Genomic DNA, 56790 nt, shown 5'->3' on the forward strand with positions numbered 1-56790 from the left:
GGCCTGAAGACTGTATTGTCTTTGAAGATGCGCCACTGGGCATTGAGGCCGCGCGCCGCGCTGGCATGCGTGCTGTGGCGATCTGCAGCGGCCACAGCGCCGACGAACTGGCCGGGCCGCATGTGATTGCGTCCGCCAAGAATTACCTTGAACTGATCGACTCACATTTCCTGGAGACATTACATGTTGCAACTGCTTGAAGCATCGGGGGCGGCCACCACCGTGCGCCGCGCCGACTACTCGGCCCCGGCGTTCTGGATCGACACCGTGGCGCTGACCTTTGATTTGGACCCGGCCAAGACCCGCGTCCTCAACAAGATGACGCTGCGCCGCAACCCCGAGGTGCCCGCACAAGCCTTGCGCCTGGACGGTGACGAGCTGAACCTGGCGCGCGTGCTGATCAACGGCGCCGGTTGCTCGTTCAAGATGGACGGCAACCAGCTGGTGCTGGAGAACCTGCCACAAGAAGGCGCGTTTGAGCTGGAGATCTTCACCACCTGCGCCCCCATCAAAAACACCAAGCTGATGGGCCTGTACGTCAGCAACGACTCGTTCTTCACCCAGTGTGAGGCCGAGGGTTTCCGGCGCATCACCTACTTCATGGACCGCCCGGACGTGATGGCCAGCTACAGCGTGACGCTGCGCGCTGACAAGGCCAAATACCCGGTGCTGCTGTCCAACGGCAACCTGGTCGAGCAAGGTGATCTGGAAGACGGCCGCCATTTCGCGCGCTGGGTCGACCCGCACAAAAAACCCTGCTACCTGTTCGCCCTGGTGGCAGGCAAGCTGGTGGCGCGTGAACAACGCATCGTGGCACGCAACGGCAAAGAGCATTTGCTGCAGGTCTATGTGCGCCCCGGCGACATGGACAAGACCGAACACGCGATGCAATCGCTGATCAACTCGGTGATCTGGGACGAAGCCCGCTTTGGCCTGCCGCTGGATCTGGAGCGTTTCATGATCGTCGCCACCAGCGACTTCAACATGGGCGCGATGGAGAACAAGGGCCTCAACATCTTCAACACCAAGTACGTGTTGGCCAACCAGGCCACCGCTACCGATGTCGACTTTGCCAACATCGAGTCGGTCGTTGGCCACGAGTACTTCCACAACTGGACCGGCAACCGCATCACCTGCCGCGATTGGTTCCAACTGAGCCTGAAAGAAGGTCTGACCGTGTTCCGCGACCAGGAATTCAGCATGGACCTGTGTGCCGAGCCGTCTGCCCGCGCGGTCAAACGCATCGAGGACGTGCGCGTGTTGCGCACCGCGCAGTTCCCCGAAGATGCGGGCCCGATGGCCCACCCGGTGCGGCCTGACAGCTACATCGAGATCAACAACTTCTACACCGTCACCATCTACGAAAAAGGTGCCGAGGTGGTGCGCATGATGCAAACCCTGGTGGGAAGAAGCGGTTTTGCCAAAGGCATGGCGCTGTACTTCGAGCGTTTTGACGGCCAGGCCGTCACCTGTGACGACTTCGCCCAGGCTGTGGCCGACGCCAACCCCGACTCAGCTCTGGCCAAACTGTTGCCGCAGTTCAAGCGCTGGTACAGCCAGGCGGGCACACCGCGCCTGCAAGCGCGTGGCGACTACAACGCGGCTGAGCGCACCTACACCCTGAGTTTTAGCCAAAGCTGCCCAGCCACGCCGGGCCAGGACAACAAAGAGCCGTTTGTGATCCCGGTCCAACTGGGCCTGGTGGGTGCCAGTGGCGCCGCTCTGCCCCTGCACATCCAGAGCGACCTGGCCAGTGTGGGTGACAGCCACCTGCTGGTGCTGACCCAGGCCAGCGAGTCGATCACCTTTGAGAACGTCAACGAAGAGCCGGTGCCCTCGATCCTGCGCGGTTTCAGCGCACCGGTGATCCTGGACTTTGACTACACCGACGCCCAGTTGCTGACCCTGCTGGCGCACGACCACGACCCGTTCAACCGCTGGGAAGCCGGCCAACGCCTTGCCCTGCGCAGCGCTATTCAATCCATAGTGGACAGCCCAGACGGAATAAGGGCTAAAGGCCTGAATCATGCTTATGTCGAGGCCATGCGCGCCGTGCTGCGCCACCCGACACTGGACGCCGCGTTCAAGGAACTGGTGCTGACCCTGCCCTCTGAGACCTACATCGCCGAACAGCTCGACGTGGTCGACCCGCAGCGTGTACACGCGGTGCGTGAAGCCATGCGCGAGCAACTGGCGCGCGAACTGTTGGCAGACTGGGAATGGGCGTTTGAGACCCACAAGGCCAACGGCAGCTACCGCCCCGACACGCTGTCAAGCGGCCGCCGCGCGCTGGCGGGCCTGGCGCTCAACTACCTGTGCCTGGCCGCACGCAGCTCGGAAGACACGGTCTGGCCCGGCAAGGCCTACCAGCGCTTCAAGGACGCTGACAACATGACCGACCGGCTCAATGCCTTGTCTGCCCTGGTGCACAGCGGCCACGAGCTGGCCAAACCCGCGCTGGCACGCTTCCACAGCCTGTTCAAGGGTGAGGAGCTGGTGCTGGACAAATGGTTTGCGCTGCAAGCCGGTTGCTGTGACCGCGGTGGCCAGGTGCTGCCTGCGGTGCGCGCGCTCATGAAACACGCCGACTTCAACCTCAAAAACCCGAACCGCGCGCGCAGCGTGATCTTCAGCTACTGCAGCGCCAACCCCGGCGCCTTCCACCGCGGTGATGCAGCGGGTTACGTGTTCTGGAGTGAACAGGTGCTGGAGTTGGACACCATCAACCCACAGGTCGCCGCCCGCCTGGCGCGTGCGCTGGACCGCTGGAAAAAGCTGGCCGAGCCCTTCAAGACCGCCGCCCACGAAGCCCTGAAACGGGTGGCTGCCAAGGCGGACCTGAGCAACGACGTGCGCGAGGTGATCTCACGCGCCCTGGCCGATTGATCCACCCCGGGAGCCCTTCATGACCAAAAAAACCTACCTCACGCGTTATCTGGTGGAGAAACAGCGCCTCAACGGCCACATCTCGCCCGAGCTGCGGCTCCTGCTGGAGGTGGTGGCGCGCGCCTGCAAGCGCATCAGCCAGGCGGTCAACAAGGGCGCCCTCGGTGATGTGATGGGCAGCGCCGACAGCGCCAATGTGCAGGGTGAAATCCAGAAGAAGCTCGACATCATCGCCAACGAGGTGCTGATCGAGGCCAACGAATGGGGTGGCCACCTGGCGGCCATGGCCAGCGAGGAAATGGAAGGCATCCACGTGGTGCCCAACCGTTACCCGCAGGGTGAATACCTGCTGCTGTTTGACCCGCTGGACGGCTCCAGCAACATCGATGTGAACGTGAGCATCGGCACCATCTTCAGCGTGCTCAAAAAACGCGATGGTGCGGCCGTGTCCGAGCAGGACTTTTTGCAAGGCGGCACCCAACAGGTGGCCGCCGGTTACTGCGTCTACGGCCCCCAAACCACCCTGGTGCTGACCGTGGGTGACGGTGTGGCGCTGTTCACGCTGGACCGCGAACAAGGCTCCTTCTTGCTGACGCAGGAAGACCTGCGCATCCCCGAAGACACCAAGGAATTTGCCGTCAACATGAGCAACCAGCGCCACTGGGCGCCACCGGTCACACGTTACATCGACGAGTGCCTGCAAGGTGTGGACGGCCCACGCGGCAAAGACTTCAACATGCGCTGGGTGGGCAGCATGGTGGCCGATGTGCACCGCATCCTGACCCGTGGCGGCGTCTTTTTGTACCCCTGGGACAAACGTGAACCCGAGAAGCCGGGCAAGCTGCGCCTGATGTACGAGGCCAACCCGATGAGCTGGCTGATCGAACAGGCCGGTGGTGTTGCCACCGACGGCCAACGCCGCATTCTGGACATCCCCGCCACCGCGCTGCATCAGCGTGTGGCGGTGTTCATGGGCTCCAAAAACGAGATCAACCGCCTGATCAGCTACCACGCCGAGGCCTGAGCGGCTGGTTATAATCGCTGGCTTACCAAGCCGGTGTAGCTCAGTCGGTAGAGCAGCTCATTCGTAATGAGAAGGTCGGGTGTTCGATTCATCTCTCCGGCACCATCTAAAAGTCCCGCAACCCGCATAAACAGTGGGTTTGCGGGCATCCTAAGGTCCCCAGTTGTGGTAAAAACTGTGGTAAACGCCCATGCGGATGACCTTCGGACCCCTTCTAGTGAAATTGAAACACGCCCACCGCCGTGACCCCAAAGACCCCAATAGCAGCATCGTCTATCAGCGGGGAGTTCCCAGCGACTTGCGGGACCGCTACCACAGCAAGACGCACCATCACGACCTGAAGACCTCCGACATCGCCAAAGCTGCCCCGATGGTTGAGGCGTGGAACAGGCACTATGAAGCTGAATGGGCTGGCCTACGTGCTGCCCCTGAGTCGTCCCCACAGGCCCTTAAGGTCCACACAGCGGCCTTCTTGAAGGAATGGGGACTCACCCCCGGCGACACAGATTCACCAGCATCAGAGGCCTTCTTTGACAGCGTGGAAAACAAGCGCTGGCGGCACTCCGGGAATGATGAAGACAAGTACGAAAACGCCGAGCTTTCCGACTTCCTGCCACCTGTGGAAGCCGCAGCCTTCAAGGCCCTGACAGGCAAGCAGCGGGACACCCTGACTGATGCCCTTGAACTTCATCTGAAGATACACCCCAAGCTGGACAACGCCAAATTTGTGACCTATCAGCGCCGGGCCTTTGCTGCGTTGGTGGCTGTCACTGGTGACAAGCCAATAAGCGAGTTCAAGCGGGCCGATGCTCGGGCCTACATGAACGCGGCCTTACTCACTGCGAAAACAACCACAGTTCGACGCCTCATGGGGGCAATGTCCGCAGTGTTCGCCACGTACATCAAAGAGAACGACCTCGCTACACCAAACCCGTTCGCTGAGCTGCCAATCCCCAGAGAGGGACACGATGCCATAAGGAGGCACTCCTTCACGCGCCCCGAACTGGCGACCCTTGAGATAGCCTGTAGGGCACAGGATGACCCCATGCGCTGGATACTGGCGCTGCTGCTGGGGACTGGTGCGCGACTGGCTGAAGTGGTGGGCCTGCCCTTGGAAGACATTCACCTTGACCATGTATACCCCCATGTCGTCTTTCAGGTGCACCCGTGGCGAGACATCAAGGGCGCCAACGGTATCCGGGGGAAGAAAGACAGAACCGTTCCCTTGATTGGCGTTGCATTGTGGGCAGCCCAGCGCATCAAAGGGGCAGCTGTGAATGGTCAAGCGTTCGCCTTCCCGCAATACACGAACGGCACTGAATGCCGGGCGACCAGCGCATCGGGTGCCTTGAATGGCTGGCTCAAGCGCTTGCCCCTGCCCCATACCTGCCACGAACTGCGCCACACAATGAAGGACTTGCTTAGGGCCGTACAGTGCCCCAAGGACATCAGTGATGAAATCACAGGTCACGGCACCAAGGACACGGGGGACGGCTATGGAGACTGGAAGCATTTTCCAGTTTGGTCTGAATGGTTGACCAAAGCATTGCAGCACAGCGAAAAAACAGATGCTCCGACCCACGCACAGGAATAATCCACCCTCGACCCCATTTAGGGGGCAACCTCACCCCAGCGGGTCAAGAAGTGAGGATTCACGCGGGTTTGCAGGGGGTCGAACCCTTCATCTGTTCACTGTGCTGTTCATTTTGAACAGTAGCCCAGTCGGTGCCCCTGCTGCCACTGAGTAGGGCTGTGCCAGCGGTGGTAGACCTCTTTGCCTTGGGGTTTCATCTCTGTTGTTGTACTGCTCAAGGTTCGGTAAGGGAGTCTTCAAGACAACTCGCTGACCTCCCCCTGAATCAGTGGTGTGCAGCGGGTCGCCTTGAATCTGGCCTTACGTGTTCCCCATGGTTGTCCAGCGGTCACAGGACCAGCACAACAACATAACGAGGCCCCCTTAAGGTGCACCCTATAAGTGAGTTACTAAGGAACCCTCAATAGGGCACATCCCCTGGCCTGATGTTCGCAGGGAGCGGCCACAGGCTCACGCCGTCCTGTTCAGCAGCCCTACAGGCCGCGTTGAGGTCATCCCAAGTGGCCTTGCTGTGCCTACGGGGTGAATACACAAACACAGAACCAACAAAGCCATGCCCTTGGCTGCGTACCTCTTTGACCAATAACCCAGCGTCAACCATCTGGCCCTGTATGGTCCGGATGGTTTGGGGTTCCCCATGCTGGGCTGACCTCTGCGACAGCACCACCTCGCCCCCGGCCCTGTCCGCCACTGCGAAGGAATGCAGGACTGACCCCAAAGTGTCAAGGTACTTCTCAGATACTCGTTTGGCTCCCAAGGTGGCACAGGCAAACTCCCTGAGCAAATGCCGCTTGGCGGGTGACATCCTCACCGGGGGTGGTGTCGTAGGCAAGGACTGAAAGAACGCCTCTTCTATCTCCGGTGTCCAGTTCTGGTCTACCTTCGGCCCGTACTTGGCTGCCACCTCTTCACGCGAGAGGCGAACGGCTGGCGCTGAGGGTGTCACTCCCATGGCAACAGACCCTCGTCCTCATCTTCAGGAACGCACAGGATGGTCCCCACTGGCTCGACAGGTGCAACTTGAGGGGCTTGGGTTGCCTGTCGTTCTGCACGCGCTGCGGCCCGCTTTATGGCCTTTGCTTCCTTTAGTCTGTCGGCCTTCTGCTGGGCCTTGAGGGCTGCGGCTTCTTCCTTGAGTCGGGCCTTCTCTGCTGCCTTCTGTTCCCGTGCCAGTTCGGCCAGGGCTTCCTTGAGGGCAGCTTCCCGGCCCTCTGCTTGTGCCTTCTTCTTGATGCTGTCGGCTGCTTCAACACAGTCAAGGCAGTGGCTCCCGGCCATCGTCCGAACACGACCATGACCACGAGCGGTGCAGTGGTGACCATTGAAGACACTCAGCCCAGCAGCCCTAGCGGGTGCCCTGCCAGTTAACCCCTGGAGGGCTTCGAGCTTGATACGGTCAGCAGCAAGTGAAATGCGAGACATGGCGGGGTTCTTCCTTGAGTGGGTTTGATTGAGACGGCTCAGAACTGAGCGAGGGACAGCCACCACAAGGCCAATGCCAGGACAACTTAAGGGTTGGGGGGGGGCTGTGGTAGCGATGGTCAGGGTTTAGACCGCAGAATTGCCCGGCGGGGGTGTGCTTCCTTTTGCAAATCAAGCACTTACTGAGCGATTCAGGTGTGATGGCTGCGCAGAATCAGCGGGAAAAATGTTCCTCTTACCGATGGTCGGGGACTAGGCGCATAAAACGCCCAAAATCAACCCAATTTCAACGACAGAATCAGCCCCAGACCCCATTGGGTGCTTGCAAGGCTGCTATCTGATTTGACATCCACACCTGAGACCAACGGGCCGGGGCCTGCTGGGCCTCCAGTTCCTGCCACCGGGTCACGATGGCGTGCCGCATGGGCACCGAGTAGCCAGACACAAGGGTGATGGTCAGGTCCTTGGGGAGGCGGAAGCCCGGCTGGGGTCGGCCATAGGTGTCTGGAAGATTGGCCGAAAAGTCGGCCGATGTCAGGCCGAGCTGATCAAGCATGTTGCGAATGTCGGCCAGGACGTGCTTGTGGTCCTTGCCTGTGTACTCAGCGATGTCCCGGCTGGTCATCGTCAGGGGGCCGGTGGTGGAGGGGGCGGATAGCAGGAAGGACCACACTGGTGACCCACTTCTTGCACGCCTTGGCTTCGGGCTTGCGGGACTTGAGGATGAGCGAGTAGAGGCCCGACTCATTGACATAGGCCATGTACGGAGCCACCCGGCCCCCCTCAGAATTTCTGAGGGTCTGCTTTTCGTCAGCGTCGAGGCCCGCAAGCCAGCGGGTTGTGCCCTTAGCTGTGTCCATGTCGAGAGCGCGGCAGATGTCCACGGCAACAAACCATGGCTCGTTGTCCTTGGTGACAGCGCGGAGGTTCATGCCGGGGGCGAATGTGAAAACTGAGGGTGTCCTCAGGGTATACCTGTGCGAACAGACAACAAGCCAGCGAAAAAGCGTCCACAGGGCTTGTTTTTCTATCTGCGGACACTTATCATGCGGACATAACCTCTAAGGACACATTCCATGCAAACCTTTCTATATGCCCGCGTCAGTACCACAGACCAAAACATCATTCACCAGCAAGCCCAGGCAGAAGCCGCTGGCTATGTATTTGATGAAGTCATACACGATGATGGGGTGTCTGGTGTCAGTACCCGCTTACAGGACCGCAAGGGCGGAAGCTTGCTGCTGAACAAGTTACGCAAGGGTGACACGCTGGTGGTCCGCTGGGTGGACCGACTGGGGCGCAACTATGAGGACGTTACCGAGACCATTAGAACGCTGATGGGGCGCGGTGTGGTGGTTCGTACCATCATCAATGGCATGACCTTTGACGGCAGCACCACAGACCCAATACAGAAGGCAGTGCGGGACGCTTTGATAGGGTTCATGGCAGCAACTGCACAGGCTCAAGCAGAAGCCACGAAGGAGGCCCAGAAGGCTGGCATCAAGTCAGCCCTTGAGAGCAAGGACGCTGCCACCAAGTACCGGGGCAGGAAGCCGACATTCACAGAAGAGCAGTTCAAACAGGCAGAAGAGATGCTTTCCATGGGGCGGACCCCCTCGGCTATATCCAAGGAGTTGCACATCCCACGGGCCACGGTCTACCGTATCAAGGATGACCCTGTGAAAATGGCAGCGGTGCTGCAAGCATGGTCCTGAGAGGTCACCAGCAGCCCGCCATGCCATCGTTCTAGCTGGCTGACACCAGCGCCTTGCCCGGTGTCCTGAAGTCAATACAGACCTCATAGCCGCCCACCTGAAGGAACCTGCTGGTGCCCTGCTTCCCGAACCGAACACCCCATGGCCCATCACGCCAATAGACAACACCCGCACCATCAATCGGCAGGTGCTTTGCAGCCCACACAGCCCATGCATCCAACCGGGAAGCGATGCTGTAAGGGATAGAGGCAAAGGTGCGTTGAATGGTGTTCATCAGGTGGTCCTTGAGTGATTTAGAAGGCCCGAACTATGCCCTGAAAACAGGGGGCACACCAGCACAAAAAACCCCAATGGACAAGCTGTGGTAACGTGTCGTTGCTGCGCTATCAATAGCAATGTCCCGCCCGTTCAAGCCTACAAAAACGGGGAGCTTCCAAGGTGTGGACAGCCTGCACAGTTCAGCGGCCCGGACAGCCCTCCGCCGGGCAGCAACCATGGCCCAACCAAGGCAGCCCGCAAGGTGCCCGGCTGATGGCAGGAAGGCACCCGGCACGGGGGGAAGACCGCGCCTGTGTTCATTGGATGACCTGAGACAAATTTGCGCCAAATATTGGCCTAGACTCAAGCCCGAGGCACCACTTGATGACTACTTAGGGAGTTTGACCATGGCGGGGAGCGCACGGCAGAAAATCGACCCACAGATACGGGACATGTTCGACCTTGAGGTTGACAAACCAGACCACGACAGAATCCTAACGACACTCTTTGGTGATGATGGGACATTGCTCAGGTTGCTGGAGGAGTTGCATGGTTTGGAAAAACTTTCCCCATTCACTACAGAGTCTGAATTTAACGTGTTCTCGGATCAAGGCCTATTTAAGGTCATCAGTTACGACGCAGCGGTCGAAAAGACCGGGATAACCCCCACATGGGAAAGAGCATCTCCGGTCCGTATGTCATCGAAACAGTTGGAGGTTCCCATGCTGTGGGCCTCCGAGCGGTCATCACGAATCATCGGATTCTGTGACATCGGCATTTCCTATCAGCTTGTCAAATGGCCTGAGTTGTATGCAACGACAAGGGGGGAGTACTCTTGGAGGCGCAATGTGGTGCAGCGCCACGCACTCATTGAGGTCAAGGGAGCATGGCCGACAGTGGGCAATCTGGTGCGTCAACTCAATTTGTATAGGCACTCACGCCCTGTAGAACTGACGGGACATTGCCAATTGCTGCTTGTTGGGCCTGACGCTTCAATGAATGAAATTGCCTGCCAGCATCAGTACCGCCTTGCCACTTTCGATGCATCTGGAAAGACCTTCACCCTACAGGCAGGGGACAGTGCCCCGGCGCGTACATTGACCACGGAAGGGGTGTTCTGAGGTCACGCCCTTGAATCGAGGGAATGCTCAGGCCAGAAAGCGCCCTATGCCCGTGGTAAAGTCTGTGGTAATTTCAACCCCTGACTCAGCGGCAGGACCTTACAAATCAACAACTTAGGTGAACCAGTTTGATGCACAAACGCATCTCTCCGGCACCATACAAATCAAAAAATCCGCTACCTCACCCGTAGCGGATTTTTTTTGGCTGACACTCTCACTGATGCTGCAACGATGAGCTCAAGGTCAACCGGATAGAAGGCAACACTCGCACCATGGCCACCCAGAACACCAACCTGTCTTCCTTCATCTGGTCGGTTGCCGACCTGCTGCGTGGTGATTACAAACAATCCGAATACGGCAAGGTCATCCTGCCTTTCACCGTGTTGCGCCGCCTGGACTGTGTGCTGGACCCCACCAAGGCCGATGTCCTGACTGAGAAAGCACGGCGCGAAAAAGCGGGCCTGAACCCCGAGCCGTTTTTGCTGCGGGTGACAAACACCTACTTCTACAACACCTCGGACCTTGACCTCAAAAAGCTCATGGGGGACCCCGACCACATTGGTGAAAACCTGCGCGCCTACCTGCAGGCCTTCAGCCCGGCGGTGCGTGACATTTTTGAGAGTTTTGAGTTCCACACGCAGATCGACAAGCTGGCCAAGTCTGGCCTGCTCTACATGGTCACCGAGAAATTCGCCACCATCGACCTGCACCCCAACAACGTCAGCAATGCCGAAATGGGCGCGGTGTTTGAGGAACTGATCCGCAAGTTTGCCGAACTCTCCAACGAGACCGCCGGTGAACACTTCACCCCGCGTGAGGTCATCCGCCTGATGGTCAACCTGCTGTTCATCGAAGACGACCAGGCCCTGACCAAACCCGGCGTGGTGCGCAGCCTGTACGACCCCACGGCGGGCACCGGCGGCATGCTCAGCGTAGCCGGTGAACACTTGGGCCAACTCAACCCCGATGCACGCTTGGTGATGTACGGCCAGGAACTCAACCCCGAGTCTTACGCCATCTGCAAGGCCGACATGCTGATCAAAGGCCAGGACATTGCCAACATCATCTTTGGCAACACCTTGTCCAACGACGGCCTGCCCGGCAAGGTCTTTGACTACGCCCTGAGCAACCCGCCTTTTGGTGTCGAGTGGAAAAAAATCGAGGTGCTGATCCGCAAAGAAGCCGAAACCATGGGTGACCACGGCCGTTTTGGCCCCGGCCTGCCGCGTGTGAGCGACGGCTCGCTCCTGTTTTTGCTGCACCTGATCGCCAAGATGCGCCCCGCCAAAGACGGTGGCAGCCGTTTTGGCATTGTGCTCAACGGCTCGCCGCTGTTCACCGGCGGCGCCGGCAGTGGCGAGAGTGAAATCCGCCGCTACGTGCTGGAGAGCGACCTGGTGGAGGCCATCATCGCCCTGCCCACCGACATGTTCTACAACACCGGCATCAGCACCTATGTCTGGATCGTCAGCAACCGCAAACCCGCCGCACGCAAAGGCAAGGTGCAGCTGATAGACGCCAGCAGCTTCTGGCAGAAGATGCGCAAAAGCCTGGGCTCCAAACGCAAAGAACTCAGCCCCGAACACATCGAGGACATCACCCGCCTGTTTGGTGACTTCCAGGAAGTCAGCCGCACGGTGGACGGCAGCCCGGTGCCGATCAGCCGCATTTTTGACAACGACGCCTTTGGTTACCACACCATCACCGTCGAGCGGCCCGAGCGTGATGCACAGGGCCAAGTGGTGCTGGGCAGCAAAGGCAAAAACAAAGGCAAACCGGTGGCGGATGCCAGCCTGCGCGACACCGAAAACGTGCCGCTGAGCCAGGACATTGGTGAGTATTTCAAGCGCGAGGTCTTGCCACACGCGCCAGACGCCTGGATCGACACCGACAAAACCAAGGTGGGTTACGAGATCCCGTTCAACCGGCACTTTTACGTGTTCAAACCACCACGCCCGTTGGCCGAGATTGATGCGGAGTTAAAAGGGGTGACTGACCGCATCCTGAGCATGATCCAAGGACTCAGCGCATGAACAATCTGCCCAGCACAACACCCGAAGACGGTTTTGCGCCCGTCATCGCGCTGATCCAGGCTGCCCGCGGGCGGGCCTACCAGGCCGTCAACACCACACTGATTGACCTGTACTGGCAGATTGGTGAACACATCAGCCGCAAGATCGCCGCCGCCGAGTGGGGCGACGGCGTGGTGGACCAGTTGGCGGCCTATATCGCCCACACCCAGCCCGGACTGCGCGGCTTCACCCGCCCCAACCTGTTCCGCATGCGGCAGTTTTTTGAGACCTACCAGGGCGAAACAAAAATCTCGGCGCTGCTGAGACAACTACCGTGGACGCACAACCTCATCATCCTCAGCCAGAGCAAACGCCCAGAAGAACGTGAGTTTTACCTGCGCATGGCCTTGCAGGAAAACTGGAGCAAGCGCGAACTGGAGCGTCAGCTCAAAGCCGCTTTGTTTGAACGCGTGGTGCTCAGCCCCGCAAAAGTCTCACCAGTGGTGAGACAAAGCCATCCGCAGGCGCTGCAAGTCTTCAAAGACGCTTACATGGTCGAATTTCTGGGCCTACCCGAGGGCCACAGCGAACGCGACCTGCACCAGGGTTTGCTGGCCAAACTCAAGGGCTTCTTGATCGAACTGGGCCGCGACTTTTGTTTTGTCGGCTCGGAGTTCCCGGTGCAAGTGGGTGGGCGTGATTTTGCGCTGGACCTGCTGTTCTTTCACCGTGGTCTGAACTGCCTGGTGGCGATTGAACTCAAGGTGGGGCGTTTTGAGCCCGAATACCTTGGCAAGTTATCGTTTTATCTGGAGGCCTTGGACCGCGACGCCAAAAAGCCGCATGAAAACCCGGCCATCGGTGTGCTGCTGTGCGCCAGCAAAGACGACGAGGTCGTCGAATACGCCCTAAGCCGCACCGCATCACCCGCACTCATTGCCGCCTACGCCACGCAACTGCCCGACAAGGCCCTGCTGCAAAGCAAATTACATGAGTTTTACCTGCAGGATGCGGGCGACGCAGCCGATGCCGGAGAGGACTTATGAGTTTTCCGCGGTATCCGGCCTACAAGGACAGTGGTGTGGAATGGTTGGGGGAGGTGCCGGGGCATTGGGCATCTGTTCCTTTGAAAACGATCATTGACCAAATTGAATCCGGCGTGAGTGTCAACGCAGTTGATACACCTGCCACAGCAGATGAATCAGGTGTTCTCAAGACAAGTTGTGTTTATCACGGCGATTTTGACGCCTCAGAGAACAAGGCCGTTGTGCAGAATGAGTACGACCGACTGGCTTGTCCCGTGACCGCTAACACGCTGATTGTTAGCCGAATGAACACGCCCGATCTGGTCGGTGCAGCTGGTTTGGTTCGCCTGAGCCAGCCACATCTATTCTTGCCGGATAGGTTGTGGCAAGTCCACTTTCGAGACTCAGACCCCCGATATGTCCACTATTGGACCCGGACACCGTCCTATCGTGCGCAAGTTCAAGTTGTCTGTGCTGGCACAAGCTCAAGCATGCAAAACCTATCGCAAGAGGACTTCCGCAGCTTTCTCATTACCCGCCCGCCCCTGTCCGAACAAAGCCAAATCGCCGCCTTCCTGGACCGCGAAACCGCGAAGATTGATGCGCTGGTGACAGAGCAGCGGCGGTTGATGGAGCTACTGAAAGAAAAGCGTCAGGCCGTCATCTCCCACGCCGTCACCCGAGGCCTCAACCCCGAAGCCCCAATGAAGCCGTCCGGCATCGAATGGCTGGGGGATGTGCCGGAGCATTGGGAGGTGCTAAAACTCAAGTTTCTTTGTGAGATTCAGACGGGCGATAAAGATACTGAGAATGCAGTGGATAACGGTATATATCCGTTCTTCGTCCGTTCCCAAACGGTCGAACGAATTAATTCAATGTCTTTCGATTGCGAAGCGATCCTCACTGCGGGTGATGGCGTTGGCGTTGGGAAGGTCTTTCACTATCACAACGGCCCATTTGACTTCCACCAACGCGTCTACATGATGAATAACTTCAAGAATGTTTCAGGTCCTTACCTGTTCCACTTCTTCCGCGAAAACTTTTACAAAGTGGCACTTGAAGGTGGAGCCAAATCTACTGTTGACTCCTTGCGTCGCCCAATGTTCATGAACTTCACCGTCTGCGTTCCGACCAAAGCAGAGCAAGCCGCAATCGTGGTCGAGATTGAAAAAACTGCGACGCAGTTCGACACTCTCACCACCGAAGCCCAACACGCCATCGACCTGCTGCAAGAGCGCCGCACCGCGTTGATCTCCGCCGCCGTCACCGGCCAGATCGATGTGCGAAGCGCCGTGTAGTCACTATGTAATATGTAGCTGTATGCCCTCATTGAATAAGGGCCAGAAGCCAATTTCCTCAAAATTTGTCAGCCAGACACGTTTCAACATTGGACTTACCGTGTGATCAATCGTATGATTTATCGGCCGTTTTACAACATGTTAGGAGCGTGCCATGCCCCACATCAGCGCCAACGACCTCAAAACCAAAGGTATTTCAGCCATTGAACTGGCCCTGAGCACGGCGCCTGAGGCGATTGTGTCGGTGCGTGGCAAAGACAAGTTTGTGGTGATGGACATGGCGCATTACCACTACCTGCGTGAATGTGAGCTGGACGCCGCGCTGGCCCAGACGCGCGCCGACCTGGCGGCAGGGCGCGCGGTGCAAGAGTCGCCCGAAGCGCACCTGGCGCGGCTGGACGCGATGTGAACCCGGCTGCGGTGCCCAAGATGCCTTTTGCACTGGTCTTCACCGAACACTACAACCGCCGGGCGGCACGTTTCTTAAAACGCCACCCCGACCTGCGCCAGCAATACCTCAAAACCCTGCAAGTGCTGGAGGCCAACCCGGCCCACCCGTCGCTGCGGCTGCACCCTTTGCGTGGCAAGCTGGACGGTCTGCATTCGGTGTCCATCAACTTGTCGTACCGGATCACGCTGGAGCTGTTGATTCAAGACAGCCAGATCATCCCGGTGAACGTGGGCGACCATGATGCGGTGTATTAAAAACATTCATTTTGATAGCTACTTGCCCTTATATCAAAAGGGCTAGAGGCTGATTTGGCCTATAAAAACAAACCCAGGGACGGTTATGAGCCTGCACAAAGAGATCAGCTTCGAGACGGAAATTTGCCAACACCTGGGCAGCCACGGCTGGCTCTACGCTGAGGGTGACGCCGCAGCTTATGACCGCAACCGCGCCCTCTTCCCCGCCGATGTGCTGGCCTGGGTGCAAACCACACAGCCCAAAGCCTGGGACACCCTGGTCAAAAACCACGGCGCCAAGGCCGAAGACACCTTGCTCACCCGCCTGCGTGACCAGCTGGACCAGCGTGGCACGCTGGATGTGCTGCGCCACGGTGTGGAGTTGCTGGGCCTCAAAGCGCCGTTGACCCTGGCCCAATTCAAACCGGCGCTGGCCATCAACCCCGACATCCTGGCGCGCTATGCGGCCAACCGGCTGCGTGTAGTGCGCCAGGTGCGTTACTCGCTATTCTGTGAAAACAGCATCGACCTGGTGCTGTTTTTGAACGGCCTGCCGGTGGCCACGGTGGAACTCAAAACCGACTTCACCCAGAGCATCAACGACGCCATTGACCAGTACCGCTTTGACCGCCAGCCGCGGCCCAAGGGTCAGGCGGCGGAGCCCTTGTTGTTATTCCCTTCAGGCGCCTTGATCCACTTTGCGGTGAGCAACCAAGAGGTGGCGATGGTCACCAAGCTGGCTGGCCCGGCCACGGTGTTCCTGCCGTTTAACCTGGGGGATGACGGTGCCGCCGGTAACCCGGTGAACCCAGCTGGTGGCCACCGCACCGCCTACCTGTGGGAACAGGTCTGGGCGCGTGAGAGCTGGCTGGAGATTTTGGGCCGCTACCTGATCGCCCGGCGCGACAAGAAAAAGCAGATTGAGGCCATCATCTTCCCGCGCTACCACCAGCTGGACGTGACGCGCAAGCTGCAGGCGGCGGTGCTCAACGATGGGCCGGGCAGCAAATATCTGATCCAGCACAGCGCGGGCTCGGGCAAGACCAATTCGATTGCCTGGACCGCGCACTTTCTGGCCGAGTTGCATAACGCGGCCAAGAAGAAGGTGTTTGACACCGTGCTGGTGGTGTCAGACCGCAATGTGATTGACGCGCAGCTGCAGGAAGCGCTGTTTGACTTTCAGCGCATCAGCGGTGTGGTGGCCACCATCACCAACCAGGACGGCAGCAAAAGTGGCAAGCTGGCCGAGGCGCTGTCGGGTGACAAGAAAATTGTGGTCTGCACGATCCAGACCTTTCCGTTTGCGCTGGAGGCGGTGCGCAAGCTGGCCGCCACCCAAGGCAAACGGTTTGTCGTGATTGCCGACGAGGCGCACAGCTCCCAAACCGGTGAAGCCGCCAGCAAACTCAAAGCGGTGCTGAGCCCCGAAGAACTGCAAGAGATCAACGACGGTGGCGAGGTCAGCTTTGAGGCCGTTTTGGCCAGCCAGATGGCCAACCGTGCGGAGGACGGTGGCATCACCTTTGTGGCCTTCACCGCCACACCCAAGAACAAAACGCTGGAGCTGTTTGGCACCCGGCCCGACCCCAGCCGCAAACCGGCGCCCGACAACCTGCCGCTGCCGTTTCATGTGTACTCCATGCGCCAGGCGATTGAGGAAGGTTTTATTCTGGACGTGTTGCAGAACTACACACCCTACAAACTGGCGTTCAAACTGGCCCACAACGGCCAAGAGATGGACGAGCGCGAGGTGGAGCGCAACGCCGCGTTAAAAGGCATCATGGGCTGGGTGCGGCTGCACCCGTACAACATCGCCCAGAAGGTCGAAGTGGTGGTGGAACACTTCCGCGAATTTGTGTCCCCCTTGCTGCAGGGCAAGGCCAAAGCCATGGTGGTGGTGGGCAGCCGCCTGGAGGCGGTGCGCTGGCAACTGGCGGTGAGCAAGTACGTCAAGGAGCGCGGCTACGCCATTGGCACGCTGGTGGCGTTCTCAGGCGAGGTGAATGACAAAACCGCTGGTGAAGAACCCTTCACCGAAAACAGCAAGCTGCTGAACCCGCGTCTGTTGGGCCGCGACATCCGCGAAGCGTTCAAGGGCCATGAGTACCAGATCCTGCTGGTGGCCAACAAATTCCAGACCGGGTTTGACCAACCGCTGCTGTGTGGCATGTATGTGGACAAGCGCCTGGCGGGCATCCAGGCGGTGCAAACGCTGAGCCGCCTGAACCGCGCGCACCCGGGCAAAGACACCACCTATGTGCTGGACTTTGTCAACGACCCGGACGAGGTGCTGGCCGCCTTCAAGACCTACCACACCACCGCAGAACTCAGCGCCACCACCGACCCGAACCTGGTCTTTAACCTGCGCGCCAAGCTGGATGGCGCGGGGCACTACGACGACTTTGAGGTGGACCGTGTGGTGGCGGTGGAACTGAACCCCAACGCCAAACAGAGTGATCTGATCAAGGCGCTGGAGCCGGTGCAAGACCGGCTGATGAAACGCTACAAGGCAGCGCAGGCTGCACTGGCGGCGGCCAAAACCCATGCCGATGCCAGCGCCACCAAGGCGGCCCAGGACGAACTGGATGCGCTGGTGCTGTTCAAGGGCGATATGGGGGCGTATCTGCGGCTCTACACCTTCTTGTCGCAGATTTTTGATTACGGCAACACCGGGATTGAGAAACGCGCTATCTTCTTCAAACGTCTGCTGCCGCTACTGGAGTTTGGCCGTGAACGTGAAGGCATCGACCTGTCCAAGGTGGTGCTGACGCACCATCACCTCAAAGATCAGGGCAGCCGCGCCCTGCCCTTGTCGCAGGGCGAAACACCCAAGTTGGCGCCCATCACCGAGGCGGGTAGCGGCAGTGTGCAGGAGCAGCAAAAGGTCTACATGGCCGAGCTGATCAGCAAGCTCAATGACCTGTTTGGCAACGACACCAGCGAGCAGGACCAACTGCGTTATGTGAATGGCACCCTGCTGGGCAAGGTCAGCGAGTCCAAAACGCTGCAACAGCAAGCGGCCAACAACTCGAAAGAACAGTTTGCCAACTCACCTGACCTGCACACCGAGGTGCAAAACGCCATCATTGAGTCGTATGACGCACACACCATCATGAGCACCCAGGCGCTGAACTCGCCGATTGTGCTGCGCGGCATTCTGGATGTGTTGCTGAACCACTCGGGTTTGTATGAAACGCTGCGGAGACGGGCTTCGTTGGATCCACTGTCAACCCACTGACACAAACCACCTTGACAATCAGCAGCAGTCGCGAAGTGGCCAAGCCAGACAGCGGCGAGGGGTCGGGGGGTGTTTAAGCACCTCCCTCTCCGTCTAATTCAGCAACTTGAGGACGCGTTTAACGCACTGCCCGCTGGGGCAACATGCTTTTGAGCACGCCGTCCTTGAGGATCACGTGGTGGTAAATCGCCGCCACGGCATGGATACCGGCCAGCCACATGATGGCGTCGCCCAGGGTTTCATGCACTTCACCCCAGTCGGCCAGATCGGCCAGAGCCGAGTTGGCAATCAGGGGCATTTGATCAACCCGCAAGCCACCCAGCAGGGTCAGCGGATGGCCTTCGCTGCCCAGCGCCAGCACGGCAGAGATGGGCAGGGCCAGCATCAGCGCCCACAGCGCCAGATGCGCCGCTTTGGACGCCAGATGCATCCAGCTGGCCATGCTGATCTGGGGTGCGGCGGGCCGCACAGCCACCCACAACAGGCGCAGCACGGTCAAACCAAACACCACCATGCCCAGGGTTTCGTGCCAGACGATGCCGCTGAGGGTGGCGGGGTCAACACCGTTGCGCATCAGGCGGCCAAAACCTTCTGGCGCCAGCACAAAGGCAATGGTCACCGCGATGGCGGTAAGCCAGTGGAAAGCCCGGCTCAGCGGGTCGTAATGGGTGGTGGTTGTAGGGGTCATGGTCTGCTCGTCAAACGAAAAGGCCATTGTGGGTTTCTTAAATTAACAAACTCTTAAGCCCCCACAGCGCCCCCGCTGTGAACACAGCCGCCTGGCCGCCGCAGCGGCCAGGGTTTGATCACAACACCTTGCTCAGGAAACGGCGGGTGCGTTCCTCGGCCGGGCGGTCAAACAGCTCGGCAGGCGCGCCCTGTTCCACGATCACACCTTCGTCGATGAAGATCACGCGGTCTGCCACCTGGCGCGCAAAACCCATTTCGTGGGTGACCACCACCATGGTCATGCCCTCGTCCGCCAGGGCCTGCATCACCGCCAGTACTTCACCCACCATTTCGGGGTCCAGTGCCGAGGTGGGTTCATCAAACAGCATGATGCGCGGCTGCATCGCCAGCGCCCTGGCAATCGCCACACGCTGCTGCTGGCCACCCGAGAGCTGGTTGGGGTAGGCGTCGATCTTGTCGATCAGGCCCACCTTGTCCAGCAGGGCGACGGCACGGGCCTTGGCGTCGGCCTCACTCAAGCCGCGCACCTTGGACGGCGCCAGCGTGATGTTTTGCAGCACCGTTTTGTGCGGGAACAGGTTAAAGCGCTGGAACACCATGCCGATGTCGGAGCGCAGGGCGTCGATGTCGGTTTTGGGCTCGTGCACCGCCACGTTATTGACCCAGACCTCACCACCACTGGCGTCTTCCAGGCCGTTGAGGCAGCGCAAAAACGTGCTTTTGCCAGAGCCCGAGGGGCCGATCACACACACCACCTCTTTGGCCTGGATGGCGCAGTCGATGCCGCGCAACACCGCCAGGCTGCCAAAGGTTTTGCTCAGTTGTTTAACGCGAATCACCTCGTCCATAACGGGCCTCCAGTCTCTTCACCACATAGGCCAGGCCCAGGGTCAACACCCAATACATCAGAGAAATCGTCAGATACGGCTCCCAGTAGCGGGAGTAAGCACCCGCCACCGTGCGGGCAGCGTAGGCCAGTTCGGCCAGGCCAATCGCCGAGATCAGCGACGAGTCTTTCAGCAGCGAAATCGCGTTGTTGCCCAGCGGCGGCAACATGCGCCGAAACGCCTGCGGCAGCACCACGTGGTACATCGTGCGGCCATAACTCATGCCCAGTGAACGCGAGGCCTCCACCTGGCCCTTGTCGATGGACTGGATACCGGCGCGGAAAATCTCGGAGATGTAGGCACCGGCATTGAGCGTCAAAGCCGCCACACCGGACAGGAACGCACCGTAGTTCTGCTTGAGGTTTCTGGCCAGATCACCGTCGATCAGGATGCCGTCCACCGGGTTGATGAACAGCGGCAGCACCGCAAAATGCATCAGCAGAATCTGCACAAACAGCGGTGTGCCACGGAAGAAACTCACGTACACCGTAGACGGCCAGCGCAGCGCAAAACGGCACAGCTGGCGCAGCGGCGCGTGGCGCGCATCGGCCACCCGCGCCAGCCCAATCGCCAGCCCCAGGGCTGTGCCCTGGATGATGCAGATCACCGTGACCAGCACGGTCATCTGCAGGCCATGCCAGAACAGCTCGGCGTACTCCGCAATGATGTCGGCGCGGAACCAGCCGAACCATAAAACTTGATCCATAAACCGGATGAATCAGTGTTTATTGCGCGGGCAGCGCAGGTGCTTCAGCCTGGAACCACTTCTTGTAGATCTGGGCGTAGCTGCCATCGGCCTTCACAGCGGCCAGACCGGCGTTGAGCTTGTCGAGCAAAGCCTTGTTGCCCTGTTTCACCACAATACCGAAGTATTCCTTGGGGAAGCTGGCGTCAGCCACGGTTTTGAGGCCCTTGTGCTCTTGCACGCGGAAGGCGATCACACCGTTGTCACCCATGGCGGCGTCCAGGCCGTTGTTGACCAGCTCGCTGATGACCACCGGGGTGCTCTCAAAACGGCGGATGTCAGGGTTGGTTTTGCCAAACTCGCGCGAGCTCATGTCGTCAGCGGTGCTGCCGGTGACCACACCAATCTTCTTGCCAGCCAGGTCTTTCAGGCCTTTGGCGGTGCTGTTGCTGGGCACCGCAATGAGCTGGCGCGCTTCAAAGTAGGGGGCGGTGAAGTCGTAAGACTGTTTGCGCTTGTCGTTGATGGTGACGCCAGAGATCACCAGATCCACATCACCGTTGTTGAGCGCAGCAAAAATGCCGGTCCAGGGGGTGTTGACGATCTTGATCTGCAAGCCAGCCTTGTGTGCCACGGCCTTGATCATGTCGATGTCGTAACCCACGATTTCCTTGCTGGGGGTTTCATAAGCAAACGGGCGGTAGGTGGCGCTGGAGGCCACCACCAGCTCCTTGTTTTGCGCCGAGCCAATCACCGGTGTGCACAGGGCCACGGAAGTCAACGCCAAACCAACGATCTTTGTGATGTTCATGGAAATACCTTTGTAGGGGGGAAAAAGAGACGATAGACAGTGAAAAACCCGCTGCCCAGGCGGGCAAAACAAGCTGAGCACAGGCCTGGCGGACCCATCCGCAAACGCTTTTGGCGCCGCTGTTTGAGAACAGACGTTTTGATTTTAATAAATCTTTCATCCGGGCCGTGTCAGCGCAGCATGTGGCAAAAAGGGCTTTCACCGACCCTAGGAACCTGGGCGGCAGAAGGGCGTCGGCTGCAACGGCTGGAGAAAAGTCCCACTTCGCGCCCATTTTTCCGGCGGTAGCTACGGCTACCGCCCTCAAAAGTGGGCACAAACTGGCCTCTTTTCCCAACCGTTTCGCTTCGACTTCTTCTGCCGCCCAGGCTCCTACCGGTGTTACGCTCAACCCCCTCTCATATTTGAACCGCGCCCCTAGGGCGCAAACAACGCAAGGAAGAACAGTCATGGGTGCGCAGTGGAAAGCAAAGGGCAAGGAATTGGCCGCCAACGCCAAGGGCCGGGTGTTTGGCAAACTGTCCAAGGACATCATGCTGGCCGCACGCAGCGGCGCCGACCCCGCCGCCAACTCGCGCCTGCGCCTGCTGGTGGAGCAGGCCCGCAAGGCCTCCATGCCCAAGGACACACTCGACCGCGCCATCAAAAAAGGCGCCGGCCTGACCGGTGAAGCCGTCAACTTTGAACATGTGATCTACGAAGGGTTTGCCCCGCACCGCGTGCCGCTGATGGTGGAGTGCCTGACCGACAACCTGAACCGCACCGCGCCCGAAATGCGCGTGTTGTTCCGCAAAGGCCAGCTCGGCACCTCGGGCTCGGTGGCGTGGGACTTTGACCACCTGGGCATGATCGAGGCCGAACCGGCTGTACCCGGCGCAGATGCTGAGGTAGCCGCTATTGAAGCCGGCGCACAAGACCTGGAGCCCGGTGACGAAGAAGGCACCACCCTGTTCCTGACCGACCCGACCGATCTGGACCTGGTCAGCCGTGCCCTGCCCGCCCAAGGCTTCACCGTGTTGTCGGCCAAGCTCGGTTACAAACCCAAGAACCCGGTCGACCCGGCCAGCCTGAGCGCTGAGCAGCTCGAAGAGGTGGAGGCTTTTCTGGCCGCCATCGACGCCAATGACGATGTGCAAAACGTCTACGTTGGTTTGGCAGGTTAAGGATGAAAAGCCAAATTGACCATCTGGTGATTCTTGCCCAGACCCTGGACCAGGGTGTGGCCTGGTGTGAAGCCACGCTGGGTGTCACGCCCGGCCCGGGCGGTGAACACCCGCAGTTTGGCACCCACAACCGCCTGATCAAAATCGCCACACCCAAGTTCCCCTTGGCCTATCTGGAGATCATCGCTATCAATCCAGAAGCTAAAAGCCCAGGTGATACAAGGACTAAGCGCTGGTTTGACATGGATGAAGCGGCTCTGCAGGCCGCTGTGGCCATGGCGCCGCAACTGGTGCATTTTGTGGCGCAGACCGATGAATTGCAGGCCGGGCGCACTGCGCTCAAAGCCCTGGGCATCGACCGTGGCCCGGCCCTACAAACCAGTCGCCACTCGCGCAAAGGCCTGCTGCAATGGCAGATCACCGTGCGCGACGACGGCCAGCGCCTGTTTGACGGCGCCCTGCCGAGCCTGATCCAGTGGGGCAAACCTGACGCCGCCGAGCCACTGCGCCTGCACCCCCGCAACAGCCTGCCCCGCTCGGGCGTCACGCTGCAAAGTGTGGCCGTGAGCCACCCGACTGCGGCCAAATTGTTGGCAGCGTATGAAGCGATTGGGCTGAGCGGTGTCACGGTAGACGATGGCCCGGCCAACATCACCGTCACCCTGAACACGCCCAAAGGCCCGGTTACGTTGCAGAGCTTGGGTGTGTAGCCAGCTTGGCGCGTAGCACGCTGGGCTGCCGTCGCACAGGCTAACCTGTTGCGTCGGCACCATGAACGGCAAAAACCTTCTTTGACGGGGCGAATGCACCCGTTACGATGGTCAACATTCCCCCTCCAGAAAAAGTGGATGACAAGTTTGACCTCGCCATCGTGGCCATTGGTTGCTGGTAAGCGCAAACATTTAGGGCTGCGGTTTGCTTGGGGCGGGGAAGTAACTTTCATTCGTTAGGTGCCCCCTAGTAATATGCGCTGCCTCTTTTGTAAGCAAGACTCCAGTGGGTCAAAAAGCGTGGAGCACGTTGTTCCAGAGAGCCTGTGGAACACGCAGCATATTCTTCCGAGGGGAGTCGTCTGTGATTCTTGCAATAACTACTTCGCTCGAAAAGTCGAAAAGCCGTTCCTTGATTCACAAGCAATTTCTCGCCTGCGGTTCACTCAGGTAATCCCCAACAAAAGAGGGCGTGTGCCCCCAAGTGAAGCCATCCTCTTGCCAGGATTCCCTGTCGTCGCGTATCGCGAGGCTTCAACCCCATACACCCTTTCGCTTCAGACATCACCTGAGGCTCTCAAACATATAGCAAACAACAAGAAGGGCACCCTTCTCCTCCCCATCAATGCAAAACCACCTGCAAGCCGAACCGTTTCCCGCTTTTTGGCAAAAATGGCTATCGAGGCAATGGCTCTACGCCTACTTGAACAGCCAGATGGCATTTCGTATCTCATAGATGAGCCTCAACTGGATCCGCTTCGCAACTTTGCCCGCCGTGGTCAGCCTCAAGAATGGCCACATCACGCTCGACGCATCTATGACGCCGATCGAGAACTGCTGGACTTGGACGGCCATTCATACCAGACGGTGCACGAGTTCGACTACCTCGTAACGGAAAAGCAAGAGTGGTACTTCATCTTCGCCCTGTTTGGACTGGAACTTGCTATCAACATTGGAGGACCAGAAGTCGACGGTTATATGGAATGGCTCCGAGAAAACAAGGAACGAAGCCCGCTCTACTCTGGGAAGAACGCGCCGTGACGCCTAAGTAGGCATTCAAGCGTTGATGCTGTCAGAAAAGGGCCTCTGCCACGACGTAGCAATGAATCCAGTGAATAAGAGCACAAACACGGCCAACAACCAACACCAACCCACAACAGCCTGCTGCTTGCGGATACTCAAACTTCATAGCTACCAGCCCTTATTTCAAAAGGGCTAGAGGCCAATTTTATTTATAAACCCTCAGGCTGTTGCCCCCAAACCGGGCCGCAGCGGCGACACATCCTCAGCCCGCACACCCACCGCCGCCAGGGCTGCAGGCACTGGCAGGCCCTGCACCAGCGCCGCCGTTTGCTCACCCATGGCGGGTGCGGTCTGGATGCCGTAGCGACCCTGCCGGTCAGCCAGAAAAGCCGGGGGCACCGGGTCTTCTTTGGCGGGTGACACCACAGCAGTCCTGCATCGGACAGGGCCGCACTCGCGCAGGCTTGCCTTTGGCATCAACACCAGGAACGGCAAAGACGTTTTTTTGCCAGATCGATTCCAACCGTTACGATGCTCACAACTTCCCCTCTCGGACAAGTTGATGACAACAACATTGCGGCGCGCCAACAGTTTGGCCTCTCCATCGTGGCACTTAGTTGCCGTTCACCGCCACCCTCACGGGTCGCGCCTGGCTAGGGACGGTGAAGCGCCTTTCAATCGTTAGAACCATGCGCACCCTCCGTTGGATTCTCACAGTACCTGCCGCCTTGGTCGGCTTCTACCTTGGCGTTTTTGCGGCCGTGCTCACCTACAAAGTAAACGAGTGGCTGTGCCCCTCGAAGTACCTAGTCTCGGGCATGTGCAACGCCCCATGGTCGTCCTTCGTTTCGGACTTGGCTTTGGCGGTTGGCTCTTTGATGTGTGGTTCTCTCGTTGTCCTACTCCCCACGTTGGTAGCCCCGGCATTACGGAAGAAAGTTGCTTTTGTCGCTTACGCCTTAGGGATCGTGGCGTCCATCTACTGGCTCTTCCATGGGCTTTGGGTCCCGGTAGCGTGGGCGACCTTGAGCGGAGGTCTCACCTTTTGGCGAATAGGGGTCGTTATGACCTCTCGCGCCAGCGGCGACTGAGCTTGAACGTTGAGGCTGCCAGAAAAGCGTCTCTGCCACGACGTTTGCCGTGAGTCCAGCGGAGAAGAGGACAAACACAGCCCGCTAACAACACCAAGCCACAACAGCCTGCTGCTTGCAGGTACTCAAACTTCATAGCTACCAGCCCTTATTCCAAAAGGGCTAGAGGCCAATTTTCCTTATCAACCCTCAGGCTGTTGCACCCAAGCCAGGACGCAGGGGCGACACATCCTCAGCCCGCACACCCACGGCGGCCAATGCCGCAGGCACCGGCAGGCCCTGCACCAGCGCCGCCGTCAGCTCACCCATGGCCGGTGCGGTCTGGATGCCGTAGCCGCCCTGCCCGGCCAGCCAGAAAAAGCCCGGTGCATCGGGCGCAAAACCCACCACCGGGGTTTTGTCGGCCACAAAGGAACGCAAACCGGCCCAGGCGCGTTTGATTTTGCGGATCTGCAGCGTGGTCACGGTCTCGACCCGGTCCACCGCAATCGCCACGTCCAGCTCTTCGGGTTGCACGTCTTGCGGGTGCACCAGGTCTTCGTTGGCGGGCGACACCAGCAGCAGGCCCGCATCGGGTTTGATGTAGAAGGTTTCCTGCAGGTCAATCACCATGGGCCAATGGGCGCTGTCACTGCCAGCAGGTGGCTCGCAGGTGAAGGCGGTGCGACGTTTGGGTTGCAAGCCCACCGGGGCCACACCGGCCAGTTGGGCCAGCTCGTCACACCAGGCGCCCGCCGCGTTGACCAGCACCGGCGCCCAGAAGCTGCCTGCCGGGGTGTCCACGCGCCAGCCACCGTCTTCGCGCACCACGGCCTGCGCCTGGGCGTCACACACCAGCTTGGCGCCAGCGGCTTTGGCACCGCGCAAAAAACCCTGGTGGATGCCGTGCACATCCATGTCCATGGCATCGGGCTCAAAGATGCCAAACGCGGCAAACTCGGGCTGCAGCACCGGCACCGTCTGCAGCATCTGGGCTTGTGTCCACCACTGCACATTGGGGATCAGCGTTTGCATCGCCTCAAACCGCTCACGCAGTGCGTCGTGGTCGTCCGCTGTGCCCACTATCAGGGTGCCACGCGGTGTGACCAGCGGGTACGGCGAAAACCCCTCGGGCGGTGAAAAGTAAAACACCTTGGCTGCGGTGGTGATGGCACGCACCGTGGCATTGCCATAGGTTTCCGAATACAGCGCGGCCGAGCGCCCGGTGGCGTGGTAACCCGGCTGCGACTCCCACTCCAGCAGCGTCACCTGCCGGTGCGGCGCCAAAAAATAGGCGGCAGAGGCACCCGCCATGCCCGCACCCACGATCAAGACATCTGTTTTCTGCATGTGTTCACCTTCTCAAAAAATGGCGCACAGGGGGCGCCGTCAACAAATTTCACAAGCGCTTCAGCACTTTTCAAATGGCATGCCAGTTTGGCCCCGTAACATGCAGGGCATTCAAAGGAGCCCCTGTTATGCCCGTGATCACCAACATTGAAGACCTGCGCATTCTGGCCAAAGCGCGGGTGCCGCGCATGTTCTACGACTATGCCGACTCCGGCAGTTGGACTGAGAGCACCTATCGTGCCAACTCGGCGGACTTTCAGGCGATCAAACTGCGCCAGCGCGTGGCCATCAACATGGAAAACCGCAGTACAGCCAGCACCATGATCGGCCAGAAGGTGGCGATGCCGGTGGCGATAGCGCCCACGGGACTGACCGGCATGCAGAGTGCCGACGGCGAAATCAAGGCGGCCAATGCGGCCAAGAAGTTCGGCATCCCGTTCACGCTCTCGACCATGAGCATCTGCTCGATCGAAGACGTGGCCAAAGAAACCGGCGGCCACCCATTCTGGTTTCAGCTGTATGTGATGCGTGACCGCGACTTCATCGCACGCCTGATCGACCGCGCCAAGGCGGCGCACTGCTCGGCGCTGATGATCACGCTGGATTTACAAATCCTGGGCCAGCGCCACAAGGACATCAAAAACGGCTTGTCCGCGCCGCCCAAGCTGACCATCCCCAACATCGTCAACATGGCCACCAAGGTGCGCTGGGGCTTGGGCATGCTCGGCACCCAACGGCGTGGTTTTGGCAATATCGTGGGCCATGTCAAGGGTGTGGAGAACATGGGCAGTTTGAGTGAATGGACCGCCAAACAATTTGACCCGGCCCTGAGCTGGGACGATGTCGAGTGGATCAAAAACCGCTGGGGCGGCAAACTCATCATCAAAGGCATTCAGGACGTGGAAGACGCCCGCCTGGCGGTCAACTCAGGCGCCGACGCGATGATTGTCAGCAACCACGGCGGGCGCCAGCTGGACGGCGCACCCAGCTCCATCAGCGCGCTGCCCGCCATCGTCGACGCCGTGGGCAAAGACATTGAGGTGCACATGGACGGCGGCATCCGCAGCGGCCAGGACGTGCTCAAAGCCCGCGCCCTGGGCGCCCGCGGCACCTACATTGGCCGCGCCTTTTTGTACGGCCTGGGTGCGATGGGTGAAGAAGGTGTGACCAAGGCGCTGGAGATCATCCACAAGGAGCTCGACCTGACCATGGCCTTTTGTGGCCACACCCAGATCGACAACGTGGACAAGGGCATCTTGCTGCCCGGAACCTACCCGGTGTAAAGCCTGGGGCGGGCTTGCCCTGCCCCAGTGACCTGCGTTTATTTGAGGTAAGAGCGCAGCGTTTTCACCACCTGCTCCAGGTCGTTACGACGCTGTTCCAGCGGCAGGTCGTGCGCGTCCAGGTGTTCACGCAAGTGGCCCTCCAACACCTCGGCCATCAGCCCATTCACCGCACCGCGGATGGCGGCAATCTGCTGCAGCACGGCTGAGCAGTCGGTCTCTTGCTCCAGCGCGCGTTCCAACGCATCGGCCTGGCCCTTGATGCGGCGGACGCGGGTCAACAACTGCTTCTTGCTTTTGATCGTATGCGGCACGGTCGGTCTCTTTCTGTCGATAAAAGTATACTGGGGTATAGTATATAGACACCCCGTCAGAACAGGAAGCGTACCACCATGCAGCCCACCCTTACCGCCGCCCCGCTGGACCACAGCCACGTGTTTGACGAAGGCAACCCGCTGGCTGAGCGGAACACCCGCTGGGCAGTGATGCTCACCGCCGGCATGATGGTGGCCGAAATCGCTGGCGGCTGGTACTACAACTCGATGGCGCTGCTGGCCGACGGCTGGCACATGAGCTCACACGCGCTGGCGCTGGGCCTGTCGGTCATGGCCTATGGCGCGGCGCGGCGTTTAGCCAAGGACAGCCGTTTTGCCTTTGGCACTTGGAAGATCGAGGTGCTGGGCGGCTACACCAGCGCCACTTTTCTGGTGGGCATTGCGGTGCTGATGTTGTACCAGTCGGTCGAGCGGCTGATTTCACCCACGCCGATCCAGTACGACCAGGCCATCGCGATTGCACTGGTTGGCCTGCTGGTCAACCTGGCCTGCGCCTGGCTGCTGCGGGACCATCATGAGCACGGGCACGACCATGGACATGGACATGGACATGGACATGGACACGATCACCACCACGGACATTCCCATGGGCATGCCCACCACGAGGACCTGAACCTGCGCTCGGCCTACATCCATGTGGTGGCTGATGCCGCCACCTCGGTGCTGGCCATCCTGGCGCTGATGGGTGGCAAACTTTGGGGCGCGGACTGGCTCGACCCGCTGATGGGCATCGCCGGTGCCGCACTGGTGGGTGTGTGGGCCTACGGTTTGTTGCGTGACAGCGGGCGTGTGCTGCTGGACGCCGAGATGGACGCGCCGGTCAGTGAAGAAATTCGCGAGGTGATTGCGGCCAGCCCGATCCCGGCGACCATCACCGACCTGCACGTGTGGCGTGTCGGCAAAGGCAAATACGCCTGCATCCTGTCACTGGCCACCTCCGAGCCAACCACCGCCGAGTACTTCAAAAACCAGCTGAGCATCCACGAGGAGCTGGTGCACATCACGGTAGAAATCCACCCCTGTGGCCCGACCTGCCACCCGCAGTATTTCGGGGCAGGTGCCGCGGGTGTGTCTCCGGCCTGAAGTCATCCGCCAGCCCATGCCCTGCTGAGCTGCGCTTTGGCGCCCTTCAGTGGCTGGGTGGTGTGGGGTGTTGCGCAAAAACTTCTTTGGCCGCGAACAGGCCGTTTAATGCGGCAGGAAACCCGGCATAAACCGCCATCTGGATGATGACTTCGACAATTTCCTGCTCGGAGCAACCCACGTTCCTCGCGCCCTGGATGTGCACCTTGAGTTGAGGCGCGGCGTTGCCCAGCGCGGTGAGTGCCGCCACCACGGCAAGTTCACGCGTTTTGAGATCCAGACCGGGCCGCGAGTAGATGTCGCCAAAGGGAAATTCAATGAGTAGCCGCGCAAAGTCGGGTGCGATGTCGCTCAGACTGTTGATCACGTTTTCACCGGCCTGGCCATCGATCTCTTTGAGCTTGGCCAAGCCCCGTACATACCGTTCGCTGTTCATGTGAGTTCCTTGGTGTTGATAAGTGAGCGCACTGTATGTACCGATCTGTGACGCGTCCAATACCATTTCTGTGATACCTTTTCGGTATGAATGATTCGATTGACCTGCGACAGCTGCGCTACTTTCTGGCGGTGGGTGAAGAACTCAACTTTGGACGTGCGGCGGTGCGATTGCACATCTCACAACCCCCTTTGAGCAGGCAGATCCAGCAGTTGGAAGAGCAACTGGGCGTGGCGCTGTTCCTGCGGGGCAAGTCAGGCGTCACGCTGACAGAAGCTGGGCTCGCATTCCTGCCGGAAGTGCGGCTAAGCCTGCGGCAGGTGGACAAGGCGATTACGGTGGCCAGAGCGGCAACAGGTACTGAAGGAGGCCAGTTTGTGCTGGGCTACACCACGGTGTTTGACCGCAGCGCCATCCCCGACGTTGTTGACAGCCTGCAGCAGCGTTTCCCTGAGTGGCGGATCATCTCCAAAGGCAGGCACTCGACACGTCTTGTCCGGGACATCCAAAACGGCAACATGGACGCCGCCTTCATTGGTTTGCACACCCATACCGAGGGCTTGACGGTGGAGACTGTCCTGGAGGAACCGCTTGTGGTGGCCTTGCCGACCGCCCATCCACTCGCCAAAAAACGCAGGCTCGGCTTCGACGACCTTCGCAACGAAGCCTTGTTCTGGTTTGAACGCCGCTTGAATCCCGGCTTTTACGACCACTGCCAGGCATTTTTTAACCGGATCGATTTCAAGCCCAACGTGGTCCCGGAACCACCGGACCACCACATCCTGCTTGGCTTGATTGCACAAGGACAAGGTTTTGGGCTCTTGCCTGCGTCACTGCAAAAAGTCAAACGCCAAGGCGTGAGCTTCAGGGCCTTGAAAGAAGGGGACAACAAGCTGTCGATGGGTATCGCGCTGGCCTATGCACAACACAACCCGTCGCCGGTGTTGCGTCCGTTCATTGAGCTTGTCAGGGCGAAGATCAGGACAGCTGCAACTGGTGTGTCACCAACTTGAAGTCCGGGTCTTCCGGGAAGGCTTTCACCTGGAAGCCCAGGCCACGCATGAGTTTGAGCATGTTGGCGTTGTTGGCCAGCACCAGGCCTTCGATCTCGGTCAGCCCTTTTTCACGGGCAAAGTCCATGATCGAGAGCATCAGGCGCGAGCCCAGGCCCTGACCCTTGAAGTCGTCGGCCACCACCAGCGAGAACTCGCAGCTGGCGCGGTCCGGGTTGGTGATGTAGCGCGACACACCGACCACCCGTGTGGTCTGTTGTGACTGACCGTGTTCGTCCAGGCTGGTGGAGGCATGCAAGGCCACCAGCGCCATCTCGCGGTCGTAGTCGATCAGGGTGAAGCGCGACAACATCGTGGCGGGCAATTCCTGCATGCTCGACACAAAGCGGAAATAACGGCTCTCGGGTGACAGGCCGCGCACAAAGGCCTGCAGCATCAGGGCGTCGTCGGGGTGGATCGGGCGCACCACGTACTCCCCGCCACCGGCCATCGGGAACACCTGCTCATGTTGCGAGGGGTAAGGCAGGATTGCCAGGTGGTTGTAGTGGCGCACCGAAGGCGCTGCGTTGTCGATGATGATGCGGGCGTCCACCGCCAGCGCACCCGACTCGTCGACGATGATGGGGTTGATGTCCATCTCGCGCAACTGCGGCAGCTCACACACCATTTCAGACACCCGCAACAGAATCTGCTCGAGCGACTCCACATCGGCGGCTCTGGCACCGCGCCAGGCACCCAAGGTGTCGGCCACGCGTGAACGTTCGATCAGCCGACGCGCCAGGAACTGGTTCAGCGGTGGTAACTCCATCGCGCGGTCGTTGATCAGCTCGATCATGGTGCCACCCGCACCAAAGGTGATCACCGGGCCAAACGGGTCGTCGGTGACCAGGCCCACACAGACCTCGCGGCCACGTGTCTGGTTCGACATGTTCTGCACCGTGACACCGTTGATCTTGGCATCGGGCTGCAGGCGTTTGACGTTCTGGATCATCTCCAGATACACATCACGCACACCCATGGCGTTCATCACATTCAGGGCCACACCCTGCACGTCCGACTTGTGGCTGACATCGGGCGAGTCGATCTTGAGCGCCACCGGGAAACCCAGCTGGGTGGCGATCATCATGGCCTCATTGGGGCTGCGCGCCAGGATGGTTTTGGTGACCGGGATGTGGAACGCCGCCAGCAAGGCCTTGGATTCCATCTCGGTCAGCACCTTGCGCCGCTCGGCCAGCACACTCTCGATCAGCAGGCGCGCACCTTCCACATCGGGGCGGGATAACTCGCTCAAGGGCGGTGGTGTTTGCTGCAGCAACAGCTGGTTCTGGTAGAAGGACGCGATGTTGCCAAAGGCGCCCACCGCCGCCTCAGGGGTGCGAAAGGTGGGGATGGCCGCGTCGTTGAGGATCTTGCGCGCGTCGCCCACCGAGGCGTCGCCCATCCAGCAGGTCAGCAAAGGCTTGTTGACCTGGCGATTAAAGCCGGCAATGGCGCTGGCGATGGCATCCCCATCCATGTCGACCTTGGGTGAATAAATCACCAGAATGCCGTCGATCTGGCTGGCCTGGCTGGCCGCCTCGATGGCAGCACGGTAGTGTTCGGGGCCAGCCTCTTCCGAGACATCGACCAGATCGCTGAGCGTGGCCAGGGGCGACAACGCAGGTTTGAGCGCCTCGATCGCCTGCGGGCTCAGGCGCCCGAGTTCCAGGTTGATCTCACTGACCCAGTCAGCCGCCAGCACACCTGGCCCACCGCCGTTGGTGATGATGGCCAGGCGTCGGCCCACCGGTTTGTAGCGCGAGGCTAGGCATTTGGCCGCCGAGAACAGTTGCACAAAGGAGCGCACCCGCACCGCACCAGCGCGGCGCAGGGCGGCATCAAACACCTCGTCACTGCCCACAATCGCGCCCGAGTGGGTCAATGCGGCGTGGTTGCTGGCCGGTTTGCGGCCCGCCTTGAGCACCACCACCGGTTTGGCATTGGCCGCCGCACGCAGGGCGCTCATGAAACGCCGGGCGTTGGTGATGCCTTCCAGGTAGACCACGATGCTGTGGGTTTTGGCATCAGACGCCAGATAGTCCAGCACCTGCGCCATGTCGACCGCCGTATTCGGGCCGAGCGACACCACGGTGGAGAACCCCACCGCGTTTTTGCGCGCCCAGTCCAGGATTGACGAGGTGAGCGCGCCTGACTGCGACACCAGCGCCAGCGGGCCGGGTGTGCCCAGCGGCCCGGCGACACTGGCGTTGAGCTGTAAATGAGGCCGCTGGAAACCCAGGCAATTGGGCCCGAGCAGGTAGATGCCGTCGCGCGAGGCCATTTTGTGCAGTTCGGCGGCCTGGGCGGCGTCGATGCCACTGGAGATCACCAGCGCCGAGCGGCATTTGATGCGCCCGGCCAGCTCCAGCGCAGCGGCTACTTCGCTGGGGGGCAGCGCAATGATGGCCAGATCGGCATGCACACTGGCCAGATCTGCCAAGGTGCCACTGGCATGGGTGTCCAAAAACACCAGCTTGCCCGCGTATTGCTGGGTGGTAAGGGCGCGGTGCAAGGCGCGCGCTTGCGGCGTTTGCGATTCGGGATCGCTGGCCTGGCCGGCAAAAACGGCAATGGAGCCCGGGGAAAACAGCGATGTCAAAAAATGCTTGTCCATAAACAACCCACTGACGTTTGATAAACCCCGTCAAGCTTAACCTGTCCCCGCCCAAAAAGCTCTGGAATTTGTCATCTAGACAGCAGGGCAAGTGCCGGTATGGGTGGGCAAAAAGCACCGCCTGGCGCGGTATCCTTGCCAACATGCCTGTGTTGCCCCACCCGATATGCCACCCCGCCTGATCCGTCGTATTGCCCACCTGGACATGGACGCGTTTTACGCCTCGGTGGAGCTGCTGCGTTACCCGCAGCTCAAGGGCCTGCCGGTGGTGATTGGCGGTGGGCGGCGCTCGGCCGATGACGCCTTGTTGTTGGCCCATGCCGATGTGCCGCTGAACAAGATCCCGGTGGCGGACTTTCCACGGCTGGCCGGTTACACCGGGCGCGGTGTGATCACCACCGCCACCTACGCGGCGCGCCAGTCGGGTGTGGGTTCGGCCATGGGCCTGATGAAAGCGGCCAAGCTGTGCCCAGAAGCGATTTTGCTGCCGGTGGACTTCACCGAGATCCGGCGTTTTTCGCGCGCGTTCAAAGACATCATCCTGGACATCGCCCCGCTGATGGAAGACCGGGGGGTGGACGAGGTCTACATCGACTTCACCGAGGTGCCCGGTGGCCAGCGCGACGGTGGGCGAGTCTTGGCGCGCCTGATCCAGAAGACGATTTTTCAGCAGACCGGCCTGACCTGCTCGATCGGTGTCGCGCCCAACAAACTGCTGGCCAAGATGGCCAGCGAGTTCAACAAACCCAACGGCATCGCCATCGTGTTTGAGGAGGATCTGGAAAGCAAGATCTGGCCGCTGGCCTGCCGCAAGATCAACGGCATCGGCCCCAAGGCCGATGAAAAGCTGCAGGGTCTGGGCATCACCACCATTGGCCAACTAGCGCAACAGGAGCTGGACTGGCTGATCGACCACTTTGGCCAGAAAACCGGGGCCTGGTTGTATGCCGCCTCCCACGGCCAGGATGACCGCCCGGTGGAGCTGGAGAGTGAGCCGGTATCGATCAGCCGCGAAACCACCTTTGAGCGCGACCTGCATGCGGTGCGCGACAAGGCCGAGTTAGGCGCCATCTTCACCAAGCTGTGTGAGCAGGTGGCGGCCGACCTGGCCAACAAGGGCTATGTCGGCAAAACCATTGGCATCAAGCTGCGTTTTGACGATTTCAAAAGTGTCACGCGCGACCAGACGGTGGAGGTGTATGTGGGTGACGCCCCAACCATCCGCCGGATCGCGGGGCACTGCCTCAAACGGGTGCCATTGAACCGGCGCCTGCGCCTGCTGGGGGTGCGGGTGGCCTCGCTGATACGCCTGCAGGACGCCGCAGAGATGGCATCACATCAGCCTCCAGCCCTTATGAATCAAGGGCAGAAAGCTTCCAAATCCATAGTCTCTGAGCCGCAGCTGTTTGATTAACAGCGGTGGCCCGCATAGCCCCTCTGGCGTCACAAGAATGGCGCTTTTGCTGTAATCCGCCGGTGCTTTTTTCAACCAGGTCACGGTTCACACCGGCCTTCTTTTCCCCCACCCCATCCACCAAGGACACCACCATGACCACATCGCTGTACGACATCACCCTGCGCCAAGCCAACGGCTCTGACACCACGCTGGCCGATTACAAAGGCCAGGTGCTGCTGATCGTCAACGTGGCTTCCAAATGTGGCCTGACACCGCAGTACGAAGGCCTGGAAAAACTGTTTGAGACCTACCGCGACCAGGGTCTGACGGTGCTGGGTTTCCCGGCCAACGACTTTGCCGGCCAAGAGCCCGGCACCGATGCCGAAATCGCCAGCTTTTGCAGCCTGAACTACGGTGTGCAGTTCCCGGTGTTCAGCAAGATTGTGGTGACCGGTGACAACAAACACCCGCTCTACCAGTGGCTCACCGCCGCCCAGCCGGTCACCGAAGAACGTGCCGGTGTGGAGACCATGCTGCGTGGCCACAAGATCGACCCCACCAGCGCACCCGAGGTGGTGTGGAACTTTGAGAAGTTCCTGATCAACCGCAAGGGTGAAGTGGTGCGCCGTTTTGCCCCCGCCACCACCGCCGAAGCACCCCAGTTGGTGGAGGCAGTGAAAAAGGAACTGGCCAACAAATAAATAGCACCAGGCCCTTATTCCATAAGGGACAGAAGCCAATACGGCTATTGCCGCGCGCTGCGCACGTTGCTGGGCAGCGCTTGCGGAAAACTCGAGCGAAACGGGTTGATATCCAGCCCGCCACGGCGGGTGTAACGCGCGTAGACACTGAGCTTGTGTGGCAAACAGCGGGCCTGGATGTCCATGAAGATGCGCTCAACACAGTCTTCATGGAAACCGTTGTGGTTGCGAAAACTCACGATGTAACGCAGTAATCCGGCCTGGTCGATCTGCGGACCAAAGTAGCTGATCTGCACACTGCCCCAGTCGGGCTGGCCTGTCACCGGACAATTGCTTTTGAGCAGGTTGCTGGTCAACACCTCGGATACTGGCGATTCCTCAGTGGCCGAGCTCAGGAACTCGGGCGCGGGGGTGTAACGGTCACAGTCCAGGTCAAGCCGGTCCAGGCTCAAGCCGTCGAGTTCATGGATGGGTTCCTGGTCAAACAACTCGGCCGCGATCAGCTTCACACCCACACTGCTTAACACCACCGCGCCACGCCAGGCGGCCTCGGTCAAATCGGCGCGCAAACGTGCCTGCACCTCCGCTGCGTCGGCAAACCGGGTGTTGCTGAAACTGCCCAGGTACAGCTTGAACGACTTGCTCTCGATGATGTTGGCCGACTCACACGGCACCGTGATGTGGGCCAGCGCCAGCTGCGGCTTGCCACGTGTGTTGAGCCAACTCAGCTCAAACGCGGTCCACAAATCCGCGCCGAGAAACGGCAGCCGCTGGCTGATACCCAACTTCTCGCGCTGCGCGACACGCGGGATCGGGAACAGCAGGCTGGCGTCGTACTGGTCCACATACTGCGTGGCCTGGCCTAAAGGGGAATGAGCTATGGGGTTCATGGATACTTTGCTTTTATAGCAAAAAAAGCTCTTTACACAGAAGGGGACAGCTTCAAAGAAGTGCCTCAATAGCCTGCAACCACCCATGGAAATGAGGGCAAGCTTGCCGTATCGCATCCAAGCCAATGTCACAAGCGATAAGTGGGCCGTGGAAGGTCTTCTGATAGCCAGGCATAGCGGCAAGAATCCGTTTAGATGGCGCGGTCTGCGGGCCATCGTTGATGTCTTCTGGCGTACCTGCCGCAGCCAAAGCCTGCTTCAAGGCACTCACCAATGCTGCGTCATCAGACCATTGCGAAAACAAATCCGGCTGTGTGAACAACAGGGCTTCGTACTCATGCACCATCAAGTTGGCCAGAAAATTGGGTTGATTGATGTCCTGTGTAAGCTGAGCCTCGAGAAACAAGGCTTTCTGGTGACCCGTTGCGTTGGCGGCATAAGCTGGTACAGCTTTACCCGGAAAGTCTGCAGGCAAGGCATACAGGTCGAACATGGTGGTCACGTGGGCATCGGGGTCTTGCCTGCATAGCCGCACGATTTGAGGCTTGACTTTGGCATAGCTCACTACCCCCCCTTTGTAGCCTGGGCTGGTGCTGACGATGATGGGGGTCAAAAACCGCCCCAAACCCGCATAGTGCGGCACCAGCAACTCACGTACAAAAGCCTCTTCGGTCTGACCTTCAACCAGGACATAGAGGCGGCTCATCGTTGCGGTCTCCCACCCAAGATGTTTTTCTTCCACAAGTCGCCCAAGCTGTAATCCTGGAGCCATTCGCGCAACGCTGCTGGGTCAGGACGCTTGAAGTCCGAAGCTCCCCCCTTCTTATCCACCACAATGAGATCTTCCACATCGAACTCATTGACCAACTCTACCGATTGCGTGGACACAATGATCTGATGTTGCTGAGAAGTGGACTTCATCATCGCCCCTAGCATAGTGATGGCAAAGGGGTGTAGCCCCAACTCAGGCTCATCAATCAGAATCGTCGCCGGCATGAAGTTTTCAGGCTGCAGTAGCACGGTGGTCAGGCAGATGAAACGCAAGGTTCCGTCAGACAAGGCGCTCGCGGTGAAGGGAGTGTCTTGGCCTGCTTCTGTCCATTCCAATTGAATTTTTTCCACATTTCCAGCATAGGGGCGAAACAGAAAATCCCCAAAGAAAGGGGCCACCATCTGAATAGACTTGACGATGCGCTGGTAATGCGCTGTGTGTTGTTCTTTCAGCCGACTAAGGAAGGCGGCAAGATTGCGAGCATCTTCACGCAAGTATTCGTTGTCGTTGAGGCCATGGACTTGCTTAACCGTGGCACTGGTACTGGTGTCATGGAAGTGGTAAACCCGCCAGCTACGCATGGCAGGCACGGTGTAATCCCAAGTGGCGCCATGTGGTCCTTTTTCTTTAAATTTAGTCTCAAAATGGCCGGCAGTGGGATGCCACTCCCCCCTCATGTTCCACCAAAGCGCCTCATGCGCAAACATCATTCGGTTGTCTTGCGTCGGTTTGAGTTTGAAACGGTAGCCGTTGTTGCCAAAGTAAAGCTCCGCACCCAGGGACTCGGTTTTCTTGCGTCCGAAATGCAAGACAGCATCAGGACCCCCAACATCTCCCACATAGACCTGCAGTTGCTTGTCCAGAATGCGGCCAATAAGCTTAAAAAAGCCGATGAAGTTGGACTTGCCTGCGCCGTTGGCACCAATGAGGACATTGATGGACCCCAATGGCAGATCGCAAGATGCGATGGATTTATATCCTTTCAAAACCAGCCGCGACAGCTGGTTTGAATTTGTCACATGTTTCACCATGGTGAACCCTCTGTCGTTCTCTCGGAAGAAATCAAATTAACTCCCAATGAATCGTAAAAACATAGTTTGTGCTGCAACTGATCGCGTTTGCCTTGCAGCGTTGTGGATGCGATGCAGCGCACTTCTTTGAATTGACCGCGCGACTCATCTCCATCTTGCAGTACATCGTCATCGGGGTATTTTCCTCTGACCAGCGAGCTGTTCAGCTGTTTGTGTTCATCTATCTTGAACTCGGTGCCGGTCCACATTCCGAATTTGAACGCAATATCTCTGGGGGCATAGGTCCCGCTATACCCAACGACTGTGGCGTAGAAACCGATGTCTGATACTTGTTCGCCCACTCTTTGACGCTGATCTTGCTGCTATTTAAATCAGCCTAGCTTCTAATTAAGGCAAATTCGCCACAATTGAAAGCGGGGTTGTAGACCGCGTTTTCAGCCCATACACCAAGGAATCGTAGACAACTTTTTTGGCATGAAGGGCGCCTTTGCTCACTCAACACCACGGCGCCGGAACACCAGCCGCTCAGGTGTGGATGCGCCTGCGTCATAGGCGTAGCCTTCGGCATCAAAACCGGCCAGTTGCTCGGGCTTTTTGAGCGCGTGTGTAGCCGCAAACCGCGCCATCAGGCCGCGTGCACGTTTGGCGTGAAAACTCACGATCTTGTATTTGCCGCCCTTGTATTCCTCAAAAACACACTCCACCACCCGCGCCTTCAGGGCCGTGCGGTCCACCGCCTTGAAATACTCAACCGAGGCCAGGTTAACGATGACTGGCACTGCGTCCTTTTTCAGACAGATGTTCAGGTGCTCGGCGAGCTGGCTGCCCCAGAACTCGTACAGGTTTTTGCCACGGGCATTGGCCAGCTGGGTGCCCATCTCCAACCGGTAAGGTTGCATGTAGTCCAGCGGGCGCAGCACACCGTAGAGGCCACTCAAAATGCCCACATGCTCCTGCAGCCAGGCCAGCGCCTTGGCATCCAGGGTTTTGGCGTCCAGGCCACCATAAACATCGCCGTTGAAGGCCAGCACCGCCTGTTTGGCGTTTTTGGCGGTGAACTTGGGCGTCCAGGCTTGGTAACGCGCCACGTTCAGGCCGCTTAAGGTGTCACTCAGGTGCATCAGCTGGGCGATGTCCTGCGGCGACTTCTGGCGCAGGATCTCGATCAGCTCAGTGGACTGGGCCACAAACTGTGGCTGGGTGTGCGGCACATCACCAGCGGGAGTGTCGTAGTCGAGGGCTTTGGCGGGGGAGAGTAAAAGCAGCATGGTGGCAAGGGATAAGGGTTGGGTCGCAAACTACAGACCTGTCAGGTTTTCATTATTGTGACCGCGTGATAAAGAAAGGCTATGAATAGCTTATAAACAATGTATCGTGAAAACGATAGATCACCACTATGATTTGACCCATCGGTGAAACACACACAACACCGAATTTTTCTTGCTTTCTCATCAACCAACCAGGAGTCCTTCCATGTCCTTGATCAATACCCAAGTTCAACCTTTCAAAGCCAAAGCTTTCCACAATGGCCAGTTCATCGACGTGACCGAAGCCAGCCTCAAAGGCAAATGGTCGGTCGTGATCTTCATGCCCGCCGCCTTCACCTTCAATTGCCCGACCGAAGTGGAAGACGCTGCTGACAACTACGCTGAATTCCAGAAGGCCAACACCGAGGTCTACATCGTCACCACCGACACCCACTTCTCGCACAAGGTGTGGCACGAAACCTCTCCCGCTGTGGGCAAGGCCAAGTTCCCGCTGGTGGGTGACCCAACCCACCAACTGACCCGTGCTTTTGACGTGCATATCGACGCAGACGGCCTGGCTTACCGCGGTACCTTCGTGATCAACCCGGACGGCGTGATCAAGACCCTGGAAATCCACTCCAACGAAATCGCCCGCGATGTGAAAGAAACCCTGCGCAAGCTCAAGGCAGCCCAGTACACCGCTTCGCACCCCGGTGAAGTGTGCCCCGCCAAGTGGAACGAAGGCGCCAAGACCATCGCTCCGTCGCTGGAATTGGTCGGCAAGATCTAAGTCCCCGGTGACCTGATCGGCACACCTTCACCGGTGTGCCCCAAGCCGGACTGGGACAAGCTGCCCCGCGCAGCTTGCCCTCCGGTTTTTTTTCGAACAAAATTTGCCTCCAGCCCTTTTAAAACGGGCACAAACAGCTATTTAAGAAGTAGCACCTAAGGAATCCACCATGCTCGACCAAGACATCAAAACACAATTAGCCGCCTACCTGCAGCGCGTGACACAACCGTTCGAGATGGTGGCCAGCCTCAATGACTCGGACACCTCGCGCGAAATGCTCGACCTGCTGCAGACCATCCAGAGCCTGCGCAGCGACAAGATCACGCTCAAAACCGACGGCAACGACATGCGCAAGCCGTCGTTCACCGTGCAACGCGTCGGTGCCAACAACAGCCTGCGTTTTGCCGGCCTGCCGCTGGGCCACGAGTTCACCTCGCTGGTGCTGGCCTTGCTGTGGACCGGCGGCCACCCGCCCAAGGTCGAGGCCGATGTGCTAGACAGCATCCGCGCCCTGGACGGTGACTTCAACTTCGAGGTCTACATGTCCTTGACCTGCCACAACTGCCCGGACGTGGTGCAGGCGCTGAGCCTGATGGCGATCTTCAACCCCAAGGTCAAGACCGTGGTGATCGAAGGCGGCGCCTTCCAGGCCGAAGTCAATGACCGCGAGATCATGGCCGTGCCGATGGTGTTCCTCAATGGCCAGATGTTTGGCTCAGGCCGTATGACGGTCGAGGAAATTGTCGCCAAGCTCGACACTGGCGCTGCCGCCCGTGACGCCGCCAAACTCAGCGCACAAGACCCTTATGAAGTGCTGATCGTCGGTGGTGGCCCAGCCGGTGCCGCTGCCAGTGTCTACGCCGCCCGCAAAGGCATCCGCACCGGTATTGCCGCCGAGCGTTTTGGCGGCCAGGTCAACGACACCTTGGCCATCGAGAACTTTGTCTCGGTACTGGAGACCGACGGCCCCAAATTTGCCGCCGCACTCGAAGCCCATGCCCGCGCTTATGACGTGAACATCATGAACCTGCAACGCGCCGACAAGCTGATCCCAGCCACCGAGCCGGGTGGCCTGATCGAGATCCAGCTCGCCAACGGCGGCTCACTCAAGAGCAAGACGGTCATCCTGTCCACCGGCGCGCGCTGGCGCAATGTCAATGTGCCCGGTGAAGAACAGTACAAAACCAAGGGTGTGGCCTATTGCCCGCACTGCGACGGCCCGCTGTTCAAGGGCAAACGTGTGTCGGTGATTGGTGGCGGCAACTCCGGCGTCGAAGCCGCGATTGACCTGGCCGGTGTGGTGGCGCATGTGACGCTGATCGAGTTCGACACCAAGTTACGTGCCGACGCGGTGCTGGTCAACAAACTCAAGAGCCTGCCCAATGTGACCATCTTGGTGAACGCGCAGACCACCGAGATCACCGGCGACGGCCAGAAGGTCAACGGCCTGAGCTACAAAGACCGCGCCACCGAGGTTGTGCACCATGTGGAACTCGAAGGTGTGTTTGTGCAGATTGGCCTGGTGCCCAACACCGAATGGCTCAAAGGCACACTCGAACTCTCCAAACACGGCGAGATTGTGGTCGACGCCAAAGGCCAGACCTCGCTGCCCGGTGTGTTTGCCGCAGGGGACGCCACCACCGTGCCCTACAAACAGATCATCATCGCCACAGGTGACGGCGCCAAGGCGGCCCTGAGCGCGTTTGACTACCTGATGCGCCTGCCCGCCTGAAGCGACAGCAAAACAGGCCACATCAACAACCGCAAGAGTTGTTGATGTGGCTTGGCCCGGCATACGGGCTACGCGTCAGCACTAATCTCAGTGCTGCACGACCAATGGAAGCAAGAGCGCAAGCGGCCACGCCGCAAAGTCGCCCTCTCAACTGACTCAGTTAGGCCTGCCCATACTTTTGATTGAATTTTTCATCGCTCATGGTGAGGAACAAGATGAACTCCACGAACGCAATGATGGCAGGAATGAATGTCCAGCAAAAAAGCAGGTACACGATGCCTAGCCCAACTTGACCGAGATAGAACTTGTGACCACCGAAGCCGCCCAGAAAAAAGGCAAAAAGTGCAGCAGCAATTCGGCTTTTGCCATTTGACGCGACGGGGCCAAGGTTTATTGCCGCTGGTGGGTTCATTTGCCTAACCCCGCATTTGGGACAGATTTCTGCTTTGGCTTTTATAACAGCGCCGCACTCGCTACAAAATTTCTCATCAACGGCCTTAACTGGCTGATTCATGTTTTCTCCTCCTTAGAACTGATGCTGCTTAAACGCCCAGCGTAATCTAGCCGAGCGCCTGTCCTTGCAAACCAAAGCCAGACGACACAACTAACTGAGCTATCGGATATAGAAGGGAGGACTTCATACGTCGCACTACCTCTTGCCGCCTCGTTTTGAAAGCGGCAAAAGACAGAAAACTACAGTGTCAACTTCATTCATGAGATCCCTCCCCTACATTTCCCAGTCTACCCGGTTGCAGAATCAACTTCGGAAGGCTTTGACGTGCGCCGATACGCAGATGGCATGGCCGCAGGTTATGGTTCATGATAGACAGCGGCTGTTACCCAGGTTGGCTCGGTAAAATCGGGCCAGTCCTCTCTTTTATTACATTGAGCGGCGCCCAAGGTTCCATTTCAAAATCATTTGTGTCTAGGCGCAAAGCCGCTGACAGTGCACTAGCACGGCAAGGCGAAGCAACAACGACACGGAGGATTTTGAAATGGAACCAGGTGCCGTTCGTCATTGATTGACCCACTCCCATGACCGACGCACCGCAGCAACCTGGCTTGAACAGCCTGTCCAAATCCTTTGAGCCCGCCGCCCTGGAAGCCCACTGGGGCCCGGAGTGGGAAAAGCGTGGTTATGGCACAGCGGGTGCCCGGGGCACCGGCCAGCCTGATGCCGAGGCCGCTGCGCGCGGTGACAACTTCTGCATCCAGCTGCCGCCACCGAATGTGACCGGCACGCTGCACATGGGCCACGCGTTCAACCAGACCATCATGGACAGCCTGACGCGTTACCACCGCATGGCGGGCTTTAACACCGCCTGGATTCCGGGCACCGACCACGCCGGTATTGCCACCCAGATCGTGGTCGAGCGCCAGTTGCAAGCCCAAGGCATCAGCCGCCACGACATGGGCCCGACACCGGCGGAAGCCCGCAAGAACTTCGTGAGCAAGGTCTGGGAGTGGAAGGAAAAGAGTGGCAACACCATCACCACCCAGATGCGCCGTATGGGCGACACGGTGGACTGGAGCCGCGAGTACTTCACGATGGACCCCAAGCTGTCCAAAACCGTGACCGAAACCTTTGTGCGCCTGTACGAGCAAGGCCTGATCTACCGTGGCAAACGCCTGGTCAACTGGGACCCGGTGCTGATGAGCGCCGTAAGTGACCTGGAAGTGGAATCTGAAGAAGAAGACGGCAGCCTGTGGCACATCATGTACCCGTTTGCCGACGGCCCGCAGCTGGTCAACGGCGAGATGGCGCCCGGCCTGGTCGTGGCCACCACCCGGCCTGAGACCATGCTGGGCGACGTGGCCGCCATGGTGCACCCCGAGGACGAACGTTACGCCCACCTGATCGGCAAACACGTCACCCTGCCCTTGTGCAATCGGACCATCCCGATCATTGCCGATGACTATGTGGACAAGGCTTTTGGCACCGGTGTCGTCAAGGTGACGCCAGCGCATGACCAAAACGACTACCAAGTCGGCCAGCGCCACAAGTTGCCGATGATCTGTGTGCTCACGCTCGATGCAAAAATTGATAGCAATGCACCCAGTGCCTATGTGGGCCTGGACCGCTTTGCAGCCCGAAAACAAATCGTTAAAGACCTGCAGGCTTTAGAGCTGATGGTCGAGATCAAAAAACACAAACTGATGGTGCCGCGTTGCGCCCGCACCGGCCAGGTGATTGAGCCGATGCTGACCGACCAATGGTTTGTGGCGATGTCGAAGGTGTCTGAGCAAGACCCCACTGGCAAGTCCATCACCCAAAAAGCCATCGACGCGGTGCAGTCTGGCGAAGTGAAGTTTGTGCCTGAGAACTGGGTCAACACCTACAACCAGTGGATGAACAACATCCAGGACTGGTGCATCAGCCGCCAGCTCTGGTGGGGCCATCAGATCCCTGCCTGGTATGCCGAGGACGGTACGGTTTTTGTAGCGCGTAACGAAGAAGACGCCAGGGCTCAAGCCCAAAAAGCTGGTTATACCGGCACCCTCAAGCGTGACGACGACGTGCTCGACACCTGGTACTCCAGCGCGCTGGTGCCGTTCAGCACCATGGGCTGGCCAGAAAAAACACCCGACTACGACCTCTACCTGCCCAGCAGCGTGCTGGTCACGGGTTACGACATCATCTTTTTCTGGGTCGCCCGGATGATCATGATGACCACGCATTTCACCGGTAAGGTGCCGTTCAAACACGTCTACATCCACGGCCTGGTGCGCGACGCACAGGGCCACAAGATGAGCAAGTCTGAAGGCAATGTGCTCGACCCGGTCGACCTGATCGACGGCATTGCCCTGCCCGAGCTGCTGGTCAAACGCGCCGAAGGTCTGCGCAAGCCCGAAACCGCTCCCCAGGTGCGCAAAAACACCGAGAAAGAGTTCCCCAACGGCATTCCCGCCTTTGGTGCCGATGCACTGCGCTTCACCTTTGCCTCACTGGCCTCGCTGGGCCGCAGCATCAACTTTGATGCGAAACGCTGCGAGGGCTACCGCAACTTCTGTAACAAACTCTGGAACGCCAGCCGTTTTGTGCTGATGAACTGCGAAGGCCAGGACTGTGGCTTGAACGAGCACAGCCCAGCCGAATGCGCCACAGGCGACTACCTGAAGTTCAGCCAGGCGGATCGCTGGATCGTCTCGCTGCTGCAAAAAGCCGAGGCGGATGTCACCCAAGGTTTTGCCGACTACCGGCTCGACAACGTCGCCAGCACAATTTACGACTTTGTCTGGAACGAGTTCTGCGACTGGTACCTGGAAATCGCCAAGGTGCAGATCCAGACCGGCGACGAGGCGCAAAAACGCGCCACCCGCCGCACCCTGATCCGCACGCTCGAAGTCATTTTGCGGCTGGCGCACCCGATCATTCCGTTTGTCACCGAAGAACTCTGGCAAAAGGTGGCGCCAGTTGCGGGGCGGCTAGCCCCCGCAACCTCCGAACCTTCGGGCCGCGCTGGCGCCTCAGTGGCGATTGCGGCCTACCCAGTGAGCCAACCCGAGCGCATCGACCCCGCTGCCATCGCCCACGTGGCCAAGCTCAAAACCTTGGTCGACGCCTGCCGCAACCTGCGTGGCGAGATGAATGTGTCACCCGCCACCCGGCTGCCGCTGTTTGTGTTGGCAGGCTCCCCTGCCGAAGCCGCTTTCATGACCGAGGCCGCACCGGTGTTGCAGGCGCTGGCCAAACTCAATGAAGTTCGTGTGTTCAGCGACGAAGCGACCTGGGCCGCTGCCGCACAAGCTGCACCTGTGGCGGTGGTGGGCGAAGCACGAATCTGCCTCTTTATGGAAATCGACGTGGCCGCTGAGAAAGCCCGCCTGGGCAAGGAGCTGGCGCGGCTTGAAGGCGAAATCGCCAAAGCCAACGGCAAACTCGGTAACGAGTCCTTTGTGGCGCGGGCCCCGGCTGCGGTGATTGATCAGGAACGCAAACGTCTGGCTGACTTTGAAGCCACGGTGGCCAAGGTCAAAGACCAGCTGGCACGCCTGGGCTGATGTGAATGGGGGCCGCCACGCTGCGGCCATGACTGAAACTCTGGGGGCAGAGGGGCAACCACGGCCGCCCCTTGCCCCCGCCAGGGTCAACGGCGGCGCAGCACGTGGATGTAGGTGTCGTGCACGGTTTGCTGGTCCAGCAACTCGTTGCCGGTCTGCCGGGCAAAGGCCTTGAAGTCGCGCATCGAGCCCACGTCGGTGGCAATTACCTGCAGCGTCTGGCCGCTTTCCATGGTGCTCAAGGCCTTTTTGGCGTGCAGGATGGGCAGCGGGCAGTTCAGGCCGCTGGTGTCGATCTCTTTGTCAATGTGCATGGCTGTTTCCTGATAAATTGGGGGTCTGGACTCACGCCGGGAACACACCGGTGGACAGATACCGGTCGCCCCGGTCGCAGACAACGAAGACAATTGTCGCGTGGCGCGCGGTTTTGGCAATCTCTTGCGCCACCCAGCACGCGCCCGCCGCTGAAATACCGGCAAAAATGCCTTCCTCACGCGCCAGTGTGCGGCACATGGCCTCGGCATCTTCCTGGCTCACGTACATCAGCTCATCGACATGGGTTGGGTCATAAATCTTGGGCAGATAAGCCTCGGGCCATTTGCGGATGCCCGGAATGCGTGAGCCCTCATGCGGCTGCACCCCGATGATCTTGATCGCGGGGTTCTTCTTTTTGAGGTATTGCGACACACCGGTGATGGTGCCGGTGGTGCCCATGGCACTGACAAAATGGGTGATCTTGCCCTTGGTGTCGGCCCAGATTTCGGGGCCGGTGGTCTCCACATGGATACGCGGGTTGTCCTGGTTGGCAAACTGATCAAGCATGCGGCCCTTGCCTTCACGTTGCATCTGCTCGGCCAGGTCACGTGAGTACTCCATGCCACCACTCTTGGGAGTGAGGATCAGCTCGGCACCAAAAGCCTTCATGGTCTGCGCGCGCTCAATCGACAGGTCCTCGGGCATGATCAGGATCATCTTGTAACCCTTGACGGCCGCCGCCATGGCCAGCGCAATGCCGGTGTTACCCGAGGTGGCCTCGATCAGCGTGTCACCCGGTTTGATCTCACCGCGCTCTTGCGCCCGCACAATCATCGAAAACGCGGCCCGGTCCTTGACCGAACCGGCCGGGTTGTTGCCCTCCAACTTGCCCAAAATCACGTTGCCGTTGAGCTGATTGACATCAGCCGCCAGCCTCTGCAAACGCACCAACGGTGTTTTGCCAATCAAATCTTCAATAGTTGGATATTTCATACCTCACACTGTGCCATAATTCGGCCTCTCTCCCATAGCCCGGGTGGTGAAATTGGTAGACGCAGGGGACTCAAAATCCCCCTCCGAAAGGAGTGCCGGTTCGATTCCGGCCCCGGGCACCAGAATTCTGTTTCGTAAATTGTCGAACCCGCACGTTGTACCAGCGTAGCGGGTTTTTTGTTGTCTCAGCGCTGTGGCAAGTTCTATTGAGGGACTTCAGCATGTGGTCTAGCTGGCAGATGAATGATCTGGACAAGCTGCGAATTGACGCTAGACCAAGCAGACAACCGCCAGGGCTGGGAGCAATGGCTTCTTTCAAACACCCTGGCCGCGAGCGGCCTGGGCTGCGGCACAAAATAGGCCCCGCATTTCCGCGTCCGTGCCCTCGCCCACGCTAAGCACTTGCAAGCTATTTGGTGTGTTGGTCTCCTGACGCTGGCCAGCCATGTCTTGCCAGATGGCGGCGATCTCCTGCCCGATGTGTTGGCTGTCATCGTCTTTGCCGACCACCACCAGCACTTTCTCAAGAGGTGCGCGGCGTAACAAGGCCTCCAGCTCAAACCGGGTGCCAGCGCGCTGGTCGTTGTACTCACGCAGGTCAAGCATCACCACGGCCGCCTGGTCGATCAAGGACAAGACCGTGGCCTGCCAGCTGGTGTTCGCACAGAACAACTCATGGACACGACAGCGGCCGTCGGGGTCACGCGTCTGATCCAGGGTCAACAGTGCCTGCTTGAGCGTGTCTGCGTCGGTGATGAAGCGCTGGTGCAAACTGCGCTGAAGATAGGCAAAAAACTCATCAGGCTCCAGGTAGGCGCCCGCCAGGTCGGGGCCTGCAATCATCCACACCGGGCCAGCAAAACGCCAGCGCGCCAGAAAGCGGTCGGTGAAGGCCTCTGAGCGCTCTGAGGGTTTGAACACCCTCAGCAGCAACAAAGCACCCAAGGGTTGGGGCGCGCGTCGAACGGTCCAGCGCAGGGCCACACGCTGCGCAACGCGCCATAACAACCAAGACACCAAAATGGCAGTCCCCAGCCACTCCATGCTGTGTTGGGTGCGCTGCTCGAACGACAGCATCAACACTGCCGCAGCCACATAGGACGTGACCAAAGCCCAGTAGGCGCCCAAGGCCAATTGCTGCTCGCTGAACTTGCGTTCGGTGTACCGACGCGCCAGGCGCATCAGCATGCGCCATGAGCAGTACGCCGCGATGCCCAGCAACACCACAGAGGTCCCCCCCGCAAGCAACCAGTCCTGAAGCGTTGGCTCTGTATCTGGTGAGTCGTCAAACAGAACGAGCACCCAAACCAGGGCACAAAACACCAGCAGGCCCACGGTGAATGCAGCGACCAAAGGCGGGCCAGCACCGCGCACCGCCGGACGCATGAATGTGACCAGGGTCAACGCCAACAACCCAGCGCAAAGGATGAAAACACCGCTGGTTAACCAGCCCTTCCCATCAAAAACCAGGCCAACACCAAAACACAGCAAAACCAAGACAAACACCGTCCAAACGCGGAACTCTCTGACGCCCGCCTGGAACGCCCAAGGCAGCGCTGCAGGCAACACAAGCATCGGCCACAACATCAGATGAACGCGCCAGGTGACTGGATGTGCACTGTCACCGAACTCTTGACCAGTTGCGGCCGCAAAAACCGCAAGACCCAGAAAAAAAATGACGATCAGAAGCCACCAATACAGCAGGCCACTGACAAACTGGACCCACAGCACCCATGCGCGAAGACGACGCGCAGGCCGGGTGGGGTCATCAGCCCCTGCTGGCTGGAAGGCATCTGCCGCGCACCAGGATTGCTGCAAGTCAGCTGTCACCAGCGGCCTGTCGGTTGTTGGGGCGCCACGCGACTCGGTCGGGAGCACGATGTGGCTCACCGCTGTTTTGGCCTGCAGGTCAACCACGGCCCTGGCGTAGCGGCGCTTGATCCAAACCGCCAAACCAACAGCCAGTGGCACCAGCAGACACAGTAAAAAAGCGATCAGCGCGATCCACTGGGTTGAGTTGAGCTCGTCATTCGAAGCCATGCGGGTGCCCTCCGAAGAATGTCTGCATTGTTGTCGCCGAGGTATTCCAGCCGCTGGCAAGCAACGAGGTCAGACCCTGGCGTCGGGGCTGATCTAGGTTGCTGCGCAGACCACTGATGGCAGACACCCGTTTAAGGTGGCTTGAGTGGACGACGCCATCGTACCCTGGGACCACTGCAGCGGTGTCGACCGGCTCTGGCCAAATGACGTAGGCCAGTTCATCCTGTGGGCGTTGATGAGCTTGCATCGCCTCCAGGCCTGCGATGGCACCAGACACATCGCGATACCATTCCTGAAGTTATAGCTACCAGCCCTTACAAATCAAGGTCTAGAGGCCACTTTCATTTAACCTGACTTACCCGCCAGCTGCAGCGAGGCACGCAAAGTGGTATTGATGCGGGTTTGCCAGACATCACCGGAGGCGCACACATCGGTTGACCAGGGCTCGGGGCAGTTGGACGTTTGATGGGCGTTGAGACATAATTTTTTTGCACACAAGGTGCATTCCTCAGCCAGTCCAGGCTGACAGAGCAATCTCCATCGTCCAATCTCATAGCAGGGGAACACCATGGCACTGAACGCGTATTTGCGACTCAAGGGGCAAAAGACAGGTGATGTCAAAGGCTCGGTCACACAAAAAGGGCGAGAGGGAAAGATCATGGTCATTGCGGTGTCGCACAGCATCGTGTCGCCGCGTGACATCCAGTCGGGCTTGCCCACCGGCCAGCGCCAACACAAGCCGTTTGTGATCACAAAAGAGTCCGACAAGTCGTCGCCGCTGCTCTACAACATGCTGGTGACCAACGAAAACATCCTGGACTGGGAACTTCAGTTCTGGACGCCAACCCTGACGGCGACAGCGGGTAGCGGGCATGAGGTGCAGAGCCATTCCGTCAAACTCGTCAATGCGAACATCGCCTCCATCGACTTCCGGATGCCCAACAACAAGAACCCGGACTTGGCAAGGTACACCGAGTATGAAGAAATCGCCTTCACGTACCAAAAGATTGTCTGGACGTGGAACGACGGCGGCATCACGGCTTCGGACGATTGGGGCACACGCGTTTAGTGCCAAAGAGGGTGTCTGCCCTCTCACCGCTCACGACCCCGCCAGCCCCTGCACGACCGTCGGGTAGTTCAGCCGCAGGCGCAGCTCTTTTTTGAGCCGGGTGTTGTCCATGCGCCGGGACTCACTCATGAAACTCAGCAGGGCCAATGGCAGGCGTTGTTGTGCCTCGGCGCGCGACAGGCGTTCGGGCCGGGGCAGGCCGTACAGGTCGGCGGCCAGCTCGAAGTACTCACCCATCTTCAGGCAGGTGTCGTCGTTGGTGTTATAGACCCGTTGCGGGGCGCCGCGCCACAGGGCGGCCACACAGGCGCGCGCCAGGTCGTCGGCGTGGATGTGGTTGGTGTAGACGTCGTCCTCGGCGCGCAGCATGGGTGTGCCGCGCAACAGGCGTTCACGCGGTGTGCCGCCCACGCGGTTGGGGGCGTAAATGCCGGGGATGCGCAGCACGGTGCTGGGCACACCCGTGGCGCGGCCATAGTGGCGCACCAGGCTTTCAGCACAAATTCGCCTCTTGGCCCTTGATGTAAAAGGGCTAGCAGCTCTTGTTTCTGTAGCTACTGCACCTTCGCAGTCGCCATACACACCGCTGGTGGAGCCGTACACCAGCGACTCGGGCTGGCTGCGCCTGCGCAGCACACGTGTCAGCGCACGGGTGCGCGGGTCGCCCGGCACACTCTCCAGCGGCGGCGCCAGATGCACCACACGGGTCGCCAGACCGGCCAGGCGGCGCAGACTGGCCGGTTCATCCAGGTTGCCCAGCAGCGGTGTGATGCCTAGGGCGCGCAGCTCAGCCAGGCGGGTGGCGCTGGAGGTCAGCGCGAGCAGGCGCACTTGGCGGTGCATCAGGGCCGCCACGCGCAGGCCAACATCACCACAGCCCACCAGCAGCACACGTTCACGCCGGAAACGGGCGGGCAAGGCGCCAGGGCGGGTGGCGTACAAAAGGGGAGACGTGCTTGTTAATGCGGGCAAAATGTGATCCTTCCAGTTTTGATTTCAGCGCCTAGGATAACGACAACATGAGCTCTGCCGCCACCTCCCCCGCCACTTTTCAGGTCACCATGGTGCCCAGCCAGCGCACGTTCAGCGTCGACCCTGGCGAGACCCTGCTGGCCGGTGGCATCCGCCAAGGGGTCAACCTGCCTTATGGCTGCAAAGACGGCGCCTGTGGCTCCTGCAAATGCAAAAAACTCAGCGGCAGTGTGGAACACGGCAGCTACCAGGCCAAGGCTCTGAGTGAGGACGAACAGGCTCAGGGTTTTGTGCTGACCTGCTGCGCCACCGCCACCAGCGATGTGGTGCTGGAGTCGCGCCAGGTCACGGCCGAGGGCGCGTTCCCGATCAAGAAAATGCCGACCCGCCTCAAGCTGATGGAAAAGAAGTCAGACGACGTGATGCGCCTGCAACTGCAGCTGCCCGCCAACGAAGCTTTTCAATACCACGCCGGGCAATACATCGACTTTCTGCTGCCCGGTGGCCTGCGCCGTAGTTATTCAATGGCCAACGCACCCCACACCCTGGCGGCGGGCGAAGGCATCGAACTGCACATCCGCCATATGCCCGGCGGCAAGTTCACCGACCAGGTGTTTGGCACGATGAAAGAGCGCGACATCCTGCGCATCGAGGGGCCGTTTGGCAGCTTCTACCTGCGCGAAGGCAGCAGCAAACCGATCATCTTGCTGGCCTCGGGCACCGGGTTTGCCCCGCTCAAAGCGCTGATCGAATACATGCAGTTTGCCAAAATCAGCCGCCCGGTCACGCTGTACTGGGGTGGGCGCAGGCCTGCTGACCTGTACATGGCGGACTGGGTGCAGGCCAAGCTGGCCGAGATGCCGAACCTGCGCTATGTGCCGGTGGTGTCCGACGCCTTGCCCGAGGACGGCTGGACGGGCCGCACCGGTTTTGTGCACCAGGCGGTGCTGCAAGACACCCCCGATCTGTCGGCCTACCAGGTGTATGCCTGTGGTGCGCCGATTGTGGTGGCGTCTGCCCAGCGCGACTACCTCCAGGCCGGGCTACCGGTCGACGAGTTTTATGCCGATTCATTCACCTCCGAGGCCGACAAGGCAGCGGACGGCGCCGCTGTTTAAACCAAGACAAGGACCTGTCATGCACACCCGATCATTCCTGCTGAGTACCCTGGCGCTGGCCGCCGCCACCCTGATGCCGCTGGCGCAGGCGCAAGACAAACCGATCCGCCTGATCGTGCCCTACGCCGCCGGTGGCCCGCTGGACATCACCGCACGCGCCCTGGCCGAACGGGTCAAGGACAGCCTGGGCACGGTGATCATTGACAACAAACCCGGTGCTGGTGGCAACATCGGCGCCAGCGCGGTCGCCAAGGCGGCGCCGGACGGCCTGACCATTGGTATTGCCGCCACCGCCACCCATGCGGTCAACCCCTGGCTGTACAGCAAGATGCCATTCAACGCCGCCACCGACTTTGCCCCGATCACCCAGATGGTGCGGGTGCCCAATGTGCTGGTGATGAATGCCGACACCGCGACACGCCTGAAGATCAACAGTGTGAAAGACCTGATTGCCTACGCCAAGGCCAACCCGGCCAAGCTCAATTACGGCAGTGGTGGCAATGGCAGCGCCGGGCACCTGGCTGGTGAGTTGTTCAAAAAAGAGGCCGGCATTTTTGCGGTGCACATCCCCTACAACGGTGGCAACCCGGCGCAGCTGGGCCTGCTCAGCGGCCAGGTGGATTACAACTTTGACAACCTGTCCACCGCCGCGCCCAACATCAAGGCCGGCAAACTCAAGGCGCTGGCGGTGACCACCCTGACCGCGTCGAGCGCACTGCCCGGTGTGCCACCGGTGGCCGACACCCTCAAAGGTTTTGCGGTCGACACCTGGTGGGGCCTGGTGGCACCTGCGGGCACACCCAAGGACGTGATCACCAAACTCAACACCGCGTTTGTGGCCGCGCTCAACGCGCCTGAGACCAAAACCCGCTTTGCGGCCCTGCTGGCCGAGCCGGTGCCCAGCACCCCCGAGGCGTTTGGTGCGCTAATGAACAGCGAGCGCCGCAAATACGAGTCCATGGTCAAGTCCTCCGGCGCCAAGGTGGACTAAACGCCCGCACGGGGCGAGATCAAGGTTGGGCCGCTGGCTCGACCTTGGCGGCGTTGAGGCGGCGGATACGCGCCTCTTTGGCCAACAGCACATCGGCCTGCGTCACAGGTTTGGGTGATGAGACAGGGCTGACAACCGGCGCCACGGCGGGTTGCGGCGCCTGCACCACCGCGTTGGCCTGACGCCGACTCAACTGGGTGGCGGCCTGGCCCTGGATCAGCTGCTCTTGTTGCTGACCCCGCTGCTGGATCACCAGTGGCACACCACTGCCAGTGCTGGCGGACTGCGCCAACACAGCGACAGGGCTGGCCAGCAGCCCAGCTGCACCCGTCAGCACACAGGTGGCCAGGCGCAGGCGCCTAGTCATCCACACCGGCCCCGGACAAGTACCACTGCGCAATGATCTGCCGCTCAGCTGCGGTGATGTGGGTGGTGTTGCTCATGGGCATGAGTTTGCTCACCACCACCTGCTGGTAGATGTTGGCCGCGTTTTGTTGGACCATCTGCGGGCTGTCAAAACGCAAGCCCTTGGACTGCACCGCTTCACCATGGCACAGGTAACAACGCTGCTCCAGCACGGTTTGCAGGGTTTTGTAAGAGATTTGGCCGCTAGCCCCGGTATTACCTGGGCTACCCGCTATGGAAGACGCAGCAGCTTGCGGGGTGTTGGACTCTGGCGCAGGTTTGAGCCAGACGATCATCATGGCAATCACCACCACACCCAGCAGCGCGTAGGGCAGCGGATTGCCATTGCGACCCAGCTTGAAGCCGTGGCGCAGCACAAAAAACTGACGGATGGCGGCACCCGCAAACATCATCGCAATCAGCACCAGCCAGTTTTGCGGGTGGGTGTAGGTGAAGCTGTAATGCCCGCTGAGCATCGCAAACAGCACCGGCAGCGTGAAATAGGTGTTGTGCACACTGCGCTGTTTGCCGCGTTTGCCGTGGATCGGGTCCACCGGTTCACCGGCCTTGATGGCGGCGATCACCTTGCGCTGGCCCGGAATGATCCAGTGCGCCACATTTGCACTCATGGTGGTGGCCATCATGGCGCCCACCAGCAAAAAGGCAGCGCGCCCGGCAAACCAGTGGCATGCCAGCCAGCTGGCCACACACACCAGCACCAACACCAGCGCGCCCACGATGGCGTCACCGTTTTTGCGCTGGCCAAACAGGCGGCAGATCAGGTCGTACAGCAGCCAGAAAATCACCAGAAAAAAAATCGCCACCGTGATCGCCTGCCAGGGCAACCAGTCCATCTTGGACTTGTCGATCAGGTAGGTGGTGGCGCTCCACAGGTAGGACACGGTGAACAGCGAAAAGCCGGTCAGCCAGGTGGTGTAACTCTCCCAATAAAACCAGTGCAGGTGTTTGGGCAGCTGCGGCGGGCGCACCGCAAACTTCACCGGGTGGTAAAAACCGCCGCCGTGCACCGCCCACAACTCACCACTGACGCCTTGTTTTTTGAGGTCTTCGTCCTCGGGCGGGGTCAGGCTGCTGTCCAGAAACACAAAATAAAACGAGGAACCAATCCAGGCAATCGCGGTGATCACATGCACCCAGCGCAGCAGCAGGTTGGCCCAATCGAGGTAATAACTTTCCATCCACTATCCCTTTTTAATGTCCAGACGACGTCTGTCCGACAACTTGCAAGAGTTGTGCCGCCACCGCCACCGCAATCACCTCTGGCTGCTTGCCCACAATGCCCGGCACACCAATCGGGCAAGTCACCTGGGCCAGCTCCTCAGCCGAGAAACCACGCGCCAGCAGGCGGTGGTTGAAGCTGGCCCATTTGGTTCGGCTGCCAATCAGGCCGACAAACGGCAGATCGGCCTGCTGGCGCTGGCGTAACAAACAGGCTGCGACCACGTCCAGGTCCTCGGCATGGCTGAAACTCATGATCAGCACCAGCGCACCGGGTGGCAAGTCTGCCACTGCGGCCTGCACCGGTTGTGAATGTTCACACAGCACCTGGGTCGGCAACTCGGCCGGGAAAATTTCGTCCCGGCTGTCGATCCAGTGCAGGCGCAGTGGCAGGGTTTGCAACACCGCCACCAGAGCCCGCCCGACATGGCCCCCCCCAAACAGCGCCACCAGCGGCCAGCTGGCTTGCTGCGCCGTCAAACGCTGGGTCAGGGAGGGCACGTCCTTGGCACCCACGCGCTCAAATAACAGCGTCATCTCACCACCACAACACTGGCCCAAAGCTGGCCCCAGCGGATAGCGACGCAGTTGTCTGTGCTCGCCAGACAAAAACTGTGCCCGGGCGTCCTGCATGGCCTGCCACTCCAGCTGGCCACCGCCCACCGTGCCCAGGGCGTGCCCGGCAAACACGGCCATCCAGGCACCGGCCTCACGGGGCACCGAGCCGCGCGAGGTCTGCACCGTGACCAGCACCGCCTCCTGGGTGGCCAGACTCTGAATAAAAGCTGCCAACACTGTCACAAATCCTTACCCAATGAGGGCCATAAAGCCTGTCAAACACGGCGTTTTTGCGGCACAGTAGCGCACCTGCACATCCTGCCCAAAAGAGACACCATGAACCTGTTCACCCCGCAACACACACGCCAAGCCAGCTGGGGCCTGGCGCTGACCTCGGCGCTGGCGGCCTTGCTGAGTGGCTGCAGTAGCCCACCCAAGGCGCCGCCTGCACCACCCGCCGCGCCGGTGGTTGTCCCACCGCCGCCCGCCGCCGCACCGGCCCTGGTGTCGCAGGCTGTGACCCCACGCGCCTACCGGCGTGACGCAGCCCAGCATCTGTACGCCAAAAACGCCGACCGCATCTACCGCGGCAAGATGCCGCCGCTGCTGTATGCGATTGGTGTGCTGCAGGTCGAGGTGGACAACAAAGGCCGCGTCACCGGCACCAGCTGGATGCGCGCGCCCAAGCACGCGCCCGAGGTGATTGCCGAGATCGAACACACGGTGCGCGCCGCCGCGCCCTACCCGGTGCCGGTGCGCATGGGCCGGGTCACCTACACCGACACCTGGCTGTGGCACAAAAGTGGCACCTTCCAGCTCGACACCCTGACCGAAGGGCAGTATTGAGGTCAACGCGTTTGCGAGCAATGCCCACCTCCCTCACCCCGGCCCTCTCCCGCTGCGGGAGAGGGTGAGAACAGTCGCGGCGCTATTTTCACGTTAGGAGCCTCGGTAAGTGGAGTAACTCCAGGGGCTCACCAGCAGCGGCACGTGGTAGTGCGCAGCCGCATCCGCCACCCCAAAGTCCAGGTTCACCTGGTCCAGAAAGTTGGGCTCGGGCAACACCACACCCCGCGCCTTGAAATACGCCGCCACCTCAAACACCAGCCGGTAGGTGCCG

54 protein-coding genes and 2 tRNA genes (2 of these 56 running past the window's edge) are annotated in these 56790 nt (G+C 59.7%); 30 read left to right on the plus strand and 26 right to left on the minus strand.

Features of this window, described 5'->3' with window-relative positions; genetic code table 11:
* From RF819_RS18580 to RF819_RS18600, 5 genes are all read left to right on the plus strand, one after another.
* Nucleotides 1-200: the final stretch of an HAD family hydrolase gene (locus RF819_RS18580; RefSeq protein WP_143541766.1), read on the plus strand. Its footprint begins 514 nt before the window's first position; the window shows 200 of its 714 coding nt (coding positions 515-714); the start codon falls outside the window, past its left edge; the stop codon is at nt 198-200.
* On the plus strand, nt 184-2886 hold the full coding sequence (gene pepN / locus RF819_RS18585; protein ID WP_078366331.1) for an aminopeptidase N: 2703 nt from the start codon (nt 184-186) through the stop codon (nt 2884-2886). Before RF819_RS18580 ends, pepN begins: the two co-directional genes overlap by 17 nt.
* 19 nt (nt 2887-2905) lie before the next feature.
* Nucleotides 2906-3910, plus strand: coding sequence for a class 1 fructose-bisphosphatase (locus tag RF819_RS18590; protein WP_078366332.1), 1005 nt, complete (start codon nt 2906-2908; stop codon nt 3908-3910).
* Between the two features lie 29 nt (nt 3911-3939).
* Nucleotides 3940-4015: transfer RNA gene (locus tag RF819_RS18595), tRNA-Thr, on the plus strand.
* 112 nt (nt 4016-4127) lie between these two features.
* Nucleotides 4128-5504, plus strand: coding sequence for a DUF6538 domain-containing protein (locus RF819_RS18600; RefSeq protein WP_158081314.1), 1377 nt, complete (start codon nt 4128-4130; stop codon nt 5502-5504).
* A 942-nt stretch (nt 5505-6446) separates the two neighbouring features.
* Here the strand turns inward: RF819_RS18600 and RF819_RS18610 are convergent.
* The 3 genes from RF819_RS18610 to RF819_RS18620 all read right to left on the minus strand — a co-directional run bounded on the left by RF819_RS18610 (nt 6447) and on the right by RF819_RS18620 (nt 7858).
* Nucleotides 6447-6926: a hypothetical protein gene (locus RF819_RS18610; protein WP_143541767.1), complete on the minus strand. Its 480-nt coding sequence runs from the start codon at nt 6924-6926 to the stop codon at nt 6447-6449.
* A gap of 298 nt (nt 6927-7224) precedes the next feature.
* Nucleotides 7225-7551 carry a Rha family transcriptional regulator gene (locus tag RF819_RS18615; protein WP_158081315.1) on the minus strand — a complete coding sequence of 109 codons (327 nt, stop codon included), beginning with the start codon at nt 7549-7551 and terminating at the stop codon, nt 7225-7227.
* Nucleotides 7529-7858 carry a BRO-N domain-containing protein gene (locus RF819_RS18620; RefSeq protein ID WP_078366337.1) on the minus strand — a complete coding sequence of 110 codons (330 nt, stop codon included), beginning with the start codon at nt 7856-7858 and terminating at the stop codon, nt 7529-7531. Before RF819_RS18620 ends, RF819_RS18615 begins: the two co-directional genes overlap by 23 nt.
* Nucleotides 7859-8002: 144 nt before the next feature.
* On the opposite strand from RF819_RS18620, the gene RF819_RS18625 reads away from it, so the two are divergent.
* Nucleotides 8003-8641, plus strand: coding sequence for a recombinase family protein (locus RF819_RS18625; RefSeq protein WP_078366338.1), 639 nt, complete (start codon nt 8003-8005; stop codon nt 8639-8641).
* A 31-nt stretch (nt 8642-8672) separates the two neighbouring features.
* Here RF819_RS18625 and RF819_RS18630 read toward each other — a convergent pair whose 3' ends face one another.
* Entirely contained in the window at nt 8673-8915 is a 243-nt protein-coding gene (locus RF819_RS18630) for a hypothetical protein (protein WP_078366339.1), read from the minus strand.
* Nucleotides 8916-9306: 391 nt separating this feature from the next.
* On the opposite strand from RF819_RS18630, the gene RF819_RS18635 reads away from it, so the two are divergent.
* From RF819_RS18635 to RF819_RS18665, 7 genes are all read left to right on the plus strand, one after another.
* Entirely contained in the window at nt 9307-10020 is a 714-nt protein-coding gene (locus RF819_RS18635; protein WP_078366340.1) for a hypothetical protein, read from the plus strand.
* A gap of 272 nt (nt 10021-10292) precedes the next feature.
* Nucleotides 10293-12053, plus strand: coding sequence for a type I restriction-modification system subunit M (locus tag RF819_RS18640; protein ID WP_078366341.1), 1761 nt, complete (start codon nt 10293-10295; stop codon nt 12051-12053).
* A complete protein-coding gene (locus RF819_RS18645) occupies nt 12050-13078 on the plus strand; it encodes a PDDEXK nuclease domain-containing protein (RefSeq protein WP_078366342.1) in 1029 nt (342 codons plus the stop codon). Before RF819_RS18640 ends, RF819_RS18645 begins: the two co-directional genes overlap by 4 nt.
* A complete protein-coding gene (locus RF819_RS18650; protein ID WP_078366343.1) occupies nt 13075-14355 on the plus strand; it encodes a restriction endonuclease subunit S in 1281 nt (426 codons plus the stop codon). The genes RF819_RS18645 and RF819_RS18650 overlap by 4 nt, the downstream gene beginning before the upstream one ends.
* Before the next feature lie 154 nt (nt 14356-14509).
* Nucleotides 14510-14764, plus strand: coding sequence for a prevent-host-death protein (locus RF819_RS18655; protein WP_078366344.1), 255 nt, complete (start codon nt 14510-14512; stop codon nt 14762-14764).
* A 20-nt stretch (nt 14765-14784) separates the two neighbouring features.
* Nucleotides 14785-15060 (plus strand): type II toxin-antitoxin system RelE/ParE family toxin, encoded by a 276-nt coding sequence (locus RF819_RS18660; RefSeq protein WP_078367063.1) that lies wholly within the window; start codon nt 14785-14787, stop codon nt 15058-15060.
* 85 nt (nt 15061-15145) lie between these two features.
* Complete coding sequence (locus RF819_RS18665) at nt 15146-18277, plus strand: type I restriction endonuclease subunit R (RefSeq protein ID WP_078366345.1); 3132 nt, start codon at nt 15146-15148, stop codon at nt 18275-18277.
* A 118-nt stretch (nt 18278-18395) separates the two neighbouring features.
* On the opposite strand, the gene RF819_RS18670 is transcribed toward RF819_RS18665, so the two are convergent.
* From RF819_RS18670 to RF819_RS18685, 4 genes are all read right to left on the minus strand, one after another.
* Nucleotides 18396-18965, minus strand: a complete 570-nt coding sequence (locus tag RF819_RS18670) for a cytochrome b (RefSeq protein WP_078367064.1) — start codon at nt 18963-18965, stop codon at nt 18396-18398.
* Between the two features lie 118 nt (nt 18966-19083).
* Nucleotides 19084-19815 (minus strand): amino acid ABC transporter ATP-binding protein, encoded by a 732-nt coding sequence (locus tag RF819_RS18675; RefSeq protein ID WP_207160792.1) that lies wholly within the window; start codon nt 19813-19815, stop codon nt 19084-19086.
* Entirely contained in the window at nt 19793-20560 is a 768-nt protein-coding gene (locus RF819_RS18680) for an amino acid ABC transporter permease (RefSeq protein ID WP_078366346.1), read from the minus strand. Before RF819_RS18680 ends, RF819_RS18675 begins: the two co-directional genes overlap by 23 nt.
* A gap of 19 nt (nt 20561-20579) precedes the next feature.
* Entirely contained in the window at nt 20580-21350 is a 771-nt protein-coding gene (locus RF819_RS18685) for a basic amino acid ABC transporter substrate-binding protein (RefSeq protein WP_078366347.1), read from the minus strand.
* 449 nt (nt 21351-21799) lie between these two features.
* Between RF819_RS18685 and RF819_RS18690 the strand changes: the two genes are divergently transcribed.
* The 3 genes from RF819_RS18690 (at nt 21800) to RF819_RS18700 (ending at nt 24264) form a co-directional block, all read left to right on the plus strand.
* Complete coding sequence (locus RF819_RS18690) at nt 21800-22513, plus strand: YebC/PmpR family DNA-binding transcriptional regulator (protein ID WP_078366348.1); 714 nt, start codon at nt 21800-21802, stop codon at nt 22511-22513.
* A 2-nt stretch (nt 22514-22515) separates the two neighbouring features.
* Nucleotides 22516-23223, plus strand: a complete 708-nt coding sequence (locus RF819_RS18695) for a VOC family protein (protein WP_078366349.1) — start codon at nt 22516-22518, stop codon at nt 23221-23223.
* 255 nt (nt 23224-23478) lie between these two features.
* Nucleotides 23479-24264, plus strand: a complete 786-nt coding sequence (locus tag RF819_RS18700) for an HNH endonuclease (protein ID WP_078366350.1) — start codon at nt 23479-23481, stop codon at nt 24262-24264.
* A 201-nt stretch (nt 24265-24465) separates the two neighbouring features.
* Here the strand turns inward: RF819_RS18700 and RF819_RS18705 are convergent, their stop codons facing one another.
* On the minus strand, nt 24466-24669 hold the full coding sequence (locus RF819_RS18705; RefSeq protein WP_143541768.1) for a hypothetical protein: 204 nt from the start codon (nt 24667-24669) through the stop codon (nt 24466-24468).
* Nucleotides 24670-25526: 857 nt separating this feature from the next.
* Nucleotides 25527-26666, minus strand: coding sequence for an NAD(P)/FAD-dependent oxidoreductase (locus RF819_RS18715; RefSeq protein ID WP_078366353.1), 1140 nt, complete (start codon nt 26664-26666; stop codon nt 25527-25529).
* A gap of 128 nt (nt 26667-26794) precedes the next feature.
* Here RF819_RS18715 and RF819_RS18720 point away from each other — a divergent pair, with 128 nt between their 5' ends.
* Complete coding sequence (locus RF819_RS18720; RefSeq protein WP_078366354.1) at nt 26795-27949, plus strand: alpha-hydroxy acid oxidase; 1155 nt, start codon at nt 26795-26797, stop codon at nt 27947-27949.
* A 38-nt stretch (nt 27950-27987) separates the two neighbouring features.
* Here the strand turns inward: RF819_RS18720 and RF819_RS18725 are convergent, their stop codons facing one another.
* Nucleotides 27988-28263, minus strand: a complete 276-nt coding sequence (locus RF819_RS18725; RefSeq protein ID WP_078366355.1) for a metal/formaldehyde-sensitive transcriptional repressor — start codon at nt 28261-28263, stop codon at nt 27988-27990.
* Nucleotides 28264-28341: 78 nt separating this feature from the next.
* Between RF819_RS18725 and dmeF the strand changes: the two genes are divergently transcribed.
* Nucleotides 28342-29367: a CDF family Co(II)/Ni(II) efflux transporter DmeF gene (gene dmeF / locus RF819_RS18730; protein ID WP_078366356.1), complete on the plus strand. Its 1026-nt coding sequence runs from the start codon at nt 28342-28344 to the stop codon at nt 29365-29367.
* 46 nt (nt 29368-29413) lie between these two features.
* Here the strand turns inward: dmeF and RF819_RS18735 are convergent, their stop codons facing one another.
* Entirely contained in the window at nt 29414-29803 is a 390-nt protein-coding gene (locus RF819_RS18735; protein ID WP_078366357.1) for a carboxymuconolactone decarboxylase family protein, read from the minus strand.
* Between the two features lie 86 nt (nt 29804-29889).
* Between RF819_RS18735 and RF819_RS18740 the strand changes: the two genes are divergently transcribed.
* Entirely contained in the window at nt 29890-30816 is a 927-nt protein-coding gene (locus RF819_RS18740; protein ID WP_078366358.1) for a LysR family transcriptional regulator, read from the plus strand.
* On the opposite strand, the gene RF819_RS18745 is transcribed toward RF819_RS18740, so the two are convergent.
* A complete protein-coding gene (locus RF819_RS18745; RefSeq protein WP_078366359.1) occupies nt 30782-33469 on the minus strand; it encodes a bifunctional acetate--CoA ligase family protein/GNAT family N-acetyltransferase in 2688 nt (895 codons plus the stop codon). The genes RF819_RS18740 and RF819_RS18745 overlap by 35 nt on opposite strands.
* 166 nt (nt 33470-33635) lie before the next feature.
* Here RF819_RS18745 and RF819_RS18750 point away from each other — a divergent pair, with 166 nt between their 5' ends.
* Together RF819_RS18750 and RF819_RS18755 are read left to right on the plus strand one after the other, a co-directional pair.
* Entirely contained in the window at nt 33636-34883 is a 1248-nt protein-coding gene (locus RF819_RS18750) for a DNA polymerase Y family protein (RefSeq protein WP_078366360.1), read from the plus strand.
* Between the two features lie 134 nt (nt 34884-35017).
* Nucleotides 35018-35566, plus strand: coding sequence for a glutathione peroxidase (locus RF819_RS18755; RefSeq protein ID WP_078366361.1), 549 nt, complete (start codon nt 35018-35020; stop codon nt 35564-35566).
* Nucleotides 35567-35610: 44 nt separating this feature from the next.
* Here RF819_RS18755 and queF read toward each other — a convergent pair whose 3' ends face one another.
* The 3 genes from queF to RF819_RS18770 are packed head-to-tail and all read right to left on the minus strand — an operon-like array spanning nt 35611 to nt 38259.
* Nucleotides 35611-36456 carry an NADPH-dependent 7-cyano-7-deazaguanine reductase QueF gene (gene queF / locus RF819_RS18760; RefSeq protein ID WP_078366362.1) on the minus strand — a complete coding sequence of 282 codons (846 nt, stop codon included), beginning with the start codon at nt 36454-36456 and terminating at the stop codon, nt 35611-35613.
* Nucleotides 36457-36508: 52 nt separating this feature from the next.
* Nucleotides 36509-37162: a DUF4276 family protein gene (locus tag RF819_RS18765; RefSeq protein WP_078366363.1), complete on the minus strand. Its 654-nt coding sequence runs from the start codon at nt 37160-37162 to the stop codon at nt 36509-36511.
* Complete coding sequence (locus RF819_RS18770) at nt 37159-38259, minus strand: AAA family ATPase (protein WP_078366364.1); 1101 nt, start codon at nt 38257-38259, stop codon at nt 37159-37161. Before RF819_RS18770 ends, RF819_RS18765 begins: the two co-directional genes overlap by 4 nt.
* A 68-nt stretch (nt 38260-38327) precedes the next feature.
* On the opposite strand from RF819_RS18770, the gene RF819_RS21825 reads away from it, so the two are divergent.
* A complete protein-coding gene (locus tag RF819_RS21825; RefSeq protein ID WP_242473210.1) occupies nt 38328-38585 on the plus strand; it encodes a hypothetical protein in 258 nt (85 codons plus the stop codon).
* Nucleotides 38586-38750: 165 nt separating this feature from the next.
* Here RF819_RS21825 and yaaA read toward each other — a convergent pair whose 3' ends face one another.
* Nucleotides 38751-39527 (minus strand): peroxide stress protein YaaA, encoded by a 777-nt coding sequence (yaaA, locus tag RF819_RS18780; RefSeq protein ID WP_078366366.1) that lies wholly within the window; start codon nt 39525-39527, stop codon nt 38751-38753.
* A gap of 205 nt (nt 39528-39732) precedes the next feature.
* On the opposite strand from yaaA, the gene ahpC reads away from it, so the two are divergent.
* Together ahpC and ahpF are read left to right on the plus strand one after the other, a co-directional pair.
* On the plus strand, nt 39733-40296 hold the full coding sequence (ahpC, locus tag RF819_RS18785) for an alkyl hydroperoxide reductase subunit C (RefSeq protein ID WP_078366367.1): 564 nt from the start codon (nt 39733-39735) through the stop codon (nt 40294-40296).
* Between the two features lie 169 nt (nt 40297-40465).
* Nucleotides 40466-42028 carry an alkyl hydroperoxide reductase subunit F gene (gene ahpF / locus RF819_RS18790; RefSeq protein WP_078366368.1) on the plus strand — a complete coding sequence of 521 codons (1563 nt, stop codon included), beginning with the start codon at nt 40466-40468 and terminating at the stop codon, nt 42026-42028.
* A gap of 160 nt (nt 42029-42188) precedes the next feature.
* On the opposite strand, the gene RF819_RS18795 is transcribed toward ahpF, so the two are convergent.
* Nucleotides 42189-42542: an NINE protein gene (locus tag RF819_RS18795; RefSeq protein ID WP_078366369.1), complete on the minus strand. Its 354-nt coding sequence runs from the start codon at nt 42540-42542 to the stop codon at nt 42189-42191.
* A gap of 521 nt (nt 42543-43063) precedes the next feature.
* Between RF819_RS18795 and RF819_RS18800 the strand changes: the two genes are divergently transcribed.
* Nucleotides 43064-46030 (plus strand): valine--tRNA ligase, encoded by a 2967-nt coding sequence (locus RF819_RS18800; RefSeq protein ID WP_078366370.1) that lies wholly within the window; start codon nt 43064-43066, stop codon nt 46028-46030.
* A gap of 86 nt (nt 46031-46116) precedes the next feature.
* Here the strand turns inward: RF819_RS18800 and RF819_RS18805 are convergent, their stop codons facing one another.
* Both RF819_RS18805 and cysM read right to left on the minus strand, forming a co-directional pair.
* Complete coding sequence (locus RF819_RS18805) at nt 46117-46344, minus strand: sulfurtransferase TusA family protein (RefSeq protein WP_078366371.1); 228 nt, start codon at nt 46342-46344, stop codon at nt 46117-46119.
* A gap of 31 nt (nt 46345-46375) precedes the next feature.
* Nucleotides 46376-47278 (minus strand): cysteine synthase CysM, encoded by a 903-nt coding sequence (gene cysM / locus RF819_RS18810; protein ID WP_078366372.1) that lies wholly within the window; start codon nt 47276-47278, stop codon nt 46376-46378.
* A gap of 37 nt (nt 47279-47315) precedes the next feature.
* Between cysM and RF819_RS18815 the strand changes: the two genes are divergently transcribed.
* Nucleotides 47316-47400, plus strand: a tRNA-Leu gene (locus RF819_RS18815).
* A 193-nt stretch (nt 47401-47593) separates the two neighbouring features.
* Here the strand turns inward: RF819_RS18815 and RF819_RS18820 are convergent.
* Nucleotides 47594-49318, minus strand: coding sequence for a hypothetical protein (locus tag RF819_RS18820; protein WP_078366373.1), 1725 nt, complete (start codon nt 49316-49318; stop codon nt 47594-47596).
* A gap of 568 nt (nt 49319-49886) precedes the next feature.
* On the opposite strand from RF819_RS18820, the gene tssD reads away from it, so the two are divergent.
* The gene (gene tssD, locus RF819_RS18825; RefSeq protein ID WP_078366374.1) at nt 49887-50387 is read left to right on the plus strand and encodes a type VI secretion system tube protein TssD; all 501 of its coding nucleotides are present in this window, start codon (nt 49887-49889) and stop codon (nt 50385-50387) included.
* Between the two features lie 30 nt (nt 50388-50417).
* Here tssD and RF819_RS18830 read toward each other — a convergent pair whose 3' ends face one another.
* Complete coding sequence (locus tag RF819_RS18830) at nt 50418-51359, minus strand: SDR family oxidoreductase (RefSeq protein WP_242473208.1); 942 nt, start codon at nt 51357-51359, stop codon at nt 50418-50420.
* A 47-nt stretch (nt 51360-51406) separates the two neighbouring features.
* Between RF819_RS18830 and RF819_RS18835 the strand changes: the two genes are divergently transcribed.
* Nucleotides 51407-52477 (plus strand): CDP-6-deoxy-delta-3,4-glucoseen reductase, encoded by a 1071-nt coding sequence (locus RF819_RS18835; RefSeq protein WP_078366375.1) that lies wholly within the window; start codon nt 51407-51409, stop codon nt 52475-52477.
* 19 nt (nt 52478-52496) lie between these two features.
* A complete protein-coding gene (locus RF819_RS18840) occupies nt 52497-53468 on the plus strand; it encodes a Bug family tripartite tricarboxylate transporter substrate binding protein (protein ID WP_078366376.1) in 972 nt (323 codons plus the stop codon).
* A 19-nt stretch (nt 53469-53487) separates the two neighbouring features.
* On the opposite strand, the gene RF819_RS18845 is transcribed toward RF819_RS18840, so the two are convergent.
* The 3 genes from RF819_RS18845 to xdhC are packed head-to-tail and all read right to left on the minus strand — an operon-like array spanning nt 53488 to nt 55913.
* On the minus strand, nt 53488-53835 hold the full coding sequence (locus RF819_RS18845; protein WP_078366377.1) for a hypothetical protein: 348 nt from the start codon (nt 53833-53835) through the stop codon (nt 53488-53490).
* The gene (locus RF819_RS18850; RefSeq protein ID WP_078366378.1) at nt 53828-55072 is read right to left on the minus strand and encodes a urate hydroxylase PuuD; all 1245 of its coding nucleotides are present in this window, start codon (nt 55070-55072) and stop codon (nt 53828-53830) included. The genes RF819_RS18845 and RF819_RS18850 overlap by 8 nt, the downstream gene beginning before the upstream one ends.
* A 13-nt stretch (nt 55073-55085) precedes the next feature.
* Nucleotides 55086-55913 carry a xanthine dehydrogenase accessory protein XdhC gene (gene xdhC, locus RF819_RS18855; RefSeq protein ID WP_078366379.1) on the minus strand — a complete coding sequence of 276 codons (828 nt, stop codon included), beginning with the start codon at nt 55911-55913 and terminating at the stop codon, nt 55086-55088.
* A 93-nt stretch (nt 55914-56006) separates the two neighbouring features.
* On the opposite strand from xdhC, the gene RF819_RS18860 reads away from it, so the two are divergent.
* The gene (locus RF819_RS18860; RefSeq protein WP_078366380.1) at nt 56007-56516 is read left to right on the plus strand and encodes a hypothetical protein; all 510 of its coding nucleotides are present in this window, start codon (nt 56007-56009) and stop codon (nt 56514-56516) included.
* Between the two features lie 93 nt (nt 56517-56609).
* Here the strand turns inward: RF819_RS18860 and uraH are convergent, their stop codons facing one another.
* Nucleotides 56610-56790, minus strand: partial view of a hydroxyisourate hydrolase gene (uraH, locus tag RF819_RS18865; protein ID WP_078366381.1) — the 3' portion only. Its footprint extends 173 nt past the window's final position; the window shows 181 of its 354 coding nt (coding positions 174-354); the start codon falls outside the window, past its right edge; it ends in the stop codon at nt 56610-56612.

Source organism: Rhodoferax fermentans (assembly GCF_002017865.1).
Taxonomy (GTDB): Bacteria; Pseudomonadota; Gammaproteobacteria; order Burkholderiales; family Burkholderiaceae_C; genus Rhodoferax; species Rhodoferax fermentans.

Excerpts from the sequence above, each read along its gene's own strand:
- pepN (WP_078366331.1), top strand. The coding sequence starts at position 184 with ATGTTGCAACTGCTTGAAGCATCGGGGGCGGCCACCACCGTGCGCCGC.
- RF819_RS18590 (WP_078366332.1), top strand. The coding sequence starts at position 2,906 with ATGACCAAAAAAACCTACCTCACGCGTTATCTGGTGGAGAAACAGCGC.
- RF819_RS18610 (WP_143541767.1), bottom strand. The coding sequence starts at position 6,926 with ATGTCTCGCATTTCACTTGCTGCTGACCGTATCAAGCTCGAAGCCCTC.
- RF819_RS18615 (WP_158081315.1), bottom strand. The coding sequence starts at position 7,551 with ATGACCAGCCGGGACATCGCTGAGTACACAGGCAAGGACCACAAGCAC.
- RF819_RS18620 (WP_078366337.1), bottom strand. The coding sequence starts at position 7,858 with ATGAACCTCCGCGCTGTCACCAAGGACAACGAGCCATGGTTTGTTGCC.
- RF819_RS18625 (WP_078366338.1), top strand. The coding sequence starts at position 8,003 with ATGCAAACCTTTCTATATGCCCGCGTCAGTACCACAGACCAAAACATC.
- RF819_RS18630 (WP_078366339.1), bottom strand. The coding sequence starts at position 8,915 with ATGAACACCATTCAACGCACCTTTGCCTCTATCCCTTACAGCATCGCT.
- RF819_RS18635 (WP_078366340.1), top strand. The coding sequence starts at position 9,307 with ATGGCGGGGAGCGCACGGCAGAAAATCGACCCACAGATACGGGACATG.
- RF819_RS18640 (WP_078366341.1), top strand. The coding sequence starts at position 10,293 with ATGGCCACCCAGAACACCAACCTGTCTTCCTTCATCTGGTCGGTTGCC.
- RF819_RS18645 (WP_078366342.1), top strand. The coding sequence starts at position 12,050 with ATGAACAATCTGCCCAGCACAACACCCGAAGACGGTTTTGCGCCCGTC.
- RF819_RS18650 (WP_078366343.1), top strand. The coding sequence starts at position 13,075 with ATGAGTTTTCCGCGGTATCCGGCCTACAAGGACAGTGGTGTGGAATGG.
- RF819_RS18655 (WP_078366344.1), top strand. The coding sequence starts at position 14,510 with ATGCCCCACATCAGCGCCAACGACCTCAAAACCAAAGGTATTTCAGCC.
- RF819_RS18660 (WP_078367063.1), top strand. The coding sequence starts at position 14,785 with ATGCCTTTTGCACTGGTCTTCACCGAACACTACAACCGCCGGGCGGCA.
- RF819_RS18665 (WP_078366345.1), top strand. The coding sequence starts at position 15,146 with ATGAGCCTGCACAAAGAGATCAGCTTCGAGACGGAAATTTGCCAACAC.
- RF819_RS18670 (WP_078367064.1), bottom strand. The coding sequence starts at position 18,965 with ATGACCCCTACAACCACCACCCATTACGACCCGCTGAGCCGGGCTTTC.
- RF819_RS18675 (WP_207160792.1), bottom strand. The coding sequence starts at position 19,815 with ATGGACGAGGTGATTCGCGTTAAACAACTGAGCAAAACCTTTGGCAGC.
- RF819_RS18680 (WP_078366346.1), bottom strand. The coding sequence starts at position 20,560 with ATGGATCAAGTTTTATGGTTCGGCTGGTTCCGCGCCGACATCATTGCG.
- RF819_RS18685 (WP_078366347.1), bottom strand. The coding sequence starts at position 21,350 with ATGAACATCACAAAGATCGTTGGTTTGGCGTTGACTTCCGTGGCCCTG.
- RF819_RS18690 (WP_078366348.1), top strand. The coding sequence starts at position 21,800 with ATGGGTGCGCAGTGGAAAGCAAAGGGCAAGGAATTGGCCGCCAACGCC.
- RF819_RS18695 (WP_078366349.1), top strand. The coding sequence starts at position 22,516 with ATGAAAAGCCAAATTGACCATCTGGTGATTCTTGCCCAGACCCTGGAC.
- RF819_RS18700 (WP_078366350.1), top strand. The coding sequence starts at position 23,479 with ATGCGCTGCCTCTTTTGTAAGCAAGACTCCAGTGGGTCAAAAAGCGTG.
- RF819_RS18715 (WP_078366353.1), bottom strand. The coding sequence starts at position 26,666 with ATGCAGAAAACAGATGTCTTGATCGTGGGTGCGGGCATGGCGGGTGCC.
- RF819_RS18720 (WP_078366354.1), top strand. The coding sequence starts at position 26,795 with ATGCCCGTGATCACCAACATTGAAGACCTGCGCATTCTGGCCAAAGCG.
- dmeF (WP_078366356.1), top strand. The coding sequence starts at position 28,342 with ATGCAGCCCACCCTTACCGCCGCCCCGCTGGACCACAGCCACGTGTTT.
- RF819_RS18735 (WP_078366357.1), bottom strand. The coding sequence starts at position 29,803 with ATGAACAGCGAACGGTATGTACGGGGCTTGGCCAAGCTCAAAGAGATC.
- RF819_RS18740 (WP_078366358.1), top strand. The coding sequence starts at position 29,890 with ATGAATGATTCGATTGACCTGCGACAGCTGCGCTACTTTCTGGCGGTG.
- RF819_RS18745 (WP_078366359.1), bottom strand. The coding sequence starts at position 33,469 with ATGGACAAGCATTTTTTGACATCGCTGTTTTCCCCGGGCTCCATTGCC.
- RF819_RS18750 (WP_078366360.1), top strand. The coding sequence starts at position 33,636 with ATGCCACCCCGCCTGATCCGTCGTATTGCCCACCTGGACATGGACGCG.
- RF819_RS18755 (WP_078366361.1), top strand. The coding sequence starts at position 35,018 with ATGACCACATCGCTGTACGACATCACCCTGCGCCAAGCCAACGGCTCT.
- queF (WP_078366362.1), bottom strand. The coding sequence starts at position 36,456 with ATGAACCCCATAGCTCATTCCCCTTTAGGCCAGGCCACGCAGTATGTG.
- RF819_RS18765 (WP_078366363.1), bottom strand. The coding sequence starts at position 37,162 with ATGAGCCGCCTCTATGTCCTGGTTGAAGGTCAGACCGAAGAGGCTTTT.
- RF819_RS18770 (WP_078366364.1), bottom strand. The coding sequence starts at position 38,259 with ATGGTGAAACATGTGACAAATTCAAACCAGCTGTCGCGGCTGGTTTTG.
- yaaA (WP_078366366.1), bottom strand. The coding sequence starts at position 39,527 with ATGCTGCTTTTACTCTCCCCCGCCAAAGCCCTCGACTACGACACTCCC.
- ahpC (WP_078366367.1), top strand. The coding sequence starts at position 39,733 with ATGTCCTTGATCAATACCCAAGTTCAACCTTTCAAAGCCAAAGCTTTC.
- ahpF (WP_078366368.1), top strand. The coding sequence starts at position 40,466 with ATGCTCGACCAAGACATCAAAACACAATTAGCCGCCTACCTGCAGCGC.
- RF819_RS18795 (WP_078366369.1), bottom strand. The coding sequence starts at position 42,542 with ATGAATCAGCCAGTTAAGGCCGTTGATGAGAAATTTTGTAGCGAGTGC.
- RF819_RS18800 (WP_078366370.1), top strand. The coding sequence starts at position 43,064 with ATGACCGACGCACCGCAGCAACCTGGCTTGAACAGCCTGTCCAAATCC.
- RF819_RS18805 (WP_078366371.1), bottom strand. The coding sequence starts at position 46,344 with ATGCACATTGACAAAGAGATCGACACCAGCGGCCTGAACTGCCCGCTG.
- cysM (WP_078366372.1), bottom strand. The coding sequence starts at position 47,278 with ATGAAATATCCAACTATTGAAGATTTGATTGGCAAAACACCGTTGGTG.
- RF819_RS18820 (WP_078366373.1), bottom strand. The coding sequence starts at position 49,318 with ATGGCTTCGAATGACGAGCTCAACTCAACCCAGTGGATCGCGCTGATC.
- tssD (WP_078366374.1), top strand. The coding sequence starts at position 49,887 with ATGGCACTGAACGCGTATTTGCGACTCAAGGGGCAAAAGACAGGTGAT.
- RF819_RS18835 (WP_078366375.1), top strand. The coding sequence starts at position 51,407 with ATGAGCTCTGCCGCCACCTCCCCCGCCACTTTTCAGGTCACCATGGTG.
- RF819_RS18840 (WP_078366376.1), top strand. The coding sequence starts at position 52,497 with ATGCACACCCGATCATTCCTGCTGAGTACCCTGGCGCTGGCCGCCGCC.
- RF819_RS18845 (WP_078366377.1), bottom strand. The coding sequence starts at position 53,835 with ATGACTAGGCGCCTGCGCCTGGCCACCTGTGTGCTGACGGGTGCAGCT.
- RF819_RS18850 (WP_078366378.1), bottom strand. The coding sequence starts at position 55,072 with ATGGAAAGTTATTACCTCGATTGGGCCAACCTGCTGCTGCGCTGGGTG.
- RF819_RS18860 (WP_078366380.1), top strand. The coding sequence starts at position 56,007 with ATGAACCTGTTCACCCCGCAACACACACGCCAAGCCAGCTGGGGCCTG.